The following is a 55,123-nucleotide window of genomic DNA, read 5'->3' as shown; positions in this document are numbered from 1 at the left end:
GGACCCCGAGGGCGCGGCGAAGCACGGAATGACCGTGGTGCGCCGCATTTCTGGCGGTGGGGCCATGTTCGTCGAGCCCACGAGCACCATCACGTACTCCCTGTCCGTACCGGAATCGCTGGTCTCCGGGCTCTCCTTCGCCGACAGCTACGCCTACCTCGACGACTGGGTGCTGGGCGCCCTCGGCGACATGGGCATCAAGGCCTGGTACCAGCCGATCAACGACATCGCGACCGAGGCCGGAAAGATCGCCGGCGCGGCTCAGAAGCGGATCGTCGGTGCTGACGGTGGCCCTGGAGCCGTCCTGCATCACGTGACGATGTCGTACGACATCGACGCGGACAAGATGCTGGAGGTGCTGCGGATCGGCAAGGAGAAGCTCTCCGACAAGGGCACCAAGAGCGCCAAGAAGCGCGTCGACCCGCTCCGCCGCCAGACCGGCCTCGCCCGGGAACAGGTGATCGAGAACATGATCGCCTCCTTCCGCAACCGCTACGGGCTGACCACCGGCGACGTCACAGCGGAGGAGATGGCACGGGCGGAGGAGCTGGTGCGGACGAAGTTCGCCACCGAGGAGTGGACCGCCCGGGTGCCGTAGCCGGGCCCCGGCCGCTCCTCGGAAACGGCCCGCCGGCCCCGCTCAGCGTCTCGGTTCGCGAGGGGAGACGAGCCCTGACTCGTATGCGAACACGACGAGTTGGGCGCGGTCGCGGGCGCCCAGCTTGATCATGGCGCGGCTGATGTGCGTCTTGGCCGTGAACGGGCTGATCACCATGTGCGCGGCTATCTCCTCATTCGTCAGGCCTCGGGCGGCGAGGGCGCTGACCTCGCGTTCCCTGCGGGTCGGGGTCTCGAATCCGCCTCGGTGCGGCGTCCAGGGTGCCGCCGAGCGCCGTGACGCGTTCGCGCATACCGGTGAGGCCGGTGCCCGCCGTGACTGCGTCGCCCGGCACGCAGGGGCCGTGGTCGTCGATGGACACGGTCAGGGCCCGTTCCCCGTAGGCGAGTTGGACGGTGGTGCGGGCCCGGTCGGCGTGCCGGGCGACATTGGTGACCACGCAGCGCAAGGAGCACGCGTGAACGCCGCCGAAGCAGGGAACGGACCGGTCGGTGAGCGCCGAGCCGCACACCCAGCCGGACCGCTGCGACGCGATGCCGGCGGCCTTCGACGGACCGCTGTTCGACGCGACGCGGGCGGCAACGGCCCGCACTCTGCTGCCGCACGAGGACCCGTGCGGGGCTCTGGGTGGTCGGCGCCCGCCGCCCGGAGTGACGCCTACGGCGCGGCGGGCGGCCGGTGTTCGTACCAGCGGCGGTCGGCCTCCAGCTGGGCGGCCAGCGAGATCAGCCGTTCCTCACTGCGGGACGGGCCGAGCAGCTGGGCGCCCACGGGCAGGCCGTCGGAGGTGAACCCGGCGGGGACGTTGATCCCTGGCCAGCCCAGTACGTTCCAGGGCCAGGCGTACGGGCAGGCCTCGGCGATCGCCACATCGGTGCGCCAGGCGCTCAGCCCGTCGAAGCTGCCGATCCGGGGTGGCGGGAGGGCGGTGGTCGGGGTGAGCAGCACGTCGAACCCCGAGCCGGCCCGGCCGCGGGAGGGGTGGAACAGCGCGCCGATCCGGCGGTGCTGGCGCACCTCGCGCTCCCTGGCCGCCCGCACCACCCGGCCGCCGAGCCGGGTGCCGGTGCGCAGGGCGCTGCGGGTGCGCGCGTCCAGGAGCGCGGGCTGCGGGTGCAGCGCGGCGAGTTCGGCGATGCCCGCGGTGGCGCGGGGCACGAAGCCCAGGCCGATCAGCCCGTAGCGGGGCCGGGCCTCCTCTACGTGGTGGCCGAGTGCGGCCAGGGCCTCCGCGAGCGCGGCGACGGCGCGTCGTACCTCCGGGTGGGGCGCGGTCCGCGTGAGGGTGAGCGGGGGCCGCCAGGCGACGGCGATGCGCAGCCGTCCCGGGTCGCGGAGTGCGGCGGTTCGGGCCTCGACGGGCGGCGGGCGGTGCGGGTCGTCGGGGTGCGCGCCCGCGACGGCGTCCAGGAGCAGGGCGGCGTCGCCGACGGTCCTGGCCAGCGGCCCGTTGACGGTGAGGCCCTGGAAGGCGTCGCTGTGGGGGTGGACGGAGATCCGGCCGCGCTGCGGTTTGATGCCGACGAGGTGCGTCCAGGCCGCCGGGATGCGGACGGACCCGGCGCCGTCGGAGCCGAGCGCGGCGGGCACCAGCCCGGCGGCGACGGCGGCCGCCGAACCGCCGGACGACCCGCCGGGGGTGTGGTCGGTGTTCCATGGGTTGCGGGTGGCACCGAAGGCCGGACCTTCGGTGAACGGCCACTGGCCCAGTTCGCAGGAGTTGGTCTTCCCGACGATGACGGCTCCGGCGGCACGCAGTCTGCGTACGGCCTCGCTGTCGGCGGTGGCGGCGGGCCGCTCCCCCGCGCAGCCGAAGTAGGTGGGCATCCCGGCGACATCGGTGTCGTCCTTGACCGCGACGGGCACACCCAGCAACGGCAGCCGCTCCCCCGCGGCCAGTCGGCGGTCGGCCTCGGCCGCCTCCGCGAGTGCGGCCTCGGCCCGCAGGTGCCGGAAGGCGTTGAGGGTGCCCTGACTCGCCTCGATCCGGGCGAGGGCGGCGGAGACCAGCTGGGTGGCGGTGGTACGGCCGTCCGCCAGGGCCCGTGCGCTGTCGGCCAGTCCGGCCGGAGCCGCCACGTCCGTTCCGATGGATTCCGTTGAGGACATCTGCTGCCCGCCTCCCTCGTACCGTCAGGTGCGCGCACCTGTCCGCCCGAACGAACTTACTGGAGGGTAACGAGTCGGGGCGGTCCGCTCAACCGTGCGGCGGGGAGTGTCGGGTGCCGCTCCGGGAACAGGCGGGGCCGCGGAAGCACTCGCGTACCTCACGCGGCCCCACGGCTCCACGAGCCCAGGGAGCCTTCCGGCCTTACGGCTGGACCGTGATCTCGCCGATTCCGGTGCCGAGGCCCGCGCAGTGCGCGGTCGACTGGCCGGACTGGCCCGGGTTGAGCGTGACGTGCTCGCCGTCGACGTCCGGGGACCAGCCGCAGACCAGGTGTACCCAGAAGGTCTGCGTCGCGCCTCCGTTGTTCCGGCACAGTGCGTAACCGGTGTAGTCGTCGACCGCGTGCTTGCCCGCGTCACAGGACAGACCCGGTGGCGTCGCCGTCGGGGCGGCGGCCGAGGCCGCCGTCGCCGGGCCGGCGATGACCGCGAACGCCGTGGTCAGGCCGGCGACAGCGGCGCCCCGCAGCACGGCCGCGGACAGGCTCCGCATGGTGTTCCTCATGATTCCCTCTCGGTCGTGACGAACCGGGTGCCCTGGCACCCGTCCCCCCACCCACTAACCGAAAACGCCATCGGGCGTCACGCTGTGCACCCGTCCGGTGGCCGTCCGTCCGCCGGGCGGCCGCCCCTGCCCCGGCGTACGCTCGGAAGATCGGACCGCAGACCTGAACAGCCCCGCCATGACCCTTCGAGGAGGCGACGTGACCGGTCCACACCTCGGCACACGTTCAGCCGCATGGACCGCGGCGATCGTGCTCACCATCACCGGCAGCGGCCTTGTCGGCGGCGTGGCGCGGGCGGACGACATCGGCGATCTCACCGCGCAGCAGATCGCCGACCGCGCCCGCGACGCCCTGCTCGACGCGCACTCCCTGCACCTCAGCACCCGCGGGGACCTCGGCCGGGACAGTACGCCGATGTCCCTGGACCTCACCCTGGACCGGAGCGGCAACTGCGACGGCTCGGTGGACCTCGGCAACAGCCAGGGCTCGGTGCGGCTCGTCAAGCGCGGCAACGACGTCTGGGTCAAACCGGACGCGGACTTCTGGAAGAACCAGGTCCCCGACGGCGGCTCGGCCTTCGCCGCGATCCTGAACGGCCGCTGGATGAGGGCCTCCGCCACCGACCCCCGGCTGCTCACGCTGACGAAGGACTGCGACCTCGACACCTTCCAGCAGTTGGTCAGCGACAACGCGGACAACGACGCCGGCACGCTCAACAAGGCCGCGCCGACCACTCTCGGCACGGCGTCCGTGATACCGCTGACCAGGATGCGGCACAACATGACGCTGGTCCTGTACGTGGCGGCCACCGGGAAGCCGTACCCCCTGCGGCTCACCCTTCAGGGCGACGGGGCGGACGCGACCGTGAACTTCTCCGGATTCGACAAGCCGGTGCCCACGTCCACGCCGCCGCCGGACGAGTCGTTCGACATCAACGCCCTGCTGGGCCGTTCGACGGGGACGGCGTGACGCCGGGCCGGCCGGTGAGCACCACGTACAGCACCAGCGACGAGGCCAGCCCCACCGCCCAGCCGTAGTCGGCGAGGGGTTTCAGGAACGGGATCAGCCCACCGGCCGGGAACGGTCCCTTTCCGGGCTCCGAGTGGGAGCCGCCGATCGCCAGGACGCCGCCGACAGCGAAGGCGGTGACGGCCCGCCAGTTCCAGCCGTTGGTGTACCAGTAGCGGCCGCCGGGCCGGTAGAGGTCGGCGAGGTCGAGCACGGTGCGCCGGACGATCCAGTAGTCGGCGATCAGGATGCCGGCGACCGTACCCAGCAGCCCGCCGACGAGACCGAGCCAGGTGAAGATGTACAGCTCGGGCGTCTCGGTGAGCTTCCACGGCATGATCAGCACACCGACGACGCCGGTGACGAGCGCGCCGGTACGGAAGTTGATGAACTTCGGCGCGAGGTTCGCCAGGTCGTACGCGGGTGACACCACGTTCGCCGCGATGTTCACGGAGATGGTCGCGATGAGCACCGTCACCAGGGCGTAGAGCAGCCCGAAGACGTTGTCGGTGCGGGCGACCAGCTGGACCGGGTCCCAGATCGCCTCGCCGTACACGGCCTGCGAGCCGGAGGTCACCAGCACCGAGAGCAGGGCGAAGAGCGTCATCGTGGTGGGCAGACCGAACGACTGGCCCCGGATCTGGGCGCGTTGGCCCGCGCCGAAGCGGGTGAAGTCGGGGATGTTCAGCGAGAGCGTCGCCCAGAAGGCGATCATGCCCATCAGGGAAGGGAAGAAGACCGGCCAGAAGTCCTTGCCCCAGCCGAGCTTCGAGGGCTGGTCGAGCAGGGGTCCGAAGCCGCCCGCCTTGACGGCGACCCAGACCAGCAGCACCACCGCGCCCACGATGACGAACGGCGCCGCCCAGTTCTCGAACCGGCGCAGGGCGTCCATCCCCCGGTAGATGATGGCGAGTTCGACGGCCCAGAACACCGCGAAGCAGAGCCAGAGCGTCCACGGCTGCCCGCCGATCTCGGACGCCTTCGCCCAGCCGCCGAAGATCTTCCCGAGCAGGGTGAAAATGCCGACGCCGCCGATCCACGTCTGGATGCCGAACCAGGCACACGCCACCGCGGCCCTGATCAGCGCCGGCAGATTGGCGCCGCGCAGCCCGAACGAGGCACGGGCCAGCACCGGGAACGGGATGCCGTACTTGGGTCCGGCGTGCCCGGTGAGCAGCATCGGGCCGAGGACGATCAGGTTGGCGAGCGCGATGGTGAAGACGGCCTGTTTCCAGTCCATGCCGAGGGCGACGAGGCCGGAGGCCAGCAGCCAGGACGGGATGTTGTGGGCCATGCCGACCCAGAGCGCGGCGAAGTTGTACGTCGTCCAGTCGCGCCGCTCCAACGGGACGGGCAGCAGGTCGTCGTTGACGAACCGGTTGTCGGTGGGGACGGTGCCCGGGGCGAGTTCGATACGGCCGGGGGCCTCGGATATCCGGTCCTGCGGTGGTGGCGGTGGGACGGTCGATGTCATGACGGCTGGACCCTTCGCTCGGAATCGGTGCCGTGCGGGGCGGGGCGCGGGGTGGGTACGACCGCGAGAGCGGTCAGTCGGAGAGGGCGGGGATGATCTCGGCGCCGTAGGCGTCGATGGTGGCCTCGCGGGCGTCGTGCATGTTGTAGACGGCGAACTGGTCGACGCCCAGGTCGCGCAGGGCCCGGAGCTTCTCGATGTGCGCCGCCGGCGGTCCCAGCAGGCAGAACCGGTCGACGATCTCGTCCGGTACGAAGGTCGTGTCGGGGTTTCCGGCCCGGCCGTGGTGGCTGTAGTCGTAGCCCGAGCGTCCGGCGATGTACGCGGTCAGCGCCTCGGGGACGAGACCGGAGTGCTCGCCGTAGCGGGTGACCAGGTCGGCCACGTGGTTGCCGACCATGCCGCCGAACCAGCGGCACTGCTCGCGGGCGTGGTCGAGGTCGTCGCCTACGTAGGCGGGGGCGGCGACGCAGATGGTGACGGAGTCCGGGTCGCGGCCCGCCTCGGCCGCCGCGTCCCGTACCGCTTTGATCATCCATTCGGTGAGGAAGGGGTCGGCGAGCTGGAGGATGAAGCCGTCGGCCTTCTGCCCGGCGAGTGCCAGGGCCTTGGGACCGTAGGCGCCCATCCAGACGGGCAGCTTGCCGTCCTTGATCCAGGGGATCTGGACCGGCTGTCCGTCGATGACCGCCTCGCGTCCCTCGGCGAGGTCGCGGATGACGTCCATCGCCTCGCCGAGCCTGGCCAGGGTGTTGGGGCGGCGGCCGGCCACCCGCATCGCGGAGTCGCCGCGTCCGATGCCGCAGACCGTCCGGTTGCCGTACATGTCGTTGAGGGTGGCGAACGTGGAGGCGGTGACCTCCCAGGTGCGGGTGGAGGGGTTGGTGACCATGGGCCCGACCACGAGGCGTTCGGTGTGTTCGAGGATGCGGCTGTAGATGACGAAGGGTTCCTGCCAGAGCACCGCCGAGTCGAAGGTCCAGCCGTAGCGGAAGCCGTTGCGCTCGGCGCGGCGCATCAGGCCGACGACGGCGGAGGCGGGCGGGTCGGTCTGCAGGACGAGTCCGAAGTCCATGCCAGATGCTCCTAGTCCAGGTACTGACAGGTGGCGCGCGGGGTGTACATGCCGTGGCCGGCACGGCCGGTGAACGTACGGCGGTCGATGACGACCTCACCGCGCGAGAGCACGGTCTCCACCTGTCCGGTGAGCCGCTTTCCCTCGTACGCCGAGTAGTCGACGTTCATGTGGTGGGTCTCGGCGGAGATGGTCTGCTCTGCGGCCGGGTCGTAGATGACGATGTCGGCGTCGGCGCCCGGGGCGATGGTGCCCTTCTTCGGGTAGAGGCCGAACATCCGGGCCGGCGAGGCGCAGGCGATCTCGATCCACCGGCGGCGGGAGAGGTGGCCGTCGACGACCGCCTGGTGCAGCAGGTCCATCCGGTTCTCCACGCCCGGCATTCCGTTGGGGATCTTCGAGAAGTCGCCGCGGCCCATCTCCTTCTGCCCGGAGAAGCAGAAGGGGCAGTGGTCGGTGGAGACGACCTGGAGCTCGTTGTTCCGCAGGCCCCGCCACAGCGAATCCTGGTGCTCCCTGGGCCGCAGCGGTGTGGAGCAGACGTACTTGGCGCCCTCGAAGTCCGGCTCGGCGAGGTTGTCGGTGGAGAGGAAGAGGTACTGCGGGCAGGTCTCCCCGAAGACGGGAAGCCCCTTGTGGCGGGCCGCCGCGATCTCGGCGACGGCCTCGTCGGCGGAGACGTGCACCACGTACAGCGGGGCGCCGGCGACGCGGGCGAGCTGGATGGCGCGGTGGGTGGCCTCGGCCTCCAGCGCCACCTTCCGGACGTCTCCGTGATAACGCGGATCGGTGCGGCCCTCGGCGAGCGCCTGCTCGACGAGGACGTCGATGGCGATGCCGTTCTCCGCGTGCATCATGATCAGGCCGCCGTTGGACTCGGCCCGTTGCATGGCCCGCAGGATCTGGCCGTCGTCGCTGTAGAAGACGCCGGGGTAGGCCATGAACAGCTTGAAGGAGGTGACCCCCTCCGCCACCAGCAGGTCCATCTCCTTGAGCGAGGAGGCGTTCACGTCGGCGAGGATCATGTGGAACGCGTAGTCGATGGCGCAGTTGCCGTCCGCCTTCGCGTACCAGGCGTCGAGCCCCTCGCGCAGCGAGCGCCCCACGGACTGGATCGCGAAGTCGACGATCGTGGTGGTGCCGCCCCAGGCCGCCGCCCGGGTCCCGGTCTCGAAGGTGTCCGCGGCGAAGGTGCCGCCGAACGGCATCTCCATGTGGGTGTGCGCGTCGACGCCGCCCGGGATGACGTATTTGCCGGTGGCGTCGATGGTCCGGTCTGCGGTCCAGCTCGCTGCGGCGTCGGTGCCGTGCGCGGCGAGTGCGGCGATGCGGCCGCCCTCGACGAGTACGTCGGCATGGATCTCGTCGGATGCGGTGATGACGAGGCCGCCGTGGATGACGGTGCGGCTCATGTACCCCTCCTCACTGTGGCGGACTGGGTCTACGCACGTAGACCAGTGCGTGGTGAAGAACGTAGAAGTGGGTTACCCACTGTGGCAATACCGCTGCGGCTAACCGCTGAAGACGTTTCCGTTTCACCTGTCCGGCACTCCACCGGCCCAGCACGCGGCCCACTGCCCGGCACGGCGCGACCGTGCGGGTGCGGCCTCGGGCCGGGTCGTATACGCCGGTGGGCCGGGCGGCCGGCGGGCGCACCGGCCGACGCGCCCCGCCCCGGACGGGCGAGTGCCGCGAGTCCGTGCGGGGGAACCCTCCGGACGGCGAACGGCGGTCCTCCCCGGACCCGGGGTGCGGCCGCCTAGCTTCGCCCCATGATCAGAAACGCAGTCATCGCCTCGGTCGTCCTGTGCGCGTCGTTCGCCACCTCTCCCCCGGCGGTCTCTCCCCCGGTCACCGGGGCGGCCGGCCCGTCCGACGGCTGGCAGCGGGTCGGCTCCGGCAGCCTGGGCGGGGTGAGCGGCATGGCGACGGCCGAAGGTGCGCCCGTGGGCGACGGCCTGGCCGATGCCGTCGTCGTACGGGGCAACACCGGGGCCCGCGAGTCCAGGGTGGCGACGGTACGTCTGCGGCCCGGCCAGGGCCCGGTGGTCAGGGAACTCCCGTGGTTCGGCGCGCTCCCCGCCGGTCTGGAGGCGCTCGACGCGGTGCCCGGCGCCCCCGGGCACTACATCGCCGTGACGGGCAGCGGCGACGCCTTCCACATCGTGGTGGAGCACGGCCGGGCGACGGTCGAGGGCGACCCCGTGGCGCTGCCGGGCCGGCGCGACGGCGACGCCTACGAGGGCTTCGCGCTGCACCGGGACCGCTCGGGCAGGACCTTCGCGGTGTGGGCGACGCGGGGCGGCGGCGAACGGCCGGCCGTCGTGCGCGCCTCCTCTGTGCGCATCGGCGCGTACGGCCCGTACTTCGGCACCGTCAGCGCGCGGCAGGAGTTCGCCGTGCCGTTCCCCGAGCAGGAGGAGGTACGGCACATCAGCGACCTGAAGGTCCTCGACGACGGCACCGTCATGGCCTCGTCGGCCTCGGACCCCGGCGTGGACGACGGGCCGTTCACCTCCGCCGTCTACGACGCCGGCCGGCTCACCGTCAACGTGGCCCATGACGCGGTGCTGCGCCTGAAGCCGAAGCACGAACTGGTCCCGCTGGCCCTCTTCACCGAGCGGGACGACCGGAAGATCGACGCCATCGCCTTCCTGCCCGGCCGACGCGCCGTCTGGGGCACCGACGACGAGAAGAACGGGGGCTCCGTGAAGTTCGACCGCGTCGGACGGTAGCCCGACGGGCGGAGTCGGCCCCGTCCGGCCGCGGCGGGAGCGCCGCACCGGCGGCGCCCCCTCGCCGTTACCGGGAGCGCCGCACCGCCGCGGGCTCACCCCGCCGCTTGCAGCGCGTCGGCGAGGATCGCCGCACCCTCCTCCGCCTCCGGGATGGAGAGCGAGAGAGGCGGGGCGATCCGCAGGACGCTGGTGTTGTGGCCGCCGCCCTTGCCGAGGAGGAGCCCGCCCTCACGGGCCGCCTCCAGGACGGCCGAGGCCGCTTCGGGGTTCGCCTCGTCCGTACCCGGCTTCACCAGCTCGATCCCGATCATCAGGCCCCGGCCGCGCACCTCCCGGACGCACTCCGAGCCGGCGGTGATCGCCCGCAGCCGCTCGATGAGCAGTCCGCCGACCCGGCGGGCACTGCCCTGGAGATCGTGTTCGAGGAGGTACGAGAGGTTGGCGAGGCCGGCGGCCATGGTGACCGGCGAACCGCCGAACGTCGAGATGGAGTTGGCGTCCAGGCAGTTCATGACGTCGGCACGGGCGATGACGCCCCCGACCGACATGCCGTTGCCGATCCCCTTGGCGAAGGTGACGATGTCCGGCGGGCCGCTGCCCCCGTGCGCCTGCCAGCCCCAGAAGTGCTCGCCGGTACGCCCCCAGCCGGTCTGCACCTCGTCGGAGATCCACAGGATGCCGTGCCGGTCCAGGACTTCGCGGAACGCCGCGTACAGCCCGTCGGGCGGTGAGGTGAACCCGCCGACGCCCTGGATGGGTTCGGCGATCAGCGCGGCGGCGTCCCGGGTGTGGCCGAGCAGATCCTCCAGGTCCGCCACGCAGGCAGCGATGAACTCCCCGTCGCCCAGGTGCGCGTACGGTCCGCGGGTGCGGACGCCCCCGTGCACGTACAGCGTCTGGAGCGGTGACAGGCCGGTGGGCGACCACGCGTGGTTGCCGGTGACGGAGACCGCGGAGAAGGACCGGCCGTGGTAGCTGTTGCGCATCGCGAGGATCTGGTTCGACCCGCGGTACGCGGTTGCCAGCAGGAGCGCCGTGTCGTTCGCCTCGGTACCCGAGGTGGTGAAGAAGACCCGGGCGTCCGGGATGCCGGAGAGGGTGACGACGCGCTCGGCGAGCTCGACCATCGGCCGGTTCAGGTAGAGCGTGGAGGAGTGGATGATCCGTCCGGCCTGCTCGGTGACGGCCTTGGTGACCTCGGGCAGCGCGTGGGCGGTCATGGTGGTGAGGATGCCGCCGAAGAAGTCGAGGTAGCGGTTGCCGTCCGCGTCCCAGACGTGGCGGCCCTCACCGTGGGTGATCTCCAGCGGGTGCCGGTAGTAGAGCGCCATCCAGTCGGGGCTGACGGCGAGATGGCGGTGGTGCAGGCTGCTCACGGCTCCACCAGTCCCTCGTACGCGTCGGGCCGGCGGTCCCGGTAGAACGCCCACTGCTGGCGGACCTCGTCGATGAGCCCGAAGTCAAGGTCGCGGACGAGGAGTTCCTCGGCCTTGTCACTGGCCACGTCCCCGACGAACTGACCGCGCGGGTCGACGAAGTAGCTGGTGCCGTAGAAGTCGTTGTCGCCGTACTCCTCCTGGCCGACCCGGTTGATCGCGGCGATGAAGTACTCGTTGGCGACGGCGGACGCCGGCTGTTCCAGCTGCCAGAGGTAGCCGGAGAGGCCACGCGAGGTCGCCGACGGGTTGTACACCAACTGGGCTCCGTTGAGACCGAGTTGACGCCACCCTTCGGGGAAGTGCCGGTCGTAGCAGATATAGACGCCGATCTTGCCCACCGCCGTGTCGAAGACCGGCCAGCCGGCGTTTCCGGGCTTGAAGTAGTACTTCTCCCAGAATCCCTTGACCTGCGGGATGTGGTGCTTTCGGTACTTGCCGAGATACGAGCCGTCGGCGTCGATCACGGCGGCGGTGTTGTAGTAGAAGCCGGACTGCTCGACCTCGAAGACCGGGACGACGATCACCATGCCGGTCTCCCGGGCCAGTTCCCGCATCCGCTGCACGGTCGGGCCCTCCGGCACGGCCTCGGCCCAGCGGTAGTGCTCGGGGTCCTGTACCTGGCAGAAGTAGGGGGCGTTGAACACCTCCTGGAAGCCGATGATCCCCGCCCCCTGCCGGGCGGCCTCGCGGGCGTGCTCCTCATGCTTGGCGATCATGGATTCGGTGTCGCCGGTCCAGGTCGCCTGGACGAGTGCGGCGCGTACGACGTGGGACATGAGCTGCTCCTTCGACGCGGCGTCAGAGAGCCTCTTGGCATTTTCTACGCCCGTAGACACGTGCGTAGAGGAGAACGTAAGCCCCGCCACACAGCGGGGCAAGACCATCGCCGTGAACCAGCGGAGTCGATCATGTTTCGCACCCGTGCGGTCCAGCCCGGGAAGCGGGGACGGTGGGCGGGTCCCGGTGCTACCCGATCCCCGCCACCCGCAGCGCGTGCACCACGTCCCGCTCCCGCGCCTCGGACACCCCGCGGGCCGCCGCCAGCAGTTGCGGTACGAGATGGCGCGGATCGCCCTCCGCGATCCTGGCCGCGTCCTGCGGGCTCCGGACCCGGACGAAGGCGCCGAGCAGCGCCTGTGCCTGGGGGCCCCGGCCGGCCCGGTCGAGCGCGACCACGGCATCGGCGATCTCCGCGGCGGGCCGCGCCACCCCTTGGCGCAGCAGCCGGCCGCTGTCCTCCGGCCGCCCCGCCCCGGCCAGCGCGGCGGCCGCTGCCGCGAGGGCGGCCGGGGACAGCGAGGAGAGCTCCCACAGCAGCGTGCCCCAGTCCGCGTCGAGCCCCGCCCGCTGGAATTCCGCCGCCAGCACCGGCAACCGGTCCGCGGGCAGCCCGGCCGCCTCGCAGAGCACCCCGTGCGCCTCCCCGCTGCGGCCCTCCGTCCGCAGCCGGAGCAGGGCCGCGACGGTGTCCCGGGCCGACTTCAGCGCCGCGGGGTCCGGAGCGGCGGCCCGCGCGGCGTGGCCCTCGTCCCCGCCCGGTGCGCCGCCGAACCGGGCGCCGCGCGGCGCGGCGGCCGTCACCGGCGGCACGGGCAGGAGGGGCGCCACGGACACCGGGCTCTCGTCGTCCACGTCCAGCCCGGCGAACCGGGCGCCCCGCGGCCTTCTGCGCACGGGCGGGGCGGGAGCGGGGTCCGGGTCGGGCATGGAGAGGCCGGGCGGGACAGGGGCGGGCTCGGCGGGCTCAGCCGGCCCCGGTACGGCTTCGTGGGCGGCGTCCCACCCCGCCCGCGCGTCGCGGCCGGGAGCCCCGGCCACCGGCTCCGTCTCGTCGCGGAACCACCCCCCGGGCGCCGCCACCGCCGCGAGCCTCCGGCGCAGCTCCGTGCAGCGGGCCGAGGCGCGTTCGTGGTCGTCGCGGGCCCAGGCGGCCGACTCGGCGTCCAGCGCGCCCGCCTCGTCTCCCGCATGGGCCGCACGCAGCCGCTGGGCGGCGTGCGCCCGCTCCCGCAGCATCAGTTGCAGGCGCTCCACGAGCTGCTGCCGTCCGCCGGGGCGGCGGTCGTGGGCCGCGGCCGAGGCGGCGTAGAGCTCGGCCGCGCGTACCGACTCCAGCTCGGCGAACACGGTGCCGCGCGCCGTCGCGAGATCCGAGAGGAGCGACTCCATCACGTCCCAGGGCGGGATCTCCGCGCCCTCCAGACAGGCCCGCATCCCTTCCGGATCGCGTCTGTGGAAGACCCCGTACCAGCCCCGCGCGGGATCGAGCAGCTGCGTCAGGTAGCGCAGGTAGCGTGCGAACTCGCTTATGGACACCGCATGTTGATGCACCGTCACCGTCGCCCTCGGCCGCCGTCGGCTGGAACCTTCCAGTCCGCAGGCATTCGACCGCAGGTGTGTTACGGGACGGCTACGCGCTCTTTTCGGCCTTGGTGCGAGCGGCGCACGAGCTCGGCGGCGCGCGCCCCCGGCGGGACGGGCGTCCGGGGCTCAGAAGGTGACGGCGATCCCGGTGTGCGGCCGCTTGCCGAGCCGGACGATCATCGCCGGATAGTCCAGCAGCCAGTACTTCCAGGTGTACTTGCGGCTGATGGCCCGGCGCACGGCGCTGGTGCCCTCGGCGTCGAGGAGCCGGCCGGTCCCCTCGGCGCTCGCGGCGCCCTGCGCGATCCGGCCGCGGGCATCACAGACGGTGACGAGGACGCGGCTGTCGTTGCGCAGCCGCTTGACCTTCCACGAATCGGTCTTGGTCCAGATGAGCAGCTCGTCCCCGTCGACGGCCGCCCAGACCGGTGTGGCCACGGGCGTGCCGTTCTTCCGGTACGTGGTGAGGCTGACGTACTCGCTTCGGGCGAACTCCTGGAGGCTCATGGCGCCACCCTACGCACCGCAAGGGCGCGGCCCGCGGCACGGCCCGCTCGCACGGGAGCGGCCCGCTCCCACCTCACCCCTTCCGCTCCGGCTACCCGGCCAGCGGCACGACGTCCGGCTCCGGGGCGCAGCGCGTGAGCAGCTCGTCCATCGAGAGGCCGAGCGCGCCGGCCAGTGCCGCGACGGTGAAGAAGGCGGGGGTGGGGGCACGGCCGGTCTCGATCTTGCGCAGCGTCTCGGCCGAGATTCCGGCGCTGCGGGCGATGTCGACCATGCTGCGGCGGCCGCGCGCCTCGCGGAGCAGGCGGCCGAGCCGCTCGCCTCGCAGGTGCTCTTCTGGGGTCAGGGGCGTTCGTACCATGCCGTCATTCTAATACCGCTTGAACCGGTATAGTAATTGGCATGGTGCAACTCAAGACAGACTCATCCATCGAAGCCATGCGCGAGGCCGGCCGGGTCGTCGCGCAGATACTGGCGGCCACCCGGGACGCGGCGGCGGTCGGCGTCTCACTGCGGGAACTCGACGAGGTGGCCCGCGGCGTCCTGCGCGAGGCGGGCGCCGGGTCACCGTTCCTCAACTACCGGCCGGACTTCGCCCCGGTCCCGTTCCCCGGCGTGATCTGCACGTCGGTCAACGACGCGGTCGTGCACGGAATCCCGACGGACCTGCGGCTGCGCGACGGCGATCTGGTGAGCATCGACGCGGGCGCGAAGCTCGGCGGCTGGGTCGGGGACTCGGCGATCAGCTTCACCGTCGGCCGCGCCCGGCCCGCGGACACCCTGCTGGTCGAGACGGCGTTCGCGGCGCTGGAGGCGGGCATCGCGGCGGCCGTCGTCGGCAACCGGATCGGTGACATCGCGCACGCGATCGGCCGGGTCTGCCGTACGGCCGGCTACGGCATCCTGGAGGGGTTCGGCGGCCACGGCGTGGGCCGGTCCATGCACGAGGACCCGGGCGTCCCCAACGAGGGACGACCGGGTCGCGGGATGCCGTTGCGGCACGGAATGGTGCTGGCGATCGAACCGATGCTGCTCGGTGGCGGCCTGGACACGTTCGACACCGACCGGGACGGCTGGACGCTGCGCACGACCGACGGCAGCAGGGCCGCCCACGCCGAGCACACGGTGGCGATCACGGACGACGGCCCCAGGATCCTGACCGCGCTGTGACAGCCACCGCGGACGCGGCCTAGTTGTTCTGCAGGAACTTCTTCGCGAGGGCGTCCCCGGCGGTCACGGCGGCGCCGTGGCTCTCGATCGGTGACACCTCGGAGTTCTTGAACAGGATGTACGTGACCCCGGATTCGGCGCCGCCCGTCTCCGGGTCGGGGTCGATGCCGAGGGCCTTCGCCGTGGCGTACGAGGCCTCGCCGATGATCTTGTCGGGGCCGGTGTCGCCGACGACGGCGTACTCCACCTTGCCGCCGTAGATGACGGCGACGACTCCGCCGCCCTTGATCCCGGCGCTGCTGTAGTTCCAGATGCCGCTGCTGCTCGGCACGACGACGTACGGCAGCTTCTCCGCACTCAGCGGCTTGTCGCCCGAGGTGTGGAACGCGGTGTCGTCCTGGAACCAGGGGTCGGTGTCCGCGTTGCAGGCCGTGGTCACCTGTCCGTCGCAGTCGATGTCCATGTCGGCCTTCCAGAACACCGCGCCGTTCTTGCCGCAGACCGGCACCGTGGCCGATGTCTCCTCATCCGTACGGTACTTGCCGTTCGAGATCTGCGAACAGGACGAGACCTTGGCCAGCAGGTCGGCCGCACTGACGGAGCCCTCCCTGATGCCGGAGCCGGTGCCGTCGGAGAGCCGGGCGGTGTGGGCGACGGTTTCGAGGTGCACCGCACCTGTATCCGCGGTGGGGGAGCCGCCGGGGGCGGCCTGTGTCATCGATCCGGCCGCGAGCAGAGCGGCGCCGGTGGCTGCGGCGAGGGCAAGCGTTCGCATACGCATGGTGGGGGTGCCCTTCTATTAGGAAAGTTTCCTTACCGAGATGCCAAGATGCGCCCCCAGGCATGTTCACGTCAATACCCCGGAGGGCCGGCCACCGCGTTCACCACGCGACGGCCGGCCCCCGTGTCTCGTTGTCGACGGCCCGTCAGGACCGGCCGGCCGGCCTCACCACCATGGCCGAACCGCCACCGCGCCGTTCCGGCTCCGCGGCCGCGAGCCATCGCCCGTCCGGCAGCCGCTGCACACCCGTCGCCGCACCGATCTCCGGGTTCGGCTTGAAGACATGCCCCAGGGCTTCGAGTTGCGCCCGCACCGGGCTGTTCCACAGCCCCGGTTCGAGCTCCGTCGTCGCGGCGTTGCGCTGGCTGGCGCGGGGCGCCGCGATGGCGTCCACCAGGGAGAGCCCCCGGTCGACCTTGCCGATCAGGGACTGGAGCACCGTCGTGATGATCGTGGCGCCGCCCGGCGAACCCAGGGCCAGCACGGGCTGCCCGTGCTTCATCACGATGGTCGGCGAGATCGACGAGCGCGGCCGCTTGCCCGGACCCGGCAGGTTCGGGTCGTGGACGGCCGGGTCGGCGGGCGCGAACGAGAAGTCCGTCAGCTCGTTGTTGAGCAGGAAGCCGCGCCCCGGGACCGTGATCCCGCTGCCGCCGGTCTGCTCGATCGTCAGGGTGTACGCGACGACGTTGCCCCACTTGTCGGCGGTCGTCAGGTGCGTGGTGTTCTCCCCCTCGTACGTCGTCGGCGCGGCCTTCCCGCCGGTGGCGCAGTCCGCCGGGTGACGGGGGTCGCCCGGCGCGAGCGGGCTGGTCAGCACCGCGTCGTCCTTGATCAGGCACTCCCGCGAGTCGGCGAACCGCTGGCTGAGCAGCTCCTTCGTCGGCACGTCCTCGAACTTCGGGTCGCCGACCCAGCGCCCGCGGTCGGCGAACGCGATCCGGCTCGCCTCGATGTAGCGATGCAGGTACCGCGCCTCGCTCGCCTTCGAAAGGTCCGTGGACTCAAGGATGTTGAGGGCCTCGCCCACCGTCGTACCACCGGAGGAGGACGGCGCCATGCCGTACACGTCGAGCCCCCGGTAGCCGGTCCTCGTCGGCGCCTGCGGCAGCGCCCGGTAGGAGCGCAGGTCCTTCGTGGTCAGGTCGCCCGGCCGCACCACCCGGGAGGACTTGGGGTCGACGGGCGGATTGCGTACCGTCCGCACGACATCCTCGGCCAGCTTGCCCCGGTAGATCTCGTCGAGGCCCTTGCGGCCGACCTCGTCATAGGTGCGGGCCAGATCGGGGTTCTTGAACACCGATCCGACCACCGGCAGTTGACCACCGGGCAGGAAGAGCTTCCGGGTCGCCGGGAAGTCGGCGAACCTGGCCTGATTGCCCTCGGTCTGGGAACGGAACGTGCTGTCGACGACGAAGCCGTCCCTGGCGAGGCGTTCGGCCGGTTTCAGCACCTGCCGGAGCGATTTGCTGCCCCAGGTGTCGAGTGCGCTCTTCCAGGTGGCGGGGGTGCCGGGGGTGCCGACGCCGAGTCCGCTGGTGACGGCGTCGTCGAAGGCGAGCGGCTTCCCGTTCTCCATGAAGAGCGAGGAGTCCGCGCTGTGCGGTGCGGTCTCCCGGCCGTCGATGGTCTGCACGGTACGGGTCCTGGCGTCGTAGTGGACGAAGTAGCCACCCCCGCCCAGCCCCGCCGAGTAGGGCTCGGTCACCCCGAGCGCCGCCGCTGTCGCCACCGCCGCGTCCGCGGCGTTGCCGCCCTTGCGGAGCACCTCGATACCGGCGGCGGTCGCGTCGGCGTCGACGCTGGAGACCGCTCCCCCGTATCCCACCGCGACCGGGGACTTGGCCGGCGGCCGGACCGGTGGCGCGGACGAGGACGGCGCTGCCGCCCCGACCGACGCCACTACGGCGAGAACACCTAAGAACGACACATTCCGCGCGACGGAACGTCGCATGCGCACCTCCACTGAAGGATCGTCCGCGCAGGGTAGCGCCGCCCCGGCCGCCCCGTCAGGTCCGCCTCGGACTTGAGGCCGAATGCCCGCTGACATGCCCGCCCCTGACTGACGACATGGACCACACCGTGCCGGTCGTGACAGCCACCCGCGTCAGTGCCGCCCACCGGCGTCACGGACGTCCGTAAGGTGCGAAGGATTCGGGTGTCGGCCCACCCTTTGGGTGCTGATCCTGCCCTGGGTCACCATCGTGGCGCTTCCCCTGCCATCTGGACGAACCACCTCAAGTGCACTGGCTCAAAGGGCACTTCACCCTGCCGTGTCATCCCATCCGTGGTACCACGGAGGAAGTCTGTCGGGTCGAGTGTCGAACGGGGTGTCGTGGTGGCTGTGGGCTATCTGGTGACCGTGGTGTTGGCCGTGCTGATCGTGGTGTTCTGCCTGGTCCGCATACGCGGGCCGCAGCCGCTCTTCTACTTCAGCTACCGGCTCGGCCTGGTCTTCAACGAGATCCCGCACGTCGCTCTCTACGCGCTGGTGGCGTCGACGGCGCTGGCCTTCTCGGAGGGCGACATCGCCACGACCGCCGACCGGGTGAACGTAGGGGTGGCGGCGGTCGCGGCCGCCGGTCTCGTGGTGGTCACCCTGCGCGGGGTGCGGACGGCGTCCGTGGTGCGGGTCGCCCTCGACGACGCGTTCGGCGCCGGTACGGGCAGACGCCGCCGGCCGCCGCTGGCACGCATCCTGCTCAGGCCCGTCTTCCGCCGCCGCAGTGACGTCAAGCGGGTGGGCAACCTCAGCTACGGGGACGGAGGCCGCCGCAACCTCCTCGACGTCTACCACCACCGCTCGCGCCCCGAGGGCGGCTCGGTGCTGATCCACTTCCATGGCGGCCACTACGACCAGGGCCGGAAGAACACCCAGTCGCTGCCCCTGCTCTACCGGCTCGCCGGCCAGGGCTGGGTCTGCATCAGCGCCAACTACCGGCTGCGGCCCGACTTCCCGCATCCCGCCCATCTGATCGACGCGAAGAAGGTCATCGCCTGGGCGCGCGAACACGCGGCGGAGTACGGCGCGGCGCCCCAGGCGGCCGTGTTCGTGTCGGGGAGCTCCGCGGGTGGGCACATGGCGGCGCAGGCCGCACTCACCTCCGATGATCCGGCCTACCAGCCCGGGTTCGAGGAAGCGGACACCTCTGTGTCCGGCGCCATCGCACTCAACGGCTTTCTCGCGGAGTACTTCGACGGAGACCCGGCGACCTCGCCGGTGAACCTCGTCCGGGCGGACGCACCACCGTTCCTCATCGCGCACGGCGACCTGGACGAGCTGGTGGACACCGAGAACCCCCGGGCCCTCGTCACCGCTCTGCGCTCCGTCTCCACCTCACCGGTCGCGTACGTCGAACTGCCCGGCGGACACCATGCCTTCGACCTCTTCCACTCCTTCCGGTTCGAGGCGCTCATCGACGGCATCGAGGACTTCGCCGCGTGGGTGACGGCCCGGAGGAAGCCGGCCTGACCCCACACCTCACGCCTGGCTGACCACAGCCCCGGCCGGTTGTCCACGGCCTGTCCGGCTTCCGGCGCTCCCGGGCAGAGACACTCCCGGCCCGCGACGTCTTCGAGCGCTCTGTCCCCCTACCCGGCGAGCGTGTACAGGATTTCCGCGACCGGGACGGGATCCAGCGGGCCGACGTGTGACGCCAGGGGAAAATCGTGGACGCGGAACCTGTTGCCGGGCGTGAACGCGTCGGCTTCCGCGATCATTCTGTCCTGGAGTGCGGTGGCGATCGTCCGGTCCCGGCCGAAACGCAGATAGGTGCGGGGAATACGCCCCCAGCCACCGGCCCGGCCGACCGCTCGGCCCGCATAGGCGGCGACGGGCTCGTCGGTCTGCATGCCGGCCAGCGTCCGGCGGAACTCGGCGTCGGGGTAGTCCGCGCAGATCATCTCCTTCAGGAGGGCCAGCGCCCGGCTGTCACCTGTCCGGAAGTTCAGTCGTAGTACACCGAGCCGGTCCGGGTCCCCCACCGTCAGCTCGACCGGGCTGACGGCGTCGGCGTTCTCGGGTGCCGCCGTGCAGGCGTCCGCTGTGGGCAGGACACGGCTGGGACAGAAGGCCGCCATGTAGCAGATGTGGTGAAGCAGATGCGGGACCGCCTCGCCGACACGGCTGACCGATACGCCACCCAGGCTGTGCCCGACGAGCACCACCGGGCCGTTCCGCGCCGCCCGCCGCACGACGCCCGTGACGCGCGCCTCGTAGTCCTCCAGCCCGAGGCCCTTCAGCGGGGAGGCCTCGGCCGCCATCGCTTTGAGGTCCTGCCGCTGATACGACTCCGGCACGAAGGCCTCCGCGCCGTGCCGCGGCTGGTCCACCATGGCGACGCGGTGGCCGCGCAGCGTCAGCTCACGCGCGATCGGCATCCAGAACGCTCCGGCGCTGTGGGTACCGTGCACCAGCATGTAGGTGGTGGGCCCGCGACGCGGGTCCGCCGCGGCCGGCGAGGTTCCCAGCCCGGTGGCCGGCGCCACGCCGCCCACCGCGAGCCCCAGCCCACGCAATGCTGTCCGCCGGGTGGCACCTGTTCGTTCTCCGTTCGTCGCATTCGTCATGAGAACGACGCCATGAAAGGCCCACTCGGCCCGCCAGCGGCCCAGTGCCACCACGGAGGTAGACCCAACACCCCCTTCCCATAGGGCCGTTCCGCGTGTTCCAGAAGAGCCGGAAGCGTTGGTGAGACGACTCGTTCCTAAGCGACCGTGAGTACGATCTTGCCCTGGATGTGGCCTTGGGCGGCGCGTTCGTGCGCCGCTCGGGCGTCCGCGAGCGTGAACGTGCTGTCGATCGCGACACGGACCGTGCCCGTGTCGAGCAGGCGTCCCAGTTCGGCGAGCTGCGCGCCGTTCGAGCGGACCTGGGTGCCCGTGACCGTGACGCCCAGCCTCGCGGTCTCCTCTTCGTCGAACTCGCCGAAGAACACGGGGAACTGGGAACCGCCGCGCTTGAGCGTACGCAAGAAGCGCTTGCTCCGGGGGCCGCCGACGGCGTCGAGAACGAGGTCGACGCCGTGCACGAGTTCCTCGGGACGACTCTTGGTGTAGTCGATGAACCGGTCGGCGCCGAGCTCGCGGAGGAACCCTTCGTGTGCGCCCGATGCCACCGCGATGACATGTGCGCCCTTCCACTTCGCCAGCTGTAGCGCGAAGTGCCCCACCCCGCCCGCGGCGCCGTTGACGAGCACCGTCACGTCGGCGTCGAGCGGCACCGGGCGGTGCCGCGCCGCCTGGAAGGGCGACGGGTGGTCGTGTCCGAGCTCGATCAGGAACTGCCACGCGGTGAGCCCGGCCATGGGAGCCCCGGCGGCGTGCACGTGATCGATTCCGGCCGGCTTGAGTGCGAGGTCCGAGGCGGGCGCGGCCACGTACTCGGCATAGGTGCTGCCGTCGAAGCTGGGGAAGCGGAGGAGACCGAAGACCTCGTCGCCGACGGAGAAGCCGTCCACGTCCGCGGCGACGGCCTCGACGACACCCGACAGGTCCGTCCCCGGAACCACGGGCAGGTCGAACTTCGGCCTCGTCTCCGGAGGCAGGTTGGACATGCCGTCGCGCAGGTACCAATCGGGGGGATTGACGCCGACGGCGTGAACGCGCACGAGCACCTCGCCCGGCCCCGCCTCGGGGATCGGCACCTCCTCGTAGCGCAGGACTTCGGGACCTCCGTGCTCGTGGAGCCGGACTGCCCTCATCGTGTGTGTCGGCATCGTTTTCTCCTGACCGCGCTGCGGGATAAGCTCATTCGGATCAGCGATCCGGATAAGTGGATCACTGGTACGAATATATGGACCACTGATCCGAATAGTCAAGGGGAGCAGATGCGAGCCGACGCCAGGAAGAACCGCGACCACCTGCTCGCGGTGGCGGGCACCGCCATCAGCGAGCAGGGCGTCGATGTGTCGCTGCGCGACATCGCGCGCCGGGCCGATGTCGGGCTCGCGACGCTGCTGCGGCACTTCCCGACGCGCGAGGCGCTGCTCGACGCCCTGCTCCGCACGAGCTTCGACGAACTGACGGCGCAGGCGGGTGAGCTCGAGGCATCGAGCTCACCCGAAGACGCCCTCACCACGTGGCTGCGCGACTGCGTCGCGTGGACGACCGAGTACCGGGGGGTGACCGTGCTGATGGCAGCCGCCATCGAGGACACCGAGTCCGCACTCCACGCGTCGTGCGTCATCCTGCGTGCGGCCGGTGCGCGGCTCCTCGCCCGCGCCCAGGCCGCGGGTGCGGCGCGGAACGATATCGACGGCGCCGATGTGTTCGCGTTGATCGCCATGCTCGCCTGGCTCGGCGATCAGCCCTCGCTCGCGCCACGCGCCGGACATCTCTTCGAGGTGGTCGCGAGCGCGGTCCTGACGCGTGCGGGGCACAGCCGTGCCACGGCATGACGCCGGCCTCCGGCCGGTGGTGACGAACCCGTTAGCGATCGAGCTGCCCCACCGCGTCTTCGCCACCGGTGATGACAACGGCGACGGCCGCGCGGACCTGTCGGCGGGCGAGTCTCAGCTCCGCCGCAGCCGGCTCCGGGCGGCCGCCAGCGCGGTGCTGACCTCGGTCAGCCGCAGCGGACGGGCCAGCACCGCCACCACCAGGGCGAGGACCGCCACCCCCGCGCCCGCCGCGCCGAAGTCCCCGAACCCGGAGCCCTCCGTGTCGACGGCGCGGGCCGCCGCGTACGCCAGCAGCCCCGCGGGCACGCAGGCGGCCACCAGCCGTGCGTGCGCCCGCACTCCGGGCGAGCGCACCAGCGAGGGGCGTTCCGCGCCGCTCCCGGAGACCCTTCGGTGCAGTACGTACGCGGTGACGGCGAAGCCGGCGAACAGCGCGACGGAGTACGCCCCGGCCATCCCCGTGACCGCCCAGCGCGCGGGCAGCAGCAGATACGCGGCGACCGAGAGACCGGCGTTGAGTGCCGCGATGACCAGGTTCAGGCAGAACGGCGTCCGGGTGTCGCTCATCGCGTAGAACCCGCGGGAGAGCACGTACTGCCCGGAGTAGGCGATGAGCCCCGGTGCGAAGGCCGCCATCATGCCCGCCATCACGGTGATGTCCGCGGGGCCGGTCTGTCCGTGGCCGAAGACCGCTCCCATCAGCCACGGCGCGAGCGCGAGCAGCGCGGCGGCGGCCGGGACCACCACCGCGGCCGAGGTCCGCAGCGCGTACGAGACGTCCCGGCGCACCCCGGCGAGGTCGCCCTCGGCCGCCGCCCTGCTCATCCGCGGCATCAGCGCCGTGACGAGGCTGACGGTCACGATGCCCTGCGGCACCACCCACAGCTGGAAGGCGTAGCTGTACGCGGTGTAGCCCGCGCCGCCCGCCACGCCCTGGTCCGCGGCGTGCTGGCCGGTCGCGGTGGAGAGCCGGGTCACCACCCAGTAGGCGGCCTGGTTGGTCAGCACGAGCATGACGAGCCAGCCGGCCGCGCGCAGCGGCCGGGTGAGACCGCTGCCGCGCCAGTCGAACCGCGGCCGCCAGCGGAACTTCGCGGCGCGCAGGGCGGGTACGAGTGCCAGGGTCTGCGCGGCGATCCCGGCCGTGGTCCCCCAGCCGAGGAACTGGGCCTGTGCGGGGGTCAGGCTGCCGTCCGAGCCCGCCGCGGTCCAGAGGTAGAGCCCGAACACCGCGATGATCACGATGTTGTTGAGGACCGGGGTCCACATCATCGCCCCGAACCTGTTGCGGGCGTTGAGTACCTGTCCGAGGAGGGTGAAGAGCCCGTAGAAGAGGATCTGGGGCAGGCAGTAGCGGGCCAGGGCGATGGTGAGTTCGGCCTGGTCCCCGTCGTAGGTGGGGGCGTACAGGGAGATGATCAGCGGGGCGCCTGCGACGGCGAGCGCGGTGAGGGCGAGGAGCCCGGCCGTGCAGAGGGTGAGGAGCCGGTCGGTGTAGGCGGCCCCGCCGTCGGTGTGTTCCTTGGCGACCCGGACGAGCTCGGGGACGAAGACGGCGTTCAGGGCGCCGCCGATCAGCAGCATGTAGAGGATGTTGGGCAGGGTGTTGGCGACCGTGTAGCCGTCGGCCCGCAGTCCGGTGCCGAGTGCGGCGACGACGACCGCCGAGCGTATGAATCCCGTGGCCCGCGAGACGACGGACCCGGCGGCCATGACGGCGCCGCTGCGCAGCACCGAGCCCGTGCCCGGCTGCTCGTCCTTCTGCGCGGCGACCCCGGTGGTCGCGTCCGCGGCGGTCACCGGCGCGCCGGGCCGGCCCGGAACGTCCGGTACGGGGTGTCGCAGGCTGCTCCGCGCACCGATGTCTCCCACTCTCCGAGGTCTCCACGACCTGCTCGCCGGTGCCGGCTCGCGGCGTTGCCGTGCGAGGGGGCGGTCGTCGGGATCGAGGGAGGAGGATATCGGACGCGGGGAACCCGGCTTCTCACCGGTGTGCACGCGGGGTTGTGGACCGGCGGTGCGTTCCGGGCGGACGCCGGGCCGGCCGTTCCCCGTGGGCCCGGAGATCTTCCTCCGGTCCCCACGGTGTCCCGGCCGGTCACCGACGTGCCCTGATGGCCGACACCGTCGGCCCGTTTGCGCACCGAGCACAGCCCGGCCGGCTCACAGCTGACCTTCCCCTCGCCGGCGCGGACCGTCGTGCGGTCCGTGCCGTTGCACGAGAAGTGATCACCGGCTGCTGCCGGGCGGGCACCGCTCCCGGGTACCGCCTCTCGGCGGTTCCCGGCTACTGCGCTCCCGGCAGGAGCGTTCCTGGGCCGGCCGGTGCGACGTCCACCGCCTCCGTCCTCGGATTGCGCCGCTGCCGCCTGGCCACCCAGGTGGCGAACCAGGAGAGCAGCATGCACATCCCGATGTAGATCGGCGAGATCACCATCACTACGGGGATGAAGGGAAGATCGTAGTCGAGGTTGGAGGCGATGAGCTTCCCGGCATGGAGGAATTCCTCATACGTGATCAGATAGCCGAGTGACGTGTCCTTCAGCGCCACCACCAGCTGGCTGATGATGGTGGGCAGCATCGCGCGCACCGCCTGCGGGGCCAGGACGAACGTCGTGACCTGCGTCTTGCGCAGGCCCAGGGCGAACGCCGCCTCGTGCTGGCCGCGTTCCACCGAGTTGATGCCGGTACGGAACACCTCGGCGAGCACCGAGCCGTTGTACAGCGTCAGCCCGGCGACCAGGGCCGGCAGCGGCTGCACCTTCAGCGCGACGAAGATGAAGAAGATCATCACCAGTACGGGCATGGCGCGGAAGAACTCGACGAGGACCGTGGCGATCCAGCGGACCGGCCGGTGGTCGGAGAGCCGCCCGACGGCGAGGACGGCCCCGAGGAGCAGCGAGAGCACCGCGGCGTACGCGAACGCCTTGAGGGTGTTGCCGAGGCCGCGCAGCAGCAGTTCCTGGATGCCCTTGTACTCGAAGGGCGACCATTTGGCGCTGGTGAACTGGTCGGTGTCGAAGAGCAGGTAGATGACCCAGCCGACCAGGGCGAGGATCAGGACCGTCGAGACGATTCCGTAGACGAGGTGCCGTCTGCGGGTCAGCGGTCCGGGGATGTCGTAGAGGGCGGTGGCGGCGGGTACGGGGTGGGCGGTCATCGGGCGACTCCCCAGCGCTTCTCCATCACGTTGAACACCGCGCTGATCGACAGCGTGATGATCAGGTAGCCGACGGCGATCCAGACGAAGGTCCAGATGATGCTGAATCCCAGCTCGTTGAGGGTCTTGTAGGTGCCGAGCAGTTCGGTGACGCTGAACGCCCCGGCGATCGCCGAGTTCTTGGCCAGCGCGATGAGCGTCGAGCCGATCGGCGGGATCACCGAGCGGAACGCCTGCGGGAGCACCACGTTGCCGAGTGTCTGCCCGAACGTCATCCCGAGACTGCGGGCGGCTTCGCCCTGACCCTTGGGCACGGTGTTGATGCCGGAGCGCAGCACCTCGCAGATGAACGCGGAGGTGTAGCAGCCGAGTGCGAGGACCGCGAAGACCTTGAAGGGCAGCACGAGGCCGAAGCGTGGCAGGCCGAGCAGTACGGCGAAGAAGAGCAGGGTCAGCGGGGTGTTGCGCAGCACCGTGACCCAGACCGTGCCGAGCACCCGGAACGAGCCGACGGGCGCCACCCGGCAGGAGGCCATCACGAAGCCGAGGACCATCGCCAGGATCGAGGCGTAGACGGTGAGTTCGAGGGTTCCGAGGAAGCCCTTGCCGTAGAGCGAGAAGTTCTCGGTGAGTACGTCCATGGTTCTGGTCGTCCTCTCAGGTCGCCGGGTAGCGGTCAATGGGCGGCGGCTTGGGGGCGGGCGCCCCGGAGAGGCCGAGCGTGGCCTCGAAGGCCTTCTTCCAGTTGCCGTTCTTCTCGTTGGCCTCCAGCGCGTCGTCCAGGGCGAACCGCAGGGCGTTGTCGGCGCGCGGGACGCCGATGCCGTACGGCTCCTCGGAGAACGGCTTGCCGACCACCTTCATCTCGTCGGGCGCCTTGGCCGCGAAGCCCAGCAGGATCGCGTCGTCCGTGGTGACGACGTCGACCTGGTAGGTCAGCAGGTTGTCGACGCAGATGGAGTAGGTGTCGTAGGAGACCAGGTGGGCCTTGGGGTAGTCGGCGGCGATCCGCTGGTACGGGGTCGAGCCCGCCGCCGAGCAGACCGTCTTGCCCGCCAGGTCCTGCGGGCCGTGGATGTCGTTCTCGTCCGTGCGGACCAGCAGCCCCTGCCCGGCCATGTAGTAGGGGCCGGCGAACCCGACGAGCTTCTTGCGCATGTCGTTGATCGTGTAGGTGCCGACGTAGTAGTCGATCTGCCCGTTCTGCAGCGCCGTCTCGCGGTTGGCCGAGGCGATCGTCTTGAACCGGATCGTCTTCGGGTCGAAGCCCAGCGCGGCCGACATCATCCGGGCGATCTCGATGTCGAATCCGGAGTAGACGCCGGTGGCCGGGTCCTTCTCGCCCAGATAGGGCTGGTCCTCCTTGGCGCCCACCCGCAAGTATCCGCGCTTCTTCGCCTGCGTCCAGGTGCTGGAGGCGGGCAGCCGGAAGCCGGTGTCGACCCGGTAGACGGGCAGCGCCCCGGCCTTCGGCCCCTTCACCGGCGGGCTGCCGTCCTTCCCGCAGCCGGCGGCGAGGACGGCCAGCAGAAGGGCGGCACAGGCGGCCAGTACTTTTCTCGTACGCAACACAGGGCCCCCCGTCAGTGCTTGAGGATCTTGGACAGGAAGTCCTTGGCGCGGTCGCTCTCCGGCGCGGTGAAGAAGTCCTCCGGGACGCGGTCCTCGACGATGCGGCCGTCGGCCATGAAGACGACCCGGTTGGCGGCGGACCGGGCGAAGCCCATCTCGTGCGTGACGACGACCATCGTCATGCCCTCCCGGGCGAGCTGCTGCATCACTTCAAGCACCTCGTTGATCATCTCCGGGTCGAGCGCCGAGGTGGGCTCGTCGAAGAGGAGCGCCTTGGGGTCCATGGCGAGGGCACGGGCGATGGCCACGCGCTGCTGCTGGCCGCCGGAGAGCTGGGCGGGGAACTTGTCGGCCTGTGAGGCGAGTCCCACCCGCTCCAGCAGTTCGCGGGAGCGCCGGTCGGCCTCGTCCTTCCTCCGCTTGCGGACCTTGAGCTGGGCGAGCGAGACGTTCGCCAGCACGGTCTTGTGCGCGAACAGGTTGAACGACTGGAAGACCATGCCGACTTCGGCTCTCAGCTGGGCGAGCCCCTTGCCCTCCTCGGGAAGGGGCCTGCCGTCGAGCGTGATGTGGCCCGACTCGATCGTTTCGAGCCGGTTGATGGTCCGGCAGAGGGTGGACTTGCCCGAGCCGGAGGGGCCGATGACCACCACCACCTCCCCGCGGCCGACGGTGAGATTGATGTCCTGCAGTACGTGCAACTTTCCGTAGAACTTATTGACGTCACGCAGCTCGATCAACGGATCGACGGCCATACGCTGCCCTACCCACTTATCGCTTGGTCGAGGTCAGCGCAAACTATCCATCCCGGCAAGGGACTTCACACCCGACACGCGTAAATGGGGCATAAGGCGTTTTATCGCGCCGCAGCGCGGAAGCGCCGCGGGGACCGCCCCGACCCGCCCGGCCGGCTCAGCCCTCGGCCGACTCCGAGTAGAGCTGGGACAGCTCCGGGCTGCCCGACATCGCCCAGCTCAGGCCGGCCTCGACCACATCGATCTCGCGTCCGGAGGCGAGCCGCACCACGGGCCGGCCGCTCGGCCAGATGTGCCAGAGCGCGCCGGGAACGTTGCGCACCAGGACCGTGCCCAGGTAGAGCCCCGCGTCATTGCCCAGCCAGGGCAGCTCCTCCGGGTCGTCGCGCCAGCGCGGCGGCAGCTGGTCCAGTGCCGCCAACGAGACCGGGCTGTCGTCGAGTTCGAGCCCCCGCTCCCCGGCCCGGACGCGGAGCAGGTCACATTCGGCGAGCAACTGGGCCACGCCTTCCGGGTCGGCGTCGACGGCGGCGGCGAGCCCCGCCTCCCGCGTACCGTCGTGACGCTTACGCCAGTTGTCCAAGAAAGGGATGTTCATACCGCTCAGGGTCGCATCCCGGCCCGCATCCGCACCACAGGACGCGCGGTCTGTCGTTCGAGCGCTGAACACCTGACGTACCTCGCGTGTTCACCCGGACCCGTCCGGCGGCTCCGGGGGCGGGCCCGGAAAAGGGGTGGTGGCATACCGCCGCGCACTGGTAGCTTCACGATCATGTGCAGCCCCGAGTCGGACAGAAGCTAGCCACCGGTCCCCCGGTGGCTTCCGGACCGGCCGGACCCCGTCCGCCCCGGTCACGCACGGCAGCCACCCCGGACCCACGCGGTTGCGGGTTGCGCTTCGGCGTACACACACCGGGGTGAGAATCCCCCGGCAGTCACGGCTCCGCCTATGTGCCGTGTCACGGCCACGATCGCGGTGACCGTTCCGCCGTGCCGCCGCTCGCCGACGCGAGCGGGCGCGGCCCGCATCCCCAACCGGTTCTGTCCATCAGCCGTCCATGGGGTTCCTTCATGCCATTTTCCGTATACGCGCTCGGGCTCGCCGTCTTCGCCCAGGGCACTTCCGAGTTCATGCTGTCCGGCCTGCTGTCGGGCATCTCCGAGGACCTGCACGTCTCCATCCCCGCCGCGGCCCTGCTGACCTCCGCGTTCGCCGTCGGCATCGTGATCGGGGCGCCGCTGATGGCGCTCCTGGGGCGCAACTGGCCCCGCCGGCGGGCCCTGTTGTTCTTCCTCGGTGTCTTCGCGGCCGTCCATGTCGTCGGCGCGGTCACCTCCAGCTACGGCCTGCTGCTCGCGACGCGGGTCGTCGCGGCGCTGGCGAACGCCGGCTTCTGGGCGGTCGCCCTGGTGACCGCGGTCGCCCTGGCCGGGCCGGGGGCGCGGGCCCGCGCGACCTCCGTGGTGGTCGGGGGTGTCACCGTCGCCTGTGTGGCGGGTGTCCCCGCCGGGGCGTGGCTGGGCGGCCAGTGGGGGTGGCGGGCGGCCTTCTGGGCCGTCGCCCTCGTCTCGCTGCCGGCGATCGCCGTGATCGCGGCGGCGATTCCGGCGGGGCGGCCCCCGTCCGCCCTGCCGAGCGCACGCGCCGAACTGCGGAGCCTGGCGGGGCGCGGGCTGCAACTGACGCTGCTGACGAGCGCGCTCGTGCAGGGCGCGACCTTCTGCGCGTTCTCGTATCTCGAACCGATCGCCACCCAGGTCACCGGGTTCGGCTCCGCGTGGGTGCCCGCCCTGCTCGCCCTGTTCGGGGTCGGCTCGTTCATCGGGGTCACCGTCTGCGGCCGGATCATCGACTCCCGGCCGGTCGCGCTGACCGCTGCCGGTCTGGTGTCGCTCGCCGCCGGCTGGGCGCTGTTCGCGTGGACGGCGGGGAGCCCCGTGGCGGTGTTCGTGCTCGTCCTCGTCCAGGGGATGCTGGCGTTCGGCACGGGCACCGCCCTGATCTCGCACGTGTTCCGCCTGGCGGACGGTGCGCCGACCCTGTCGGGCTCGTTCGCCACCGCGTCGTTCAATGTGGGCGGCGCGCTCGGCCCCTGGATCGGCGGGCTGGCGATCGGTGCGGGGTTCGGCTTCCGGGCACCGCTGTGGGTGAGCGCGCTGCTGATGGTCCTGGCGCTCGGCACCGCCGCAGCCGCGCGGGCCTGCCTCCCGGCCCCCGTACCGGCACTAGGATCTGGCGCGGACGCACACACATACGAACAGGGGAGTTCGAGTGGCTGAGGACCGAGCAGGGGTCGTCGTCTACTGGCGGCCCGGCTGCCCGTACTGCGTGAACCTCCGGCTGCGGCTCCGGTTCTCGAAGCTGGAGTACACCGAGGTCAACATCCGGCGGGACCCCGAGGCCGCCGCGTTCGTCCGCTCCGTGGCGGACGGGAACGAGACCGTGCCGACGGTCACCGTGGGTGGGAAGGCCATGGTCAACCCGTCGAAGGGCCAGGTGATGGAGGCCGTGCGGGCTCAGGCACCCGGGGCGGGCACCTGAGCACCGCCCGTGCTCAGAGGTCGAGGTCGACGACCACCGGGGCGTGGTCGGACGCGCCCTTGCCCTTGCGCTCCTCGCGGTCCACGTAGCTGTCCTTGACGGCCGCGGTGAACGGGGCGTTGCCGTAGACGAGGTCGATGCGCATGCCCTTGTTCTTCGGGAAGCGCAGCTCGCGGTAGTCCCAGAAGGTGTACGGGCGGTCGTACTTCAGGGGGCGCGGCATGACGTCGGCGAGGCCCTCCTCGCGCAGCGCCGCGAGGGCGGCCCGCTCGGCGGGCGTGACGTGGGTGGCGCCCTCGAAGAGGGCCGGGTCCCACACGTCCTCGTCGGTCGGGGCCACGTTGAAGTCGCCGATGACCGCGAACGGCAGCGCCCCCGCGGCGTCCGCAGCGACCGCCGTCCGCAGCGCCTCGAACCAGCGCAGCTTGTACGCGTAGTGCTCGTGCTCGACCTCGCGGCCGTTGGGCACGTACACCGACCAGAGGCGGACGGGGCCGCAGGTGGCACTGATCGCGCGGGGCTCCTGCACGGCGTCGTACTCGGGGCCGCCGGGCAGCCCCGTCACGACATCCGACAGTCCGGCCCGGGAGATGATCGCCACCCCGTTCCACCGGCCGGTGGCATTGACCGCGGACTCGTAGCCGAGCTCGCGGAGCGCCTCCGCCGGGAACTGCTCGGCGGTGCACTTGGTCTCCTGGACGCACAGCACGTCCGTGCCGGTGCTCTCCAGCCAGGCGAGCAGCCTCGGCAGTCGGGCGGTGATCGAGTTGACGTTCCAGGTGGCGATGCGCATGTACGTAAACCTAGCGGCTGCCACTGACAGCCGTCGGGGCGCCGTCCCTCACAGGGCCGTCGAGTCCCCCGGTGTCAGCCGGCCGTGGTCGGTGCCGCCGAGGCCGCCGATCTGGGTGTCGTAGATCGGGCGGGCGAGATCGGTGAGCAGTGCGTCGTGGATGTCGATGGCGCGGCGCGGCTTGATCTCGCGGACGTAGTCGATGACCTCGGAGATCTTGTTCCACGGAGCCATCACCGGGAGCATCAGGGTGTCGACCGGGCGGTCGGGCACCGTGAGCGCGTCGCCCGGGTGGAAGAGCGAGTCGTCCACCAGGAAGCCGATGTTGGTGATCCGCGGGATGTCCGGGTGGATCACCGCGTGGAGTTCGCCGTGCACCTGGACGTCGAACCCGGCGGCCGTGAAGGTGTCGCCGTGCCCGACGGTGTGGACACGTCCCGGGAACGCCGCGGCGAGCTGTCCGGCCACGCTGCGCAGGGTCCAGATCTCGGCGGCCGGATGGGACTCCAGGCCGGCCCGCAGCCGCTCCTCGTTGAAGTGGTCGGGGTGCTCGTGCGTCACCAGGATCGCCTCGGCACCGACCGCGGCGTCCTGCTCCGAGAAGCCGCCCGGGTCGATGACGAGCGTGCGCCCGGCCTTCTCCAGACGGATGCAGGAGTGGGTCTTCTTGGTCAGCGTGAGCGCGAACGGCTCGGGATTCACAGCGTTCATGTGCCCCATCCTGCTACGCGGGCGGTGTCGTTTCGGCCTGAATCACCGACTGCGCGATCGTGAAGGCGGCGCCTGCCGCCGGAATGCCGCAGTACACGGCCGTCTGGAGCAGGACCTCCCGGATCTCGGCCGGGGTGAGGCCGTTGCGCAGGGCCGCGCGGACGTGCGCGGCCAGACCCTCCAGATGTCCGGAGGCGACCAGCGCGGTGAGCGTGACGGTACTGCGCGTGCGACGGTCCAGCCCCTCGCGGCTCCACACCTCGCCCCAGGCGTACCGGGTGACCAGCTCCTGGAAGTCGTCGGTGAAGTCGTCGGAGCGGGCCATGACGCCGTCCACATGGGCGTCCCCGAGCACTTCGCGGCGGATCCGCATGCCCTCCGGGTACACATCGGTGCGCCCCTGCGAGGGGTCCGGGGGCCGCACGGTGGCCGCGGTGATCTCCGCGACGGGCAGTACGGGGGCGGAGAGCTGGGGGGCGAAGGTGGGCGCCGGGATGGCCGCCTGGGTGTCCTGCCACGCGGCGGAGAAGTGGGTGAGCAGGAGGTCGGTGACGGCTCCGGGCTGTTCGACCGGGGCCAGGTGGGAGGCGCCGGGAACGAGGGCCAGCCGGGCGTCGGGTATGCCCGCGACCAGGGTGCGGGCGTCGCCGGGGCCGGTGACCTGGTCCTCGGCACCGACCAGGACGAGCGTGGGGACACCGATCCGGCCCAGTGCCGTACGGATGTCGAAGGCGGCGAGGGCTTCGCAGGCGGCGATGTAGCAGCCGGGGTCGGTGGTGCGGACCATCTGGACGGCCCACTCGACGATGGCGGGCTGGGCGGCGGCGAACCCCGGGGTGAACCAGCGCTCCGGAGCGGTGCGGGCCATCGGCTCCAGCCCGTTGGTGCGCACGATCACCCCGCGCTGCCGGAATTCGTCGGCGCTCCCGAACCGGGCCGAGGAGGCCACCAGGGCCAGCGAGGCGACCCGGTGCGGATGGCGCAGCGCGAGATCGGCGCCGATCGCACCGCCCATGGAGCAGCCCGCGTAGCCGAAGCGCTGGACGCCGAGGCCGTCGAGGGTGGCGAGCAGCCGGTCGGCGAGTTCGCCGACGGCGGTGGCCGGGTGGGCGGGTGCGCCGCCGTGGCCGGGGAGGTCGAAACGGAAGACTCTCCAGTGCTGGATGAGCTCGGATATCTGCCGGTCCCACATGTGCCATGACGTACCGAGGGAGGGGCCGATCACGAGGACCGGGGCGTCTTCCGGCCCGTCAAAGCGGTATTGCAGGGTTTCAACCTTCTTCTCACTCACCCGCCCACGCTCCCACATCTCACATTCTCCGCGTGAGCGGGGGCCGGGGCACTCGCCAGACCTCCCCACATGTCCGCAGCCGGCCGTAGATCCTCCACATCCGGCAGCGATCATCCCGTGGGCCCTGACCGGATGACGGCTCCAGGCCCCGTGGCGTTCCTGGTGGCCCGTCCTCAGAAGGCGTACCTGATGCGCAGCCACGGTGCGTGCGCGGCCAGGAGCTGCTGGAGCCGTGCCAGTGACCGCCGCTTGATCTCCAGGGAGTAACGGACATTGAGTGCTCCGTTCTGCGAGCGTTTGGTCTCCTGGGCGGCCGGCTGCCACAGCACCTCCTCGGCGCGGGGGTGCCAGCCCAGGTTGACCTCGTGGAGCGCCTCGTTGTGGGTCAGCATGATGATCTCGGCCGCCGCCTGCCGCTTCACGCGGGCGGGCAGGACGTCGTCGAGGTGAGTGAGCAGGCCGGCCCAGTCGCGCTGCCATCCAGGTCGCAGGACGACGGGCGAGAGGTTGAGGTGGACCTCGTAGCCGGCATCGAGGAAGTCGGCAGCCGCCGCGATGCGCTCGCCGACCGGGCTGGTCCGGATGTCCAGCAGCCGGGCGTCTTCGGGTGGCATGAGGGAGAAGCGCACCCTGGTACGCCCCTGGGGATCGAGTGCCAGCAGGTCAGGATTGACGAACTTCGTCGCGAAGGAGGCCTTCGCCGTCGGCAGGCCGCGAAACGCGGCAATGAGATCGGCCGTGTTGTCACTGACCAACGCGTCGACGGAGCAGTCACCGTTCTCGCCGATGTCGTAGACCCACGCCTCGGGGTCGCACTGGTTGGGTTCCGTCTTCGGGCCCTGGGCCCGTACGTGGCGGCGGAGGTGGGCCACGATCGCCTCGATGTTGGTGAACAGCGTGATGGGGTTGGCGTAGCCCTTGCGCCGGGGGACGTAGCAGTAGGCGCAGGCCATCGCGCACCCGTTGGAGGGGCCGGGGGCGATCCAGTCGGCCGACCTGCCGTTGGGGCGGGTCCGGAGCGTGTGCTTCACCCCGAGGACGAGCGTTTCTGTCTTGATGCGGACCCATCGGGAGATGTTGCCGTCGTTGCCGTGCAGGGAAGGGATACGCCAGTGACTCGCGACCTCGGTCACGCGCGCTCCCGGCACCCGGGACATGATCTGCCGGCCTCGCGGCGAGTCCAGCGCCGCCGGCTCGGCGTAGACCTCCCGCACGTCGAGCATCCGGCGCGCCTCCGGGGTGTCCCGGAACGCCGGGGACGCGCCCGGCCGCGGATCCGTGCCCGGCCATCCGAACAGCGCCTGCTGCTCGGGCTCACCCCGGGCGGGGTCGGCCGGCGGCTGATCCACGTGTCTTTCCTCCCTGAGGGCCGCGGCCGGTGCTCGTGCGCGGGCGGCGCAGGTGCGTGTGGTGGGGTCGGTGGTGCTGAGGGGTGTCAGTCGCGGCGGTCCCGTTCCTGGTCCAGCAGGTCGTCGAGATCACGGAGCCTGTCCAGCCCTCGCACCGCCCGGGTCATCCGCGCGTTGCGTTCGAACCGGTCACGGTGGCGGTGCAGGAGATTCCAGTAGCCGGCGGTGAAGGGGCAGGCCTCCTCGCCGACCCGTACGGACGGTTTGTACCGGCAGGGGCCGCAGAGGTCGCTCATCCGGTTGATGTAGGCACCCGCAGACGTATAGGGCTTGGTGGTCATGCGGCCCCCGTCAGCGTACTGCGACATGCCCACCACGTTCGGGACCATGACCCAGTCGTAGCCATCGACGAAGCCGCGATGGAACCAGTCGGTGACGGCCCGGGGGTCCCAGCCTCGCTGGAGGGCGAAACTGCCCAGGATCATCAGGCGGGGAATGTGGTGTGTCCAGCCTGTCACCCTGACTTGTTCCAGGACGTGGGAGAGACAGTTCGCCCCGGTCCCGGCCGGGGACAGTTCCGTGAACCAGTCGGGCAGCGGCTCGTGGTGACGCAGGACGTTGCTCACGCGGTACTCCTCGTCGAAGTACCAGTAGACGTGCCAGACGAACTCGCGCCACCCGGCGATCTGCCGCACGAACCCTTCGGCGCTGTTGAGGGGCACGTCGCCCGACCGCCATCCGGCCTCCGCCCGCTCGACGCATTCGGCGGGGTCCAGCAGCCCGAGGTTGAGCGACGTGGACAGCAGGCTGTGGCTCATCGTCGGGTCCCCGGACAGCACCGCGTCCTCGTACGCCCCGAACGTGGCGAGCCGGTGCTCCACGAAACGGCGGAGGCCGGCGAGTGCCTCCCGGCGCGTGGCCGGGAACCCGCGGGGTGCGTCATCGCCGACGAACTCCACGTCCCCGTCGCGCGACCACCGGTCGAGGTCGGACCGCACCTCGTCGTCGATCTCGCTCTCGAGGGGCCGGTAGGGTGCCGGAACGCCCAGGCCGGTGACGCCGCGAGGCGGGGGCTGCCGGTTGTCGTGGTCCAGGTTCCATCGGTCGCCGGCGGGCCGGTCGCCCTCCATCAGCAGATCGTGCTCCTGCCGGACCCATCGGTAGAAGTCCTCCTGGCGGAGGTGTTTCGTGCCGCGGCCGTCCGCCCAGATCCTGAACTCGTCGTGGCTCACGAGGAAGCCCCGTGCCGGCAGGACCCGCACGGAGGGCAACGCCCGCACGAAGGCGTGGGCCGCACGGGAGGTGGGGTGGTGGACGGTCACCCGGGCGTCCCCCACCGCCTCACGCAGTCCCTGCCGGTACGTGTCCGCCTTGACGTACCGCACTCGGTCACCGAGCTCGGCGGCCCGGTGGCGCATCGCGGAAAGGACCAGGTGCGCCTTGGCTCGATGGAAGCGCCTCCGGCGGAAGACGCTCCGGGACTCGATCATCAGCAGTGGCGCGTCCCGGTGCGGGCCGCCCCGCGCCGGGTCGACGAAATGCGGCCCGAGCTGATCGCCGAACAACCAGTGGAGGGTGCCGGAGTCTTCCTTGATCATGCCGAGCGCCCCCTTGGCGGACTGATATCCGGGCGGTGTCGCACGTTGCCCGGCCGGATCGGTCCGCACCGCGTGCCTTCCCCGCAGATCAAAGCGCACGACGGCGCGGGTCACGGGCGGCACACGCCGGGGCGTTACGCACGGCGGCACCGGCCGCAGCACACCATGCCGGCCAGTCGCCGCGACCGGGTGCGGGGCAATCGGCCGATGGGTCAGCGGGGAACGGGCGAGGGCCCGCCCCTTGGTGGGACGGGCCCCGTGTGGCGCGAGAGGATCAGCGGTGCATGTACTCGGCGTAGAGGAAGCCCTTCTCGTCCTGGAAGTGCTGCTTGTTCTCCTTGGCGTACGTGATGCCGTACGGGCCGCCGAGGTTGAGGAACTCCGCGTTCGAGCGCGAGGCGTCGATCTGCTGGTAGCCCGCGAGGACCTTGCCGGCCTCCCCGCCACCGTCGTGGGCTGCGGCCGGTGCGGCGGCGACGAAACCTGCTGCGGCAACCGTGGCCAGGGTGATTGCAATACCTCGAAGCATGGGCACTCCCTCTGCGATACGTCACGAATGGTGCGGGCGGAACCACCATGACCCGGACACCGGACCGCCACGGTCAGGCACGTCGGTCCCGGACGGGGAAGGCACCGAACGGACCCCCCGATTACTCCATTCGCCGCAGTGTGCGCGAGGTCACGGGGTGGCCGCGGACACGACGTACACGACGGGGGACATCGGATCGGTCATGTCGACGGTGATGTCCTGGGTGGGGCGCGGGTCCGGGTTGGTGTGGGTGGTCCCCGCCCAGGCGACGCCGTCGCCGAAGTACCAGCCCGCGACCTTCGTCTCGCGGTCGCCGACGGTGACCTCGCCCGCGGTCAGGGCGGCGCGGCCGGTGCCGACCCGGGTCAGGAAGCGGTCGAGGCCGTTGGACGTGGTGCGGAACTGCACGTACATCCGGCTCGCCTTCCAGTTGTTGGTCTCGTAGTACTGGACCTCCACGGCGTCGCCGGGGATCGGTACCTCGAAGATCCGGCGGAGCATCCGGGACGGCCAGCCCTCGCGGAGCCCCTGTGCCGAGGCCTCGGCCGCCTTGTCCTGGCCGGAGCGGCGGCTCTGTCCCGCGGAGATCAGCAGATATCCGGCCGGGATGCCGATGAGCAGCACGATGATGGTCGCCGTGATCAGGCGCCGGCGGATCGTTCTGCGCCGGTCCTGCGGCGGCCGTCCGTCGCCCGGCTCGGGCGGCGGGGACTGACGCGGCACGACGGGGTGCTCGGCTGCGGTCATGGGTGTGGGAGTCCCTAGGAAGTGCGGGTGTTGCGCGTATTACGGATGGTGCTCGCCGCCTGGTCGTAGATCTGCGCGTACCGCTCGTACCGCTCGACGCGGCGGCGGTTGGTACGGCGGAACCTGCGGGCCACCAGTCTGGCGAGGTCGGCGGCGCCGACCATACCCGCCTCCGGGCCGAGCTGCGCCTTCGCGATCCGCGCCTCGGGGCGGTAGCCGCGGCCGGTGAGGTGGCGTTTGAAGGCGTCCCTGGCCGGTCCGATCAGCAGGTCGTCGGCGGCACTGACACCGCCTCCGATGACGAAGCAGGAGGGGTCGAGCGCGGCGGCCAGATTCGCGATGCCGACGCCGAGCCACTGGCCGATGTCCTGGAGGAGCTCGATGCACATCGCATCGCCCTCGCGGGCCAGTTCGGTGATGAGCGGTCCGGTGATGTCGGGGATGTTGCCGTTGACCCGCTCGATGAGGCCGTGGGCCACCGGGGAGTCCGCCGCGGCCAGTTCCCTGGCCTCCCGGACGAGCGCGTTCCCGGAGCTGTACTGCTCCCAGCAGCCGCGGTTGCCGCAGGGACAGCGGTGGCCGCCGGGCACCACCTGCATGTGGCCGAACTCACCCGCGACGCCGTACTTGCCGCGCTTGACCTGACCGTCCTCCAGGATCGCGCCGCCGATGCCCGTACCGAGGGTGATCATGACGAGGTGGTCCTCGCCACGGCCCGCGCCGAAGCGCCATTCGGCCCAGGCGGCGGTGTTGGCGTCGTTGTCGACCATGACCGGGACGACCAGCCGGGAGGCGATGGCGTCGCGCAGGGGTTCGTCGCGCCAGGCGAGGTGTGGGGCGAACAGCACCTTGGAGCGGTCCGCGTCGACCCAGCCGGCCGCGCCGATGCCCACCGCGTGCACGTCGTGCCGGTCGGAGAGGTCCAGGACCAGCTCGACGATGGTGTCCTCGACGACCTTGGGGCTCTTGGACTTGTCCGGCGTCTCGGTGCGCAGGGTCTCCAGGATGTTGCCGTCGGCGTCGACGACGCCGGCCATCACCTTCGTCCCCCCGATGTCGATGCCGACGGTGGGGACCCGCGGCGCGGTGAGGTGCGAGCGCCGCTCCCGGGTGCCGACGGTCCGCAGGACGGTGGCGCGGGCGGAGCCGCGGTGTGTGAAGTCGCGGTACGTGCTCATCGTCCCTGGGGGGTCTGGAGTGGCCGGGTTCGAGGTGATCCCGGCGGCGGACGGCGCCCGTCGGCCCCGATTCTGCCATTGCCGGGCGGGCGGGGCCGCCGGACTGGGTGACCGGGCGGCGGAGCTACGCGGTGTCGCCCTCCACCGGGCCCCCGCCGCGCAGGTCCGGGCCGGGGGTGCGCTCCAGCTCGTGGCTGAGCTCCTCCAGCTCGCTGCCGCCCGCCATCTGGCGGGTGAGCTCGTCGAGCGTGATGTCGCCCCTGGTGTGGCTGCCGGCCATGGCACCCCGCTTGAGCAGCACGAAGCGGTCACCGACGAGGTACGCGTGGTGCGGGTTGTGCGTGATGAGGACCACGCCCAGTCCCGCGTCCCTGGCGGCCGCGACGTACTTGAGGACGACGCCGGACTGCTTGACGCCGAGCGCCGCGGTCGGCTCGTCCAGGACGAGCACCTTGGCGCCGAAGTGGACGGCCCGCGCGATGGCCACGCACTGGCGCTCGCCACCGGACAGGGTGCCGATGGGCTGGTCGACGTCGCGCAGGTCGATCCCCATCCGCAGCAGCGCGGAGCGGGTCGTCTCGCGCATCAGCCGGACGTCGAGGCGCTTGAAGGGGCCCGCGCCGGTCGTCGGCTCGGAGCCGAGGAAGAAGTTCCGCCAGACCGGCATCAGGGGGACGACGGCGAGGTCCTGGTAGACCGTGGCGATGCCCCGGTCCAGGGCGTCGCGCGGGTTGGCGAGCGTGGTCTCCTCGCCGTCGACGAGGAAGGTTCCGGCGTCGTGCCGGTGCAGCCCAGAGATGATCTTGATGAGGGTGGACTTGCCGGCGCCGTTGTCGCCGAGGACGCAGGAGATCTCGCCCGCCCGCACCTCCAGCGACACGTCCTGGAGTGCCTTGATGTTGCCGTAGAACTTGCTGACGTGGTCGAGCTCGACCAGCGCCCGCCGGTCGGTGTCCGCCGGCCCGTTCGCTGCCTGGGGGGCCGTCATTTCGTCGCCTCCGCGCGCTTGCGTACCCATGCGTTGAGCAGGGTGGCCAGGAGCAGCATCGCTCCGAGGAAGAATTTGAACCAGTCCGGGTTCCACTCCGCGTACACGATGCCCTTGCTGGTCATGCCGAAGATGACGGCGCCGATCGCCGAGCCGATCGCGGAGCCGTAGCCCCCGGTGATCAGGCAGCCGCCGATGACGGCCGCGATGATGTAGATCAGTTCGTTGCCGACGCCCTCGCCGGACTGGACCACGTCGTAGCTGAACAGCAGGTGCTGCCCGGAGACCCAGGCGGCGAAGGCCACCCCGAGGTAGAGCCCGATCTTCGTGCGGATCACCGGGACGCCGACCGCGCGGGCCGCGTCGGCGCCGCCGCCGACGGCGTAGATCCAGTTGCCGAAGCGGGTGCGGAGCAGGATCCAGGTCGCGATCGCGACGAGGACGGCCCACCACAGGATGGTCACCTTGAGCTCGACGCCGCCGACGGTCCAGTGCGAGGCGAAGAGCTTGCGGGCCGAGTCGAAGCCCTCCATGTTGCCGATGGTCTTCGTCGACACGGTTCCGCTGATCAGCTTGGTGAAGCCGAGGTTCAGCCCGGTCAGCATCAGGAAGGTGCCGAGCGTGATGATGAAGCTGGGCAGTTTCGTACGCGTCAGCATGAAGCCGTTGAACGCGCCGAAGGCCAGGGTGACCAGCAGCGACACGAAGACGCCGACCCAGACGTTGGCCGTCATCTGGTAGCTGAACATCGACGAGACCAGCGCCGAGCTGGTGACCATCACACCGGCGGAGAGGTCGAACTCGCCGCCGATCATCAGCAGCGCGACCGGCGCCGCCATGATCCCGATGGTGGAGGCCGCGTAGAGCACCGTGCCGAAGCTGGTGGCGCGCAGGAAGCTGTCGGCGACGACCGCGAAGAAGAGGAAGACGGCCAGGGCGCCGACGACAGACCCGAGCTCGGGGCGGCCGAGGAGCTTGCGCAGCGGTGAGGTGCGCAGCAGCCGCTCGTCGGCCCCGGCGGGGGCGGGCTGCCCGGGTGCCGCGGTCATCGGGTTCCCCGGTCGGCGTACTCGGCGAGCTGGGCGGCGTCCTTGGAGGTGATGATCTGCGGGCCGGTGAGGACCGGCCGGCCGCCGCCGAGGACGTTGCGGTTGTAGCGGTAGAGCCAGAGCAGGTCGACGGCCTCGTACCCCTGGAGGTAGGGCTGCTGGTCGACGGCGAAGCCGAGGGTCTTGGCCTTGAGCTCGGCGGCGACCTTGGCGTTCAGGTCGAAGGTGTCGATCTCGGCCTTGCTGCCCGCGGTCTGCTTCGCCTTGACGGCGGCGTCGGCGAACGGGGCGCCGAGGGTGACGACCGCGTCGATGTCCTTGTCGGCCTGGAGCTTCGCCTCGATGGAGGCCTGGACGTCCGGCATGTTGGTGCCCTCGACGTACAGGTTCTGCATCTGGCCGTCGAAGGTCTTCTTCGCTCCGGCGCAGCGCTGCTCATGGCCGACGTTGCCCTGTTCGTGCAGGATGCACAGGGCCTTCTTGCGGCCGCGCTCGTTGAGCTCGTCGCCGACGGCCTCGCCGGCGATGGACTCGTCCTGGCCGATGTGGGTGAGCGCGCCGTACTGCTTGGACTCCGCGGAGCCCGAGTTCACCGTGATCACCGGGATGCCGGCCCGGGTGGCCTTGGCGACGACGTCCTTCATGGCGTCGGGCTTGGCGAGCGTGACGATCAGCCCGTCGACCTTCTTGTCGATGGCGGCCTGGACGAGCTGGGCCTGCTGCTGCGCCTCGTCGTTGTGCGAGTACAGGAAGTTGATGTTGTCCTTGCCCGCCGCCATCTTGGCGCCCTTCTGGACGATGTCCCAGAAGGTGTCGCCGTCGCCCGAGTGGGTGACCATGGCGAAGGTCCAGCGGGGCGTGTTCACCGCGGACCGGCCCTCGGCGGCGGCCTGCGCCGCCCGGTCCTCCGCCCGCTTGCCGCCGGTGCTGCTGCATCCCATGAGGGAGGCCCCGAGCACCGCCGCAAGCACGGCACCCATCGCACGTACCCCTGTCCGAACCCTTGCCACGACTCCGTGCCCTTCTCGTGCTGCTCGTTGTGCTGCTGGTGGGGCCGGGGCCCGTACGGTCCCGGTCCGGCTGGGCAAGTATCCCCGAGCCGTCGACGCCGTCGCCCGGCAGGGCGTGGCGCGTGTGTCGGGCCGGGGCGGCCGCGTGCCGCCGTCGTCACCGTACGAGAAGCCGGGAAAGCCTCCGACACCGTACGGAAGTCGCGGGGCGCTGTCACCGTGCGGGGAGACGGAAATCGAAGGAGCGGCGCGGGGGCCGGCGGGTGGGTGCGGGATTTCCCGGCCTCGGCAACGGGCCGCATTCGGACATAGAACCGACTTTGTCAGGACATATAGTTGACAGCCTTGCCGGTGACCGGCACGTTGGGTCCATGCGCATCGGACTCATCGGCACCGGCCGGATCGGCTCCTTCCACGCGGGCGTGCTGTCCCGCCATCCCTCGGTGGACACCCTGGTGGTGACGGACACCGACCCCGCCCGCGCGGCCGAGGTCGCGCACCGGACCGGGGCGGGCGCCGCCGGCTCCGCCGAGGAGGTGTTCGGCGCGGGCGTGGACGCCGTGGTGATCGCCTCCGCCACCGCCGCGCACGCCGAGCTGATCGGCCGGGCCGCGCGGGCCGGACTGCCCGCGTTCTGCGAGAAGCCCGTCGCCCTCGACCTGGCGGGCACGCTGGACGCGCTGCGCGAGACGCGGGAGGCGGGGAGCGTGCTCCAGCTGGGGTTCATGCGCCGGTTCGACGCGGGGTACACGGCGGCGCGCGCCGCCGTGCGCGGCGGGGCGCTGGGCCGGCTGCACACCGTCCGGACGGTGACCTCGGATCCGGCGCCGCCGCCCGCGGCCTATCTGCCGCTCTCCGGCGGGCTGTACCGGGACTGCCTGATCCATGACTTCGACATGGTGCGCTGGGTGACGGGCCGTGAGGTGACGCGGGTGTACGCCACCGGCTCGGACGGCGGCCTTCCCATGTTCCGCGAGGCCGACGACGTGGACACCGCGGCCGCGCTGCTCACCCTCGACGACGGCACGCTCGTCACGGCGACGGCGACCCGCTGCAACGGCGCCGGGTACGACGTACGGATGGAGCTCGCCGGTGAGCGGGACCAGATCGCGGTCGGCCTGGACGACCGCACTCCGCTCACCTCCGCCGAGCCGCAGGGCCCCACCGCCCCCGCCAAGCCCTGGCCGGGGTTCCTGGAGCGCTTCGCCCCGGCGTACGAGGCCGAACTCGACGCCTTCGTCCGGCTGGTGCGGGGCGAGGCGGCCAATCCGTGCGACGGCCGGGAGGCCCTGCACGCCCTGCGGATCGCGGAGGCGTGCGAGGTCTCGCGCCGGGAGCGCCGGCCGGTGGAGCTGTCGGAGATCCCCGGGGGCTGAGGGCGGTCGCGCGCGGGGGCCCGGCGGCCCTCACCACCTGACCGGCAGTCCCTCCGGTCCCCGTATGAGCATCCCCGTACGCCAGGTCAGTGTGTCCGGATCCGCGTCCAGTGCCAGCCCGGGGCAGCGCTCCAGCAGTGATCCGATCGCCACCGCCGCCTCGATGCGGGCCAGCGGCGCACCCAGGCAGTAGTGGATCCCGTGCCCGAAGGCGACGTGTCCCCGGGCGTCCCTGGTGATGTCGAACCGGTCCGCGTCCGGGTAGCGGTCCGGGTCGCGGTTGGCGTCGGCCACCGCGATCAGGACCAGCTCGCCGCCGCCCGGGATCACCGTGCCGCCGATGTCGAGCGGGCAGGTGGTGAAGCGGTAGGTGGGTGTCTCGATCGGGCCCGCGTAACGGAGCGTCTCCTCCACCGCGTTGTCGATGAGGGCGGGGTCCGCCCGCAGCGCCGTGAGCTGCTCCGGGTGGGTGAGCAGGGCGAGTACCCCGTTGGAGATGAGGTTCACCGTGGTCTCGTGGCCGGCGACGAGCAACAGCCAGGCCATGCCCATCAGTTCCTCGGCGGAGAGCCGGTCGCCCTCCTCGTCGGCCGTGTGGATCAGCGCGCTCATCAGGTCGTCGCCGGGCCGTTCGCGCTTGGCGTCGAGGAGTCCGGCCAGGAAGCCGGACATCTCGGCGGTCGCCGTCCGGCGCTCCGCGGCGTCGATGGAGGACACGGCGATGTTGGACCAGGCCCGGAAGGCCCGGCGGTCCAGGAAGGGCACCCCGAGCAGTTCACAGATGACGGACATCGGCAGCGGGAACGCCAGCGACTCGACGAGATCGGTAGCGCGGCCGGGCCCCGCCAGCATCGTGTCGAGCAGTTCGTCCGTCATCCGCCTCACACGCGGGACGAGTTGCTGCATCCGGCGCTGGGTGAACTCCCGCGCGACCAGCTTGCGCAGCCGGGTGTGCACGGGTGCGTCCGTGCTGAGCATGGACGTCCCCGCGGCGACCTGGCTCACGCCGAGGGCGGGCGAGGCACTGCTCCACTGCTTGGAGAGCCGCTGGTCGGCGAGTGCGGCGCGGCCCTCCTCGTACCCGACGACGAGCCAGCCGGGTGTGCCCTCCGGGATGCGGATCCGGTGCACGGGGCCCCGGGCCCGTAACTCCGCGTACACGGGGTACGGATCGCGGACGTACCGCTCACCGAGCGCCCCGAGGTCGACCATCGCTTCAGTCGTCATGTCAGGCTCCTTCAGGATGTCGCGGCGCTCAGCACGGTGCCCTGGGCGACCGCGCAGAGGGTCTGTTCGCCGTCCTCGCCCACGGCGAACAGATCGCAGCGCGCCACCGCCTGCCGCCGGCCGGTGTGGACGACGGCCGCCCGCGCGACGAGTGCGGTGCCGGTGGCGGGCCGCAGGTACTGGATCGAGAAGCCGCCGGTCAGCACGGCAGGGCCGAGTGTCGTTCCGGCGGCGAAGGTGAGCGCGTTGTCGGCGGCGTAGGCGAGCACCCCGCCGTGCAGGAACCCGTTCTGCTGCTGGAGTTCCTCACGGCCGTCGATCTCCAGCGTGGCCGCGCCCCCGCCGAACTCGGTGATCCGTGCGCCGACGAGCCCGCTGAACGGCTGGCTGTCGAGCACCTTCTGGGCCATCTCCAGGTCGAGTACGGTCATGACGTTCCTCTCTGTCTCACCAGCGCACGGGGAGCCGTCGTACCCCGCGGATCAGCATCCCGGGCAGCCAGTCGGGCTCCCCGGCCTCCGGGTCGAGTACGAGTCCGGGGCACCGCTCCAGCAGCGACCGGATCGCGATGCGGCCCTCCATCCGGGCCAGCGGCGCGCCCATGCAGAAGTGCATCCCGTGGCCGAAGGCCAGGTGCCCCTGCGCGTCACGGCGGATGTCGAAGCGGTCCGGATCCGGGTAGCGGCCGGGGTCGCGGCCGCCGCCCGCCAGGGCGACCAGGACCGGATCACCGGCCGCGATGGCGGCGGAGCCGATCGTGACGGCCTCCCGGGCGAACCGGAAGGTGGCGGTCTCCACCGGCCCGTCGTAGCGGAGCATCTCCTCGACGGCTCCGTCGATCAGCCCGAGGTCGGCACGGAGTGCGGCCAGTTGATCCGGGTGATCGAGCAGGGCCCGCACCCCGTTGGAGATCAGGTTGACCGTCGTCTCGTGACCCGCCACGAGCAACAGGAAGGCCATGCCGACCAGTTCGTCGGGCGACAGCGCGTCGCCCTCCTCGTCCCGCGCGGCGATCAGGGCACTCAGCAGGTCGTCGCCCGGTGAGCGGCGCTTGTCCTCGATCAGCTCGGTGAGGTAGGCGCCCATGGCGCGGACCGCGTCGCCCTCCTCCTGCGCTCCGGCCGGGGAGACCACACTGTTCGACAGCTTGCGAAAGGCGTCCCGGTCCAGGTCGGGCACGCCGATGAGTTCGCAGATGACGGTCATGGGCAGCGGGAAGGCGAGGGCGTCGAGGAGATCCGCCTGCCCGGCGGGGTGCATCGCGTCGAGCAGTCCGTCGGTGATCTGCTGCACGCGGGGCCGCAGCGCCTCGATCCGGCGCGCGGTGAACTCCCGCGCGACCAGCTTGCGCAGCCGGGTGTGGTCGGGCGCGTCCATCTCCAGCATGTTGGCGTTGATCGGGTCGCCCGTACCCGTCTGGCCGGGCAGCGTCCGCCAGTCCTTGGCGAACCGCTGGTCGGCCAGGACGGCGCGCCCCTCGTCGTACCCGACGACGAGCCACACCCGGTCGAAGTCGTCGGTGCGGACCGTGTGCACCGGGCCCGCGGCACGCATCTTCGCGTAGTACGGGTACGGATTCGCGGTGAAGTCCGCGACCCCTCGGAGATCAGCGTCGACATCGGACATGGGCCCGCCCCTCCCGGTCTGATCCTTGGCCCGCCGCCAGGACCGGCCGCTTCAGCGTATGCCGCCGGTGCCGGTCCCGGCGAAGGGTTCAGGACAGGCCGTGTCCGTCACCGTCGTCCAGGAGGCCCGCGTCGTGGACCAGCAGGGCGATCTGGACACGGTTGTTGAAGTCGAACTTGGCGAGAATCCGCGACACCTGGGTCTTCACGGTGGCCACGCTCAGGTAGAGCGCCGCGGCGATCTCCGCGTTGGAGCGGCCGTGCCCGACGGCGACGGCCACCTCGCGTTCCCGGTCGGCGAGCAACGCGAGCAGCCTGCGGGCCCGTTGCACCCGGTCCGCCCTCTCCTCCCGGCCGGGGCCGGCGGCGCGGGCCATGAGCTGGCGGGTGACCGCGGGCGAGAGAACCGGGTCACCGGCCGCCACGCGGCGCACGGAGTCGACGATCTGCGCGGGCGGGGTGTCCTTGAGTACGAAGCCGGCCGCCCCGGCACGGATCGCGCGCAGCACCTGTTCGTCGGCGTGGAACGTGGTCAGGACGATGATCTCGGGTGCGTCCGGGCGGCCGCGCAGCACCTCGGTGGCGGTCAGCCCGTCCATGACGGGCATCCGGATGTCCATCAGGACCACGTCCGGCCGGAGCCGTTCGACGAGTCCGGCCGCCTCGCTGCCGTCGGCCCCCTCCCCCACGATGTCGATGTCGTCGGCGCCGCCGAGCATCAGGGTGAGCCCGGCCCGTACGAGCGGGTCGTCGTCGACGATGAGCAGCCGGACGGGCCGGGCCGCGGGAGGGGTGGGAGTCGGGGTGGTCATGACGGCCACGGTAGCCAGGCCCGGACCCCGAACCCGCCGCCCGGCTCCGGTCCGTGGTCGAGACGGCCCCCGGCGAGGGTGGCCCGTTCGGTCAGTCCGATGAGTCCCTGGCCGGATCCGGGCACCTGCTCAAAGGGTTCGGTGGGGGCGGGGTTGCGCACCTCGACGGTGATGCCCTGCCCGGGGCCGCCGCTGACCGTGACGGTGACCTCGGTGCCGGGCGCGTGCTTGCGGGCGTTGGTCAGGCCCTCCTGGGCGATGCGGTAGACCGTGCGGCCGGTGGCGGCGGGCGCCGCGGCCGGGTCGGCGAGGTGGTTGTCGAGGGCGACCTCCATACCGGCCAGGCGGGATTCGGCGATCAGGGCGTCCAGGGTGGCGAGGGTGGGCTGCGGCCGGTCGCCCTCGCTGTCGCGGGGGCTGCGCAGCACCCCGATGATCTCGCGGAGGTCCTGGAGCGCCTCGTGCGCGCTGTCCCGGATGACTCCGGCGGCGCGGGCCACCTCGGCCGGGGGCGCGTCGGGCCGGAACTCCAGGGCTCCGGCGTGGACGCTGAGCAGGGTCAGCCGGTGGGCGAGGACGTCGTGCATCTCGCGGGCGATGTCCTCGCGGGCCAGCCGCTGGGCCTGTTCGGCGCGGAGTCCGGCCTCGGTCTCGGCGCGCCGGGCCCGCTCGCGCAGGGTGACGACGAGCTGGCGTCTGGACCGTACGACCATGCCCCAGCTGAGCACCAGCAGGATCAGCAGGACGCCGATGATCGTGGACGCGACGAACGAGGTGCTCGGGTCCGGGCGCAGGTAGGGCTGGATCGGGGCGACGGCCAGGGCACCCGCGCCGACGAGGGCGACGGGCCGGAACGGCCGGTGCACGGCCACGCTGAACAGGGACACCAGCAGCGCTCCGGCCGCGACCGGCTCCACGGTGGACAGCAGCGTCATCGCCACCGCGAGGCCGACCGGCCAGCGCCGCCGGAACCACAGGGTGCAGCAGGCCGCGGCGCCGACCAGCGAGTCGACGAGGACGACGCCCTCGGGGGTGGTGGGGTCGGCCTCGATCGTGGCGACGGTCGCCAGCCCGAGGCCCGCCGCGCAGAGGAACGCCATGATGTCGACGATCCAGTCGCGGACGGTACGGCGCGAACGGGCGTCCCGGTCGCCGGGCAGCTCGGGGTCGGCCATCGCCGAGGGCAGCAGCCAGGGGTACTCCGTGCGCGTCATATCGACAAAGCTACGCAGTGGATTCGCGGCTTCCGGCGGTCGGGCGCCAGGAGGCGACCAAAGTCGCGGAAGGGAAGACTTTCGGCGCAGTAGCGCAGACAACCGGCCGACGCGGCGGCGGTGTCCGGCCCGCCAGGCTCGCTGCCATGAAGAAACTCTGCGAGACGGTCGGCTTCCTGGTCTTCGCCCAGGGTGCGGCGGGGCTGCTCCACGAATGGTTCGACTGGTTCCATTTCTTCGGTCTGGTGCAGAGGCTGCCGTTCATCGGCGGGTACTCGCTGTTCGTCAGCATCGTGCTGGTGGTGACGGGCGTCGCCGTCATGATCGCGTCGGACGCGATCAAGGAGTAGGCGCCCGCGCGCCGGGGCGGCACGGTCAGGAAGCGGTCGCGGCCACGCTGCGCCGGCCCCAGGCCGTGCCCGCCAGCACCAGGACCGCGCCCGCCACTCCGAGGAGGCCGAGGCGTTCGCCGCCGATCGCGATGCCGACGGCGGCGGCCCAGAGGGGTTCCGTACCGAGCAGCAGGCTGACCCGGGACGGCGAGGTGCGGCGTACGGACCACATCTGCACGAAGAACGCGAAGAGCGTGCAGAAGACCGACAGGAAGAGCAGCCCGCCCCACTCGCGGACACCGAATCCGGCAGCGACCGACCAGGGCGACTCGCCGGTTCCGGGGACGGCTGCCAGCAGCGCGAAGACGGCGACCGCACTGCCGAGCTGGACGGTCGTCAGCGACAGCGAGTCCGCCGACCGGACGGACTTGATCCGCGCCATCAGCAGGACGTGCAGGGTGCGGGCGAGGGCGGCGACGAGCATCAGCAGATCGCCCGCAGAGGGGCTGGTGAATCCGCCGCCCTGGGTCAGCAGCACCACGCCGGCCACGGAGAGCGCGGCGGCGGCGAGAAAGGTCCCGGTCGGCCGGACGCGGGTCACCGCGGCCTCGGCGAGCGGGGTGAAGATCATGGTGAGGCTGATGATGAGCCCGGCGTTGGTCGCCGAGGTGTGCACGATGCCGTACGTCTCCACCAGGAAAATCCCGCTGAGCACCAGGCCCAGCAGCCCCGCGCCCCGCCACTGGGCCGCGCTCAGCGCCGACAGCCGGCGCCGTCCGACGACCACCAGGACGGGCAGCACGACGGCGAATCTGAGCACGAGCACGGCGATGACGGTCTGCGCCGTGGTGATGTCCTTGGCGGCCAGATAGCTGGAACCCCAGACCACCGCGACCAGCAGCACGGGCAGATCGGTGAGCCACGCCCGGCGCGGCGGGGCGAGGGCGGGCAGGGCGACTGAGGACACCCGGATCTCCTGGTTCTCCACAGGCACGGTGTGGAGACCTCACTGGCTCGCACGCGGAGCGATCACGGTACCGGCCGCCCTCCCGGAATGGCGAGCCCCGGGACCGGTCCGACGGCAGCCGCCCCGCACCCCGCCGGAGATGGCGCCCGCCGCACAGCGGTTGACGGCGCCGGCCGCTCAGGCACCGTCCCCGACGGAGCCGAACGAGGCCGGCCCGGTCGGCCGGTAGGTGTTGATCGCGATGCCGTTGGGGGTCGTGCGGGAACCGGTCACCTCGAACGCGGTCGGCGGTCCGCCGTCCGTGAACAGCCGCCTGCCGGCGCCGAGCACGACCGGGTGGACGAGCAGGTTGTACTCGTCGATCAGGCCGTGCGCCATCAGGGACCGGGCGAGCTCGCCACTGCCCCAGATCTGGAGTTCGCCCCCTCGCGTGCGCTCCTTGATCCGGGCGACCTCCGCGGCGACATCGGCGGAGATCACGGTGGTGTGCTCCCAGTCGGCCTTCTCCAGCGTGGTCGAGACGACGTACTTGGGACACCGGTTGAGCCGGGAGGCGATCGCGTTGCCGGGGTCGGTGATGCCCGGCCAGTACCCCGCGAAGATCTCGTAGGTACGCCTGCCCAGCAGGAAGGCCGCCGAACGGTCGAACACCTCCGTGATGAACCGCCCCAGGCCCTCGTCCATGACCGGGGCCTGCCAGCCGCCGTACTCGAACCCTTCGCTCGGGTCCTCCTCGGGGCCGCCGGGGGCCTGCATGACGCCGTCCAGCGTCAGAAAGGTGATGAGGGTCAGTTTCGCCATGATCCTGCTCCTTCGGGAATGGCCGCGGATTCCGCTTCCATCTGTGACGACCCCCGGGCCGGCCGCAACTCGTCGGCGGGCCCCAGGCCCTAGCGGAGTGGGCGTCCGTTTACCGCCGGTGTCCGGTCCGCCGATGGACTTTCCTGGTCGTTGTCAGCCAACCGGCGACGCCACCCGCAACGGACAGGACCCTGATGAACAGCACCAGCAGCACCAGCTCGAACCGAGTCGCCCTCGTCACCGGCGGCAGCCGCGGCATCGGCGCGGCGACCGCCCTGCGGCTCGCCCGGGACGGCGCCGATGTGGCGCTGACCTACGCCAGGGACGGAGCCGCCGCCCAGGAGACCGTGCGGAAGATCGAGGCGTGCGGCCGCCGCGCGGTCGCCCTGCGCGCCGACTCGGCGGATCCGGCGGCCGTCCCGGCGGCGGTGCACCGGACGGCGGAGACCTTCGGCCGGCTCGACGTCCTGGTCAACAACGCGGGGATCGGCGTCCTCGGCCCCATCGACACCCTCACCACCGCCGATGTCGACCGGGTGCTCGCCGTCAACGTCCGGGCCGTCTTCCTGGCCTGCCGGGCGGCGGCCGGGGTGATGGAGCGCGGCGGCCGCATCATCTCCCTGGGGACGGCCCTGAGCCGGTTCGCGGGCGGGCCGGGCGGCACGCTCTACGCGATGAGCAAGTCGGCACTGTCGGGACTCACCAAACCGCTCGCCCGCGAGCTCGGCCCGCGCGGGATCACCGTCAATCTGGTCCAGCCCGGACCGGTGGACACCGACCTCAACCCGGCCGACGGCCCTTTCGCCGCCGGACAGCGCGCCGCGACCGCACTGGACCGGTTCGGCACGACCGGTGAAGTGGCCGCGCTCATCGCCTACTTGGCCGGCGACGAGGCCGCGTACATCACCGGCGCGGAGATCCTGGTGGACGGTGGCCACGCCGCCTGAGGTCCATGGCAGGCTGGGGCGGACCAGTTCCGTCCGGAGGGGGCACCCATGTTCGGCGCGTCACGCGGGGGCTACGAACCACCGCTGCACGAGGAGTTCGGATTCCGTATCGCCCGGCGCGGATACGACCGCGATCAGGTCGACGCCTACATCACCCGGCTCCGCAGCGGCTCGCCGCCTGCGGAGGCCGTGGGCTTCGAGCTGGTCCGCCGCGGCTACGAGCGGAGCCGGGTGGACGAGGTCATCGCCCAGTTGCACCGCGAGGCGGGCCGGGGTAGGTAGGCCGCCCCTCCCCGCGCTGCCCCTCGTCCCTGTCCGGCCCCGGGACAGCCCTTAGGCTGGCCGGACAGGGCAGGCAGCCGTCGGCGAGAGGAAAGACCATGTCCGAGACCCCGGTGCACGACCTGAACGACGGCCGTACCGTTCCCGCCGTCGGACTCGGCACCTGGCCACTGGACGACGACGCGGCGGAACGGGCCGTCGCCGGAGCCCTGGGGCTCGGCTACCGGCTCGTCGACACCGCGCTGAACTACGGCAACGAGACCGGTACCGGGCGCGGGATCGCCCGCAGCGGTGTGCCCAGGGAGGACGTCTTCGTCACCACCAAGGTGCCGGGCCGCCACCAGGGGTACGAGAAGACACTGGCCTCGTTCGAGGAGTCCCGGAGCAACCTCGGCCTCTCCTACGTGGACCTCTACCTCATCCACTGGCCGCTGCCCCGCGTCGATCTGTACGTGGACACCTGGAAGGCGATGATCCGGCTCCGCGAAGAGGGCCTCGTACGGTCGATCGGGGTGTCCAACTTCACCGCGGACCACCTCGCCCGGCTGGAACGGGAGACGGGGGTGCTGCCCGCCGTCAACCAGATCGAGATGCATCCGCGGCTGCCGCAGGAGGAGCTGCGGGCCGTGCACGCCGCCAAGGGCATCGTCACGGAGAGCTGGAGCCCGCTGGGCCGGGGCCGCGATCTGCTGGCCGATCCCGGGCTCGTCGCCATCGCCGGGGCGCACGGGGTGACGCCGGGGCAGGCGGTCCTGCGCTGGCACACCCAGCTCGGGGCCGTTCCGATCCCGAAGTCCGCCGACCCGGGACGGCAGCGCGAGAACCTGGACCTCTTCGGCTTCGAGCTGACGGCGGACGAGCTGGCCCGCATCGCGTCGGGGCCGCGGGAGCGGTTCGGCGGGGACCCCGAGACGCACGAGGAGTTCTGAACGGCGCCGCGGCGGGCCGCGCCGCTCAGCGCGTGCGCGGCTGAAGCTCCGCCATCCGGGACCAGCCCTCTCCCGGCACCTCGACGTTGATGATCTCGGGCGTCTCCGCCACCAGGTCCGCCATCCGGTCCATGGCCGCGGCGAAGTGCTCGGACTTCACGTGGGCCGCGCCCGCCTCCGCGGACGCGAACGCCTCCAGCAGCACGAACTGGTCCGGGTTCTCGACGCTGTACGACCAGTCGAAGAACACGTTGCCCGGCTCCTGCCGGGTGGCGAGGGTGAAGTCCTCGACCGCCGGGAGCCACTTGTCGCGGTCGGCACTGCGGACGGTGAACCTGACGGCGATGAAGATCATGACAACTCCTGCTCGGGACGTGCGGCGACCCGGTCAGGGCCCCATATCCCTACCGTATCCCCCGAATACGGACAGGTTCCGGAGGGGTCCGGTCAGCCGGCCGGTCCGCCGAGTCGCCCTTCAGCGGTTCCGTTCGAGGAGGCGGCCGGTGGGCTCGGCCAGGATGCCGTCCGACGCGATCCGTACGCCGCGCAGCCAGGTGGACCTGACGACACCGTGCAGGGTCCGGCCGGCGTACGCGGTGACCTGGTTGCGGTGGAACAGCTCGGCCGGGTCGACGGTGAAGGTGGCGTCGGGCGCGAGGACGGCGAAGTCGGCGTCGCGGCCGGCCTCGATCGCGCCCTTGTCGCGCAGCCCGGCCAGTTCGGCGGGCGCCGCCGACATCCAGCGGGCGACGTCGTCGAGCGAGTGTCCGCGCCTGCGGGCCTCGGTCCAGATGGCGGGCAGGCCGAGCTGGAGGGAGGAGATGCCGCCCCACGCGGAGGCGAAGTCCGGCGTCTTGAGGTCGGTGGTGCAGGGCGAGTGATCGGAGACGATGCAGTCGATGGTCCCGTCGGCGAGCCCCTCCCACAGCGCGTCCTGGTTGGCCGCCTCGCGGATGGGCGGGCAGCACTTGAACTCGGTCGCGCCGTCCGGGACCTCCTCCGCCGTGAGAGTGAGGAAGTGCGGGCAGGACTCGACCGTGACGCGTACGCCCTCGCGCCTGGCGGCGGCGATCAGCGGCAGCGCGTCACTGGAGGACAGGTGCAGCACGTGGACGCGGGCGTTCAGCCGCCTGGCCTGGTCGATCAGCCCCTCGATCGCGGTGTTCTCGGCGTCGCGCGGCCGGGAGGCGAGGAAGTCGGCGTAGGCGGGGCCGCCGCGCTGCGGTGCGGACGCCAGGTGGCGCGGGTCCTCCGCGTGCACGATCAGGAGCCCGCCGAAACCGGCGATCTCCGCCATGGACCGGGCCAGCTGCTCCTGGTCCAGCTCGGGGAACTCCTCCACGCCGGAGGGCGACAGGAAGCACTTGAAGCCGAAGACCCCGGCCTCGTACAGCGGGCGCAGGTCCTTCACGTTGGACGGGATCGCGCCGCCCCAGAAGCCGGTGTCGATGTGTGCCTTGGGGGCGGCCACCCGCTGCTTGACGCGCAGGTGCTCGACGGTGGTGGTGGGCGGGAGGGAGTTGAGCGGCATGTCGAGCAGGGTGGTGATCCCGCCGGCCGCGGCGGCCCGGGTGGCGGTGTGGAAGCCCTCCCACTCGGTGCGGCCGGGGTCGTTCACATGGACATGGGTGTCCACCAGGCCGGGCAGCAGGACGTCGTCGCCGAAGTCCTCCAGCCGGGCGCCCGCGGGCACCTCCGCGTCGTACGCCAGGACGGCGTCGATCTTCCCGCCGGCGACGGCGACCGCCGCGGGCCGGGTCCCCCCGGGGGTGACGACGCGCGTCGAGCGCAGTACCAGCTTCACGTCCGTACCGGACACCCGTGCTCCCCACTCCAAAAAATTCAACGAACTGTTGAAGGAGTCTTCACGCGTGAAAGCGACCCGTCAAGACCCCGTCCCCCGTGTCGGACACCCAGCGAAGCACCCGGGGCGTCGGCTGGAGATTTCCACAAAGTAAAAGATTAATTTCGTAGAGCGGAATGTAGAATAAGCCCGACGCGGTGTCGCGGAACCGCCGGGCACCCGGACATACGGGCCCTGACCGGCCAGGACGCCGCCCTGGAACAGTGGGCCGATCGGGAAGCGCCCGGTAGGCTGCTGCCTTGCTCTTCCGCTTCGAAAGGACCGTTGACGTGCCGCCGTCCCACGCCAGCACATCCGACTCCAAGCCCGCCGGATCCAGCGGGGGTGTGCAGTCTCTTGAGCGCGCCTTCGATCTGCTGGAGCGGATGGCCGATGCCGGGGGCGAGGTCGGTCTGAGTGAGCTCGCCGCGAGCAGCGGACTGCCACTGCCCACCATTCACCGGCTGATGCGCACACTCGTGGTCTGCGGATACGTACGCCAGCAGCCCAACCGGCGCTACGCGCTCGGCCCTCGGCTGATCCGGCTCGGCGAGTCCGCCTCACGGCTGCTGGGCACCTGGGCCCGCCCGTATCTCGCGCGGCTGGTCGAGGAGACCGGCGAGACCGCGAACATGGCGCTGCTCGACGGCGACGAGATCGTGTACGTGGCGCAGGTGCCGTCCAAGCACTCGATGCGCATGTTCACCGAGGTGGGCCGGCGGGTGCTGCCGCACTCCACCGGCGTAGGCAAGGCGCTGCTCGCGCACACCCCGCCGGACGAGGTACGGGCACTGCTCGCGCGCACCGGGATGCCGGCCGCCACCGAGAAGACGATCACCACCCCCGACGGCTTCCTGGACGCGCTGGACCAGGTCCGCAGGGCCGGTTACGCGGTGGACGACAACGAGCAGGAGATAGGGGTCCGCTGCCTCGCGGTCTCGGTACCCAACTCGCCCACCTCGGCCGCGATCTCGATCTCGGGTCCGGCGGGCCGGGTGACCGAGGCGGCCACCGAGCGGATCGTGCCGATCCTCCAGCAGGCCGCCAAGGAGCTCTCCGAGGCGCTGGCCAGCAGCGGGACGTCCGGCTGAGACGGCTCGCCCGAACGGCGGAGGGGTGGGGGGGGGGGGGGCCACCACCCCCCCCCCCCCCCCCCCCCCCGCCCCGCCCCCCCCCCCGGGGGGGGGGGGGGGGGGGGGGCGGGCCGGCCCCCCCCGCGACGCCCAGGGCCACACCGGCCCCAAG

The 55,123-nt window shown here is 71.5% G+C and carries 55 protein-coding genes and 1 pseudogene (1 of these 56 cut by a window edge); 14 read left to right on the top strand and 42 right to left on the bottom strand.

Annotated elements, in window-relative coordinates; all coding sequences use genetic code 11:
- Positions 1-598, top strand: the 3' portion of a protein-coding gene (locus ACIO3R_RS19230) for a biotin/lipoate A/B protein ligase family protein (protein WP_385352133.1). 467 nt of this gene lie to the left of the window's left edge; the window shows 598 of its 1,065 coding nt (coding positions 468-1,065); its start codon lies off the left edge, out of view; its stop codon occupies positions 596-598.
- Between the two features lie 42 nt (positions 599-640).
- Here ACIO3R_RS19230 and ACIO3R_RS19225 read toward each other — a convergent pair.
- The 4 genes and pseudogenes from ACIO3R_RS19225 to ACIO3R_RS19210 form a co-directional block, all read right to left on the bottom strand.
- Positions 641-853, bottom strand: a pseudogene (locus tag ACIO3R_RS19225) (response regulator transcription factor); the annotation flags it as partial.
- The gene (locus tag ACIO3R_RS19220; protein WP_402106974.1) at positions 792-1,211 is read right to left on the bottom strand and encodes a hypothetical protein; all 420 of its coding nucleotides are present in this window, start codon (positions 1,209-1,211) and stop codon (positions 792-794) included. The pseudogene ACIO3R_RS19225 and the gene ACIO3R_RS19220, both read right to left, overlap by 62 nt.
- A gap of 65 nt (positions 1,212-1,276) precedes the next feature.
- Positions 1,277-2,728: an amidase gene (locus ACIO3R_RS19215; RefSeq protein ID WP_402106971.1), complete on the bottom strand. Its 1,452-nt coding sequence runs from the start codon at positions 2,726-2,728 to the stop codon at positions 1,277-1,279.
- Between the two features lie 202 nt (positions 2,729-2,930).
- Positions 2,931-3,293, bottom strand: a complete 363-nt coding sequence (locus tag ACIO3R_RS19210; protein ID WP_402106969.1) for a hypothetical protein — start codon at positions 3,291-3,293, stop codon at positions 2,931-2,933.
- Between the two features lie 199 nt (positions 3,294-3,492).
- Between ACIO3R_RS19210 and ACIO3R_RS19205 the strand changes: the two genes are divergently transcribed.
- Positions 3,493-4,263, top strand: coding sequence for a hypothetical protein (locus ACIO3R_RS19205; RefSeq protein WP_402106967.1), 771 nt, complete (start codon positions 3,493-3,495; stop codon positions 4,261-4,263).
- Here the strand turns inward: ACIO3R_RS19205 and ACIO3R_RS19200 are convergent.
- The 3 genes from ACIO3R_RS19200 to hydA form a co-directional block, all read right to left on the bottom strand.
- Complete coding sequence (locus ACIO3R_RS19200; RefSeq protein ID WP_402106964.1) at positions 4,226-5,776, bottom strand: NCS1 family nucleobase:cation symporter-1; 1,551 nt, start codon at positions 5,774-5,776, stop codon at positions 4,226-4,228. The genes ACIO3R_RS19205 and ACIO3R_RS19200 overlap by 38 nt on opposite strands.
- Positions 5,777-5,849: 73 nt before the next feature.
- A complete protein-coding gene (locus ACIO3R_RS19195) occupies positions 5,850-6,851 on the bottom strand; it encodes a TIGR03842 family LLM class F420-dependent oxidoreductase (protein WP_402106962.1) in 1,002 nt (333 codons plus the stop codon).
- 11 nt (positions 6,852-6,862) lie between these two features.
- Positions 6,863-8,263 carry a dihydropyrimidinase gene (gene hydA / locus ACIO3R_RS19190; RefSeq protein WP_402106959.1) on the bottom strand — a complete coding sequence of 467 codons (1,401 nt, stop codon included), beginning with the start codon at positions 8,261-8,263 and terminating at the stop codon, positions 6,863-6,865.
- Positions 8,264-8,623: 360 nt separating this feature from the next.
- Here hydA and ACIO3R_RS19185 point away from each other — a divergent pair, with 360 nt between their 5' ends.
- Positions 8,624-9,586: a hypothetical protein gene (locus tag ACIO3R_RS19185; RefSeq protein ID WP_402106957.1), complete on the top strand. Its 963-nt coding sequence runs from the start codon at positions 8,624-8,626 to the stop codon at positions 9,584-9,586.
- 95 nt (positions 9,587-9,681) lie between these two features.
- Here the strand turns inward: ACIO3R_RS19185 and ACIO3R_RS19180 are convergent, their stop codons facing one another.
- The 5 genes from ACIO3R_RS19180 to ACIO3R_RS19160 form a co-directional block, all read right to left on the bottom strand.
- Positions 9,682-10,965, bottom strand: a complete 1,284-nt coding sequence (locus tag ACIO3R_RS19180; RefSeq protein ID WP_385030864.1) for an aspartate aminotransferase family protein — start codon at positions 10,963-10,965, stop codon at positions 9,682-9,684.
- Positions 10,962-11,804, bottom strand: a complete 843-nt coding sequence (locus ACIO3R_RS19175; RefSeq protein WP_385030861.1) for a nitrilase-related carbon-nitrogen hydrolase — start codon at positions 11,802-11,804, stop codon at positions 10,962-10,964. The genes ACIO3R_RS19180 and ACIO3R_RS19175 overlap by 4 nt, the downstream gene beginning before the upstream one ends.
- 190 nt (positions 11,805-11,994) lie before the next feature.
- Entirely contained in the window at positions 11,995-13,344 is a 1,350-nt protein-coding gene (locus ACIO3R_RS19170) for a hypothetical protein (RefSeq protein WP_402106955.1), read from the bottom strand.
- 174 nt (positions 13,345-13,518) lie between these two features.
- Positions 13,519-13,899 carry a PPOX class F420-dependent oxidoreductase gene (locus tag ACIO3R_RS19165; RefSeq protein WP_402106952.1) on the bottom strand — a complete coding sequence of 127 codons (381 nt, stop codon included), beginning with the start codon at positions 13,897-13,899 and terminating at the stop codon, positions 13,519-13,521.
- Positions 13,900-13,990: 91 nt separating this feature from the next.
- Positions 13,991-14,260 carry a helix-turn-helix domain-containing protein gene (locus ACIO3R_RS19160; protein ID WP_385030847.1) on the bottom strand — a complete coding sequence of 90 codons (270 nt, stop codon included), beginning with the start codon at positions 14,258-14,260 and terminating at the stop codon, positions 13,991-13,993.
- A 41-nt stretch (positions 14,261-14,301) separates the two neighbouring features.
- Between ACIO3R_RS19160 and map the strand changes: the two genes are divergently transcribed.
- Positions 14,302-15,069 (top strand): type I methionyl aminopeptidase, encoded by a 768-nt coding sequence (map, locus tag ACIO3R_RS19155; protein ID WP_385030844.1) that lies wholly within the window; start codon positions 14,302-14,304, stop codon positions 15,067-15,069.
- Positions 15,070-15,088: 19 nt separating this feature from the next.
- Here map and ACIO3R_RS19150 read toward each other — a convergent pair whose 3' ends face one another.
- Complete coding sequence (locus ACIO3R_RS19150; protein WP_385030841.1) at positions 15,089-15,850, bottom strand: glycoside hydrolase family 75 protein; 762 nt, start codon at positions 15,848-15,850, stop codon at positions 15,089-15,091.
- A 145-nt stretch (positions 15,851-15,995) separates the two neighbouring features.
- Entirely contained in the window at positions 15,996-17,804 is a 1,809-nt protein-coding gene (ggt, locus tag ACIO3R_RS19145; protein ID WP_385030838.1) for a gamma-glutamyltransferase, read from the bottom strand.
- Positions 17,805-18,188: 384 nt separating this feature from the next.
- On the opposite strand from ggt, the gene ACIO3R_RS19140 reads away from it, so the two are divergent.
- Complete coding sequence (locus ACIO3R_RS19140; protein ID WP_402106947.1) at positions 18,189-19,322, top strand: alpha/beta hydrolase; 1,134 nt, start codon at positions 18,189-18,191, stop codon at positions 19,320-19,322.
- Positions 19,323-19,441: 119 nt separating this feature from the next.
- On the opposite strand, the gene ACIO3R_RS19135 is transcribed toward ACIO3R_RS19140, so the two are convergent.
- Together ACIO3R_RS19135 and ACIO3R_RS19130 are read right to left on the bottom strand one after the other, a co-directional pair.
- Complete coding sequence (locus tag ACIO3R_RS19135; RefSeq protein WP_402107158.1) at positions 19,442-20,269, bottom strand: alpha/beta fold hydrolase; 828 nt, start codon at positions 20,267-20,269, stop codon at positions 19,442-19,444.
- A gap of 287 nt (positions 20,270-20,556) precedes the next feature.
- Complete coding sequence (locus ACIO3R_RS19130; protein WP_385030832.1) at positions 20,557-21,567, bottom strand: NADP-dependent oxidoreductase; 1,011 nt, start codon at positions 21,565-21,567, stop codon at positions 20,557-20,559.
- A gap of 111 nt (positions 21,568-21,678) precedes the next feature.
- On the opposite strand from ACIO3R_RS19130, the gene ACIO3R_RS19125 reads away from it, so the two are divergent.
- The gene (locus tag ACIO3R_RS19125) at positions 21,679-22,248 is read left to right on the top strand and encodes a TetR/AcrR family transcriptional regulator (RefSeq protein ID WP_385030829.1); all 570 of its coding nucleotides are present in this window, start codon (positions 21,679-21,681) and stop codon (positions 22,246-22,248) included.
- Between the two features lie 114 nt (positions 22,249-22,362).
- Here the strand turns inward: ACIO3R_RS19125 and murJ are convergent, their stop codons facing one another.
- The 6 genes from murJ to ACIO3R_RS19095 all read right to left on the bottom strand — a co-directional run bounded on the left by murJ (position 22,363) and on the right by ACIO3R_RS19095 (position 28,336).
- Positions 22,363-24,051, bottom strand: a complete 1,689-nt coding sequence (gene murJ / locus ACIO3R_RS19120) for a murein biosynthesis integral membrane protein MurJ (RefSeq protein WP_402107155.1) — start codon at positions 24,049-24,051, stop codon at positions 22,363-22,365.
- Positions 24,052-24,538: 487 nt separating this feature from the next.
- Entirely contained in the window at positions 24,539-25,411 is an 873-nt protein-coding gene (locus tag ACIO3R_RS19115) for an amino acid ABC transporter permease (protein ID WP_385030826.1), read from the bottom strand.
- Positions 25,408-26,052, bottom strand: a complete 645-nt coding sequence (locus ACIO3R_RS19110) for an amino acid ABC transporter permease (RefSeq protein WP_363020813.1) — start codon at positions 26,050-26,052, stop codon at positions 25,408-25,410. The genes ACIO3R_RS19115 and ACIO3R_RS19110 overlap by 4 nt, the downstream gene beginning before the upstream one ends.
- Positions 26,053-26,068: 16 nt before the next feature.
- The gene (locus tag ACIO3R_RS19105; protein WP_385030823.1) at positions 26,069-26,980 is read right to left on the bottom strand and encodes a glutamate ABC transporter substrate-binding protein; all 912 of its coding nucleotides are present in this window, start codon (positions 26,978-26,980) and stop codon (positions 26,069-26,071) included.
- A 14-nt stretch (positions 26,981-26,994) separates the two neighbouring features.
- Positions 26,995-27,738 carry an amino acid ABC transporter ATP-binding protein gene (locus ACIO3R_RS19100; protein WP_385030820.1) on the bottom strand — a complete coding sequence of 248 codons (744 nt, stop codon included), beginning with the start codon at positions 27,736-27,738 and terminating at the stop codon, positions 26,995-26,997.
- Between the two features lie 157 nt (positions 27,739-27,895).
- A complete protein-coding gene (locus tag ACIO3R_RS19095) occupies positions 27,896-28,336 on the bottom strand; it encodes a DUF6278 family protein (protein ID WP_363020816.1) in 441 nt (146 codons plus the stop codon).
- A 473-nt stretch (positions 28,337-28,809) separates the two neighbouring features.
- Here ACIO3R_RS19095 and ACIO3R_RS19090 point away from each other — a divergent pair, with 473 nt between their 5' ends.
- Both ACIO3R_RS19090 and ACIO3R_RS19085 read left to right on the top strand, forming a co-directional pair.
- On the top strand, positions 28,810-30,018 hold the full coding sequence (locus ACIO3R_RS19090) for a Cmx/CmrA family chloramphenicol efflux MFS transporter (RefSeq protein WP_402106938.1): 1,209 nt from the start codon (positions 28,810-28,812) through the stop codon (positions 30,016-30,018).
- Complete coding sequence (locus ACIO3R_RS19085) at positions 30,011-30,280, top strand: glutaredoxin family protein (protein WP_385030813.1); 270 nt, start codon at positions 30,011-30,013, stop codon at positions 30,278-30,280. The genes ACIO3R_RS19090 and ACIO3R_RS19085 overlap by 8 nt, the downstream gene beginning before the upstream one ends.
- A gap of 13 nt (positions 30,281-30,293) precedes the next feature.
- On the opposite strand, the gene ACIO3R_RS19080 is transcribed toward ACIO3R_RS19085, so the two are convergent.
- From ACIO3R_RS19080 to ACIO3R_RS19030, 11 genes are all read right to left on the bottom strand, one after another.
- Complete coding sequence (locus tag ACIO3R_RS19080) at positions 30,294-31,073, bottom strand: exodeoxyribonuclease III (protein ID WP_363020819.1); 780 nt, start codon at positions 31,071-31,073, stop codon at positions 30,294-30,296.
- Between the two features lie 48 nt (positions 31,074-31,121).
- Positions 31,122-31,775, bottom strand: a complete 654-nt coding sequence (locus ACIO3R_RS19075; protein ID WP_385030891.1) for an MBL fold metallo-hydrolase — start codon at positions 31,773-31,775, stop codon at positions 31,122-31,124.
- A 22-nt stretch (positions 31,776-31,797) separates the two neighbouring features.
- Entirely contained in the window at positions 31,798-33,093 is a 1,296-nt protein-coding gene (locus ACIO3R_RS19070) for an alpha/beta fold hydrolase (RefSeq protein WP_385030810.1), read from the bottom strand.
- A 155-nt stretch (positions 33,094-33,248) separates the two neighbouring features.
- Positions 33,249-34,424, bottom strand: coding sequence for a spore photoproduct lyase family protein (locus tag ACIO3R_RS19065; protein ID WP_402106934.1), 1,176 nt, complete (start codon positions 34,422-34,424; stop codon positions 33,249-33,251).
- A gap of 86 nt (positions 34,425-34,510) precedes the next feature.
- Entirely contained in the window at positions 34,511-36,022 is a 1,512-nt protein-coding gene (locus ACIO3R_RS19060) for a cryptochrome/photolyase family protein (RefSeq protein ID WP_385030804.1), read from the bottom strand.
- Positions 36,023-36,296: 274 nt separating this feature from the next.
- Positions 36,297-36,551: a hypothetical protein gene (locus ACIO3R_RS19055; RefSeq protein WP_385030801.1), complete on the bottom strand. Its 255-nt coding sequence runs from the start codon at positions 36,549-36,551 to the stop codon at positions 36,297-36,299.
- Between the two features lie 150 nt (positions 36,552-36,701).
- A complete protein-coding gene (locus ACIO3R_RS19050; RefSeq protein WP_385352076.1) occupies positions 36,702-37,298 on the bottom strand; it encodes a hypothetical protein in 597 nt (198 codons plus the stop codon).
- Positions 37,299-37,312: 14 nt separating this feature from the next.
- Positions 37,313-38,476 carry an ROK family glucokinase gene (locus ACIO3R_RS19045; protein ID WP_363020824.1) on the bottom strand — a complete coding sequence of 388 codons (1,164 nt, stop codon included), beginning with the start codon at positions 38,474-38,476 and terminating at the stop codon, positions 37,313-37,315.
- Positions 38,477-38,600: 124 nt separating this feature from the next.
- Entirely contained in the window at positions 38,601-39,464 is an 864-nt protein-coding gene (locus ACIO3R_RS19040; RefSeq protein WP_385030794.1) for an ATP-binding cassette domain-containing protein, read from the bottom strand.
- Complete coding sequence (locus ACIO3R_RS19035) at positions 39,461-40,513, bottom strand: ABC transporter permease (RefSeq protein ID WP_385030791.1); 1,053 nt, start codon at positions 40,511-40,513, stop codon at positions 39,461-39,463. The genes ACIO3R_RS19040 and ACIO3R_RS19035 overlap by 4 nt, the downstream gene beginning before the upstream one ends.
- Positions 40,510-41,493, bottom strand: coding sequence for a sugar ABC transporter substrate-binding protein (locus tag ACIO3R_RS19030; protein WP_385030788.1), 984 nt, complete (start codon positions 41,491-41,493; stop codon positions 40,510-40,512). Before ACIO3R_RS19030 ends, ACIO3R_RS19035 begins: the two co-directional genes overlap by 4 nt.
- 401 nt (positions 41,494-41,894) lie before the next feature.
- Here ACIO3R_RS19030 and ACIO3R_RS19025 point away from each other — a divergent pair, with 401 nt between their 5' ends.
- Positions 41,895-42,899 carry a Gfo/Idh/MocA family oxidoreductase gene (locus ACIO3R_RS19025; RefSeq protein WP_385030785.1) on the top strand — a complete coding sequence of 335 codons (1,005 nt, stop codon included), beginning with the start codon at positions 41,895-41,897 and terminating at the stop codon, positions 42,897-42,899.
- A 30-nt stretch (positions 42,900-42,929) separates the two neighbouring features.
- Here ACIO3R_RS19025 and ACIO3R_RS19020 read toward each other — a convergent pair whose 3' ends face one another.
- From ACIO3R_RS19020 to ACIO3R_RS19000, 5 genes are all read right to left on the bottom strand, one after another.
- Positions 42,930-44,126: a cytochrome P450 gene (locus tag ACIO3R_RS19020; protein ID WP_402106928.1), complete on the bottom strand. Its 1,197-nt coding sequence runs from the start codon at positions 44,124-44,126 to the stop codon at positions 42,930-42,932.
- Between the two features lie 11 nt (positions 44,127-44,137).
- Positions 44,138-44,557 carry a PaaI family thioesterase gene (locus tag ACIO3R_RS19015; protein ID WP_385030779.1) on the bottom strand — a complete coding sequence of 140 codons (420 nt, stop codon included), beginning with the start codon at positions 44,555-44,557 and terminating at the stop codon, positions 44,138-44,140.
- Positions 44,558-44,573: 16 nt separating this feature from the next.
- Positions 44,574-45,752, bottom strand: a complete 1,179-nt coding sequence (locus ACIO3R_RS19010) for a cytochrome P450 (protein ID WP_402106926.1) — start codon at positions 45,750-45,752, stop codon at positions 44,574-44,576.
- An 88-nt stretch (positions 45,753-45,840) separates the two neighbouring features.
- Positions 45,841-46,563: a response regulator gene (locus ACIO3R_RS19005; protein ID WP_385030773.1), complete on the bottom strand. Its 723-nt coding sequence runs from the start codon at positions 46,561-46,563 to the stop codon at positions 45,841-45,843.
- A complete protein-coding gene (locus tag ACIO3R_RS19000; protein WP_385030770.1) occupies positions 46,560-47,777 on the bottom strand; it encodes a sensor histidine kinase in 1,218 nt (405 codons plus the stop codon). Before ACIO3R_RS19000 ends, ACIO3R_RS19005 begins: the two co-directional genes overlap by 4 nt.
- A gap of 146 nt (positions 47,778-47,923) precedes the next feature.
- Here ACIO3R_RS19000 and ACIO3R_RS18995 point away from each other — a divergent pair, with 146 nt between their 5' ends.
- Complete coding sequence (locus ACIO3R_RS18995) at positions 47,924-48,127, top strand: hypothetical protein (protein ID WP_385030767.1); 204 nt, start codon at positions 47,924-47,926, stop codon at positions 48,125-48,127.
- A 25-nt stretch (positions 48,128-48,152) separates the two neighbouring features.
- Here ACIO3R_RS18995 and ACIO3R_RS18990 read toward each other — a convergent pair whose 3' ends face one another.
- Both ACIO3R_RS18990 and ACIO3R_RS18985 read right to left on the bottom strand, forming a co-directional pair.
- Positions 48,153-49,076 carry a DMT family transporter gene (locus tag ACIO3R_RS18990; RefSeq protein ID WP_385030764.1) on the bottom strand — a complete coding sequence of 308 codons (924 nt, stop codon included), beginning with the start codon at positions 49,074-49,076 and terminating at the stop codon, positions 48,153-48,155.
- A gap of 177 nt (positions 49,077-49,253) precedes the next feature.
- The gene (locus tag ACIO3R_RS18985; RefSeq protein WP_385030761.1) at positions 49,254-49,877 is read right to left on the bottom strand and encodes a dihydrofolate reductase family protein; all 624 of its coding nucleotides are present in this window, start codon (positions 49,875-49,877) and stop codon (positions 49,254-49,256) included.
- 194 nt (positions 49,878-50,071) lie between these two features.
- On the opposite strand from ACIO3R_RS18985, the gene ACIO3R_RS18980 reads away from it, so the two are divergent.
- From ACIO3R_RS18980 to ACIO3R_RS18970, 3 genes are all read left to right on the top strand, one after another.
- Positions 50,072-50,824: an SDR family oxidoreductase gene (locus tag ACIO3R_RS18980; protein WP_402106921.1), complete on the top strand. Its 753-nt coding sequence runs from the start codon at positions 50,072-50,074 to the stop codon at positions 50,822-50,824.
- Between the two features lie 48 nt (positions 50,825-50,872).
- A complete protein-coding gene (locus tag ACIO3R_RS18975) occupies positions 50,873-51,106 on the top strand; it encodes a DivIVA domain-containing protein (RefSeq protein ID WP_363020837.1) in 234 nt (77 codons plus the stop codon).
- A gap of 98 nt (positions 51,107-51,204) precedes the next feature.
- Positions 51,205-52,035 (top strand): aldo/keto reductase, encoded by an 831-nt coding sequence (locus ACIO3R_RS18970; RefSeq protein WP_402106918.1) that lies wholly within the window; start codon positions 51,205-51,207, stop codon positions 52,033-52,035.
- 25 nt (positions 52,036-52,060) lie between these two features.
- Here the strand turns inward: ACIO3R_RS18970 and ACIO3R_RS18965 are convergent, their stop codons facing one another.
- Together ACIO3R_RS18965 and allB are read right to left on the bottom strand one after the other, a co-directional pair.
- Positions 52,061-52,390 carry a putative quinol monooxygenase gene (locus ACIO3R_RS18965; RefSeq protein WP_385030752.1) on the bottom strand — a complete coding sequence of 110 codons (330 nt, stop codon included), beginning with the start codon at positions 52,388-52,390 and terminating at the stop codon, positions 52,061-52,063.
- A gap of 120 nt (positions 52,391-52,510) precedes the next feature.
- Positions 52,511-53,854 carry an allantoinase AllB gene (gene allB, locus ACIO3R_RS18960; protein WP_402106914.1) on the bottom strand — a complete coding sequence of 448 codons (1,344 nt, stop codon included), beginning with the start codon at positions 53,852-53,854 and terminating at the stop codon, positions 52,511-52,513.
- A gap of 314 nt (positions 53,855-54,168) precedes the next feature.
- Here allB and ACIO3R_RS18955 point away from each other — a divergent pair, with 314 nt between their 5' ends.
- Positions 54,169-54,969, top strand: a complete 801-nt coding sequence (locus ACIO3R_RS18955) for an IclR family transcriptional regulator (RefSeq protein ID WP_385352053.1) — start codon at positions 54,169-54,171, stop codon at positions 54,967-54,969.
- Positions 54,970-55,123 lie beyond the last annotated feature (154 nt).

Source organism: Streptomyces sp. NPDC087428 (assembly GCF_044744085.1).
In the GTDB taxonomy this organism is placed as follows: Bacteria; Actinomycetota; Actinomycetes; order Streptomycetales; family Streptomycetaceae; genus Streptomyces.
This window is presented reverse-complemented; position numbering and strand designations above follow the sequence as displayed.

Bases quoted from the DNA above. Each gene is read 5' to 3' on its own strand.
- ACIO3R_RS19200 (WP_402106964.1), bottom strand. From the start codon at position 5,776: ATGACATCGACCGTCCCACCGCCACCACCGCAGGACCGGATATCCGAG.
- ACIO3R_RS19165 (WP_402106952.1), bottom strand. From the start codon at position 13,899: ATGAGCCTCCAGGAGTTCGCCCGAAGCGAGTACGTCAGCCTCACCACG.
- ACIO3R_RS19015 (WP_385030779.1), bottom strand. From the start codon at position 44,557: ATGACCGTACTCGACCTGGAGATGGCCCAGAAGGTGCTCGACAGCCAG.
- ACIO3R_RS19125 (WP_385030829.1), top strand. From the start codon at position 21,679: ATGCGAGCCGACGCCAGGAAGAACCGCGACCACCTGCTCGCGGTGGCG.
- ACIO3R_RS19100 (WP_385030820.1), bottom strand. From the start codon at position 27,738: ATGGCCGTCGATCCGTTGATCGAGCTGCGTGACGTCAATAAGTTCTAC.
- ACIO3R_RS19095 (WP_363020816.1), bottom strand. From the start codon at position 28,336: ATGAACATCCCTTTCTTGGACAACTGGCGTAAGCGTCACGACGGTACG.
- ACIO3R_RS19150 (WP_385030841.1), bottom strand. From the start codon at position 15,850: ATGCGTATGCGAACGCTTGCCCTCGCCGCAGCCACCGGCGCCGCTCTG.
- ACIO3R_RS19210 (WP_402106969.1), bottom strand. From the start codon at position 3,293: ATGAGGAACACCATGCGGAGCCTGTCCGCGGCCGTGCTGCGGGGCGCC.
- ACIO3R_RS19025 (WP_385030785.1), top strand. From the start codon at position 41,895: ATGCGCATCGGACTCATCGGCACCGGCCGGATCGGCTCCTTCCACGCG.
- ACIO3R_RS19135 (WP_402107158.1), bottom strand. From the start codon at position 20,269: ATGCTGGTGCACGGTACCCACAGCGCCGGAGCGTTCTGGATGCCGATC.
- map (WP_385030844.1), top strand. From the start codon at position 14,302: ATGGTGCAACTCAAGACAGACTCATCCATCGAAGCCATGCGCGAGGCC.
- ACIO3R_RS19195 (WP_402106962.1), bottom strand. From the start codon at position 6,851: ATGGACTTCGGACTCGTCCTGCAGACCGACCCGCCCGCCTCCGCCGTC.
- ACIO3R_RS19175 (WP_385030861.1), bottom strand. From the start codon at position 11,804: ATGTCCCACGTCGTACGCGCCGCACTCGTCCAGGCGACCTGGACCGGC.
- ACIO3R_RS19045 (WP_363020824.1), bottom strand. From the start codon at position 38,476: ATGAGCACGTACCGCGACTTCACACACCGCGGCTCCGCCCGCGCCACC.
- ACIO3R_RS19080 (WP_363020819.1), bottom strand. From the start codon at position 31,073: ATGCGCATCGCCACCTGGAACGTCAACTCGATCACCGCCCGACTGCCG.
- ACIO3R_RS19020 (WP_402106928.1), bottom strand. From the start codon at position 44,126: ATGACGACTGAAGCGATGGTCGACCTCGGGGCGCTCGGTGAGCGGTAC.
- ACIO3R_RS19030 (WP_385030788.1), bottom strand. From the start codon at position 41,493: ATGGGTGCCGTGCTTGCGGCGGTGCTCGGGGCCTCCCTCATGGGATGC.
- ACIO3R_RS19115 (WP_385030826.1), bottom strand. From the start codon at position 25,411: ATGACCGCCCACCCCGTACCCGCCGCCACCGCCCTCTACGACATCCCC.
- hydA (WP_402106959.1), bottom strand. From the start codon at position 8,263: ATGAGCCGCACCGTCATCCACGGCGGCCTCGTCATCACCGCATCCGAC.
- ggt (WP_385030838.1), bottom strand. From the start codon at position 17,804: ATGCGACGTTCCGTCGCGCGGAATGTGTCGTTCTTAGGTGTTCTCGCC.
- ACIO3R_RS18995 (WP_385030767.1), top strand. From the start codon at position 47,924: ATGAAGAAACTCTGCGAGACGGTCGGCTTCCTGGTCTTCGCCCAGGGT.
- ACIO3R_RS19035 (WP_385030791.1), bottom strand. From the start codon at position 40,513: ATGACCGCGGCACCCGGGCAGCCCGCCCCCGCCGGGGCCGACGAGCGG.
- ACIO3R_RS19090 (WP_402106938.1), top strand. From the start codon at position 28,810: ATGCCATTTTCCGTATACGCGCTCGGGCTCGCCGTCTTCGCCCAGGGC.
- ACIO3R_RS19185 (WP_402106957.1), top strand. From the start codon at position 8,624: ATGATCAGAAACGCAGTCATCGCCTCGGTCGTCCTGTGCGCGTCGTTC.
- ACIO3R_RS19070 (WP_385030810.1), bottom strand. From the start codon at position 33,093: ATGTGGGAGCGTGGGCGGGTGAGTGAGAAGAAGGTTGAAACCCTGCAA.
- ACIO3R_RS19005 (WP_385030773.1), bottom strand. From the start codon at position 46,563: ATGACCACCCCGACTCCCACCCCTCCCGCGGCCCGGCCCGTCCGGCTG.
- ACIO3R_RS19130 (WP_385030832.1), bottom strand. From the start codon at position 21,567: ATGCCGACACACACGATGAGGGCAGTCCGGCTCCACGAGCACGGAGGT.
- ACIO3R_RS18970 (WP_402106918.1), top strand. From the start codon at position 51,205: ATGTCCGAGACCCCGGTGCACGACCTGAACGACGGCCGTACCGTTCCC.
- ACIO3R_RS18980 (WP_402106921.1), top strand. From the start codon at position 50,072: ATGAACAGCACCAGCAGCACCAGCTCGAACCGAGTCGCCCTCGTCACC.
- ACIO3R_RS19010 (WP_402106926.1), bottom strand. From the start codon at position 45,752: ATGTCCGATGTCGACGCTGATCTCCGAGGGGTCGCGGACTTCACCGCG.
- ACIO3R_RS19040 (WP_385030794.1), bottom strand. From the start codon at position 39,464: ATGACGGCCCCCCAGGCAGCGAACGGGCCGGCGGACACCGACCGGCGG.
- ACIO3R_RS19110 (WP_363020813.1), bottom strand. From the start codon at position 26,052: ATGGACGTACTCACCGAGAACTTCTCGCTCTACGGCAAGGGCTTCCTC.
- ACIO3R_RS19055 (WP_385030801.1), bottom strand. From the start codon at position 36,551: ATGCTTCGAGGTATTGCAATCACCCTGGCCACGGTTGCCGCAGCAGGT.
- ACIO3R_RS19050 (WP_385352076.1), bottom strand. From the start codon at position 37,298: ATGACCGCAGCCGAGCACCCCGTCGTGCCGCGTCAGTCCCCGCCGCCC.
- ACIO3R_RS18985 (WP_385030761.1), bottom strand. From the start codon at position 49,877: ATGGCGAAACTGACCCTCATCACCTTTCTGACGCTGGACGGCGTCATG.
- ACIO3R_RS19000 (WP_385030770.1), bottom strand. From the start codon at position 47,777: ATGACGCGCACGGAGTACCCCTGGCTGCTGCCCTCGGCGATGGCCGAC.
- ACIO3R_RS19160 (WP_385030847.1), bottom strand. From the start codon at position 14,260: ATGGTACGAACGCCCCTGACCCCAGAAGAGCACCTGCGAGGCGAGCGG.
- ACIO3R_RS18965 (WP_385030752.1), bottom strand. From the start codon at position 52,390: ATGATCTTCATCGCCGTCAGGTTCACCGTCCGCAGTGCCGACCGCGAC.
- ACIO3R_RS18975 (WP_363020837.1), top strand. From the start codon at position 50,873: ATGTTCGGCGCGTCACGCGGGGGCTACGAACCACCGCTGCACGAGGAG.
- ACIO3R_RS19215 (WP_402106971.1), bottom strand. From the start codon at position 2,728: ATGTCCTCAACGGAATCCATCGGAACGGACGTGGCGGCTCCGGCCGGA.
- ACIO3R_RS19060 (WP_385030804.1), bottom strand. From the start codon at position 36,022: ATGATCAAGGAAGACTCCGGCACCCTCCACTGGTTGTTCGGCGATCAG.